The 57671-nt window shown below is 71.2% G+C and carries 52 protein-coding genes, 1 tRNA gene and 1 other RNA gene (1 of these 54 running past the window's edge); 38 read left to right on the top strand and 16 right to left on the bottom strand.

The window, feature by feature from the left end; translation table 11 throughout:
• From manA to Val02_RS39570, 10 genes are all read left to right on the top strand, one after another.
• Positions 1–882: the 3' portion of a mannose-6-phosphate isomerase, class I gene (gene manA / locus Val02_RS39615; protein ID WP_203904506.1), read on the top strand. It extends 273 nt beyond the left edge of the window; the window shows 882 of its 1155 coding nt (coding positions 274–1155); the start codon falls outside the window, past its left edge; it ends in the stop codon at positions 880–882.
• A 269-nt stretch (positions 883–1151) separates the two neighbouring features.
• Entirely contained in the window at positions 1152–2630 is a 1479-nt protein-coding gene (gene ahcY, locus Val02_RS39610) for an adenosylhomocysteinase (RefSeq protein WP_203904469.1), read from the top strand.
• Positions 2631–2735: 105 nt separating this feature from the next.
• On the top strand, positions 2736–3554 hold the full coding sequence (gene efeU, locus Val02_RS39605) for an iron uptake transporter permease EfeU (RefSeq protein ID WP_203904468.1): 819 nt from the start codon (positions 2736–2738) through the stop codon (positions 3552–3554).
• A 15-nt stretch (positions 3555–3569) separates the two neighbouring features.
• Positions 3570–4706 carry an iron uptake system protein EfeO gene (efeO, locus tag Val02_RS39600; RefSeq protein ID WP_203904467.1) on the top strand — a complete coding sequence of 379 codons (1137 nt, stop codon included), beginning with the start codon at positions 3570–3572 and terminating at the stop codon, positions 4704–4706.
• Positions 4707–4724: 18 nt separating this feature from the next.
• Positions 4725–5990 carry an iron uptake transporter deferrochelatase/peroxidase subunit gene (gene efeB, locus Val02_RS39595; RefSeq protein ID WP_373318019.1) on the top strand — a complete coding sequence of 422 codons (1266 nt, stop codon included), beginning with the start codon at positions 4725–4727 and terminating at the stop codon, positions 5988–5990.
• A 304-nt stretch (positions 5991–6294) separates the two neighbouring features.
• Positions 6295–8019 carry an ABC transporter family substrate-binding protein gene (locus tag Val02_RS39590; protein WP_203904466.1) on the top strand — a complete coding sequence of 575 codons (1725 nt, stop codon included), beginning with the start codon at positions 6295–6297 and terminating at the stop codon, positions 8017–8019.
• Positions 8020–8117: 98 nt separating this feature from the next.
• Positions 8118–9104 carry an ABC transporter permease gene (locus tag Val02_RS39585; RefSeq protein WP_203904465.1) on the top strand — a complete coding sequence of 329 codons (987 nt, stop codon included), beginning with the start codon at positions 8118–8120 and terminating at the stop codon, positions 9102–9104.
• A gap of 110 nt (positions 9105–9214) precedes the next feature.
• On the top strand, positions 9215–10141 hold the full coding sequence (locus Val02_RS39580; protein ID WP_203904464.1) for an ABC transporter permease: 927 nt from the start codon (positions 9215–9217) through the stop codon (positions 10139–10141).
• A complete protein-coding gene (locus tag Val02_RS39575) occupies positions 10138–11259 on the top strand; it encodes an ABC transporter ATP-binding protein (protein WP_203904463.1) in 1122 nt (373 codons plus the stop codon). The genes Val02_RS39580 and Val02_RS39575 overlap by 4 nt, the downstream gene beginning before the upstream one ends.
• On the top strand, positions 11256–12320 hold the full coding sequence (locus Val02_RS39570; protein ID WP_203904462.1) for an ABC transporter ATP-binding protein: 1065 nt from the start codon (positions 11256–11258) through the stop codon (positions 12318–12320). The genes Val02_RS39575 and Val02_RS39570 overlap by 4 nt, the downstream gene beginning before the upstream one ends.
• Here the strand turns inward: Val02_RS39570 and Val02_RS39565 are convergent.
• A complete protein-coding gene (locus Val02_RS39565; protein ID WP_239153682.1) occupies positions 12317–13252 on the bottom strand; it encodes an RDD family protein in 936 nt (311 codons plus the stop codon). The genes Val02_RS39570 and Val02_RS39565 overlap by 4 nt on opposite strands.
• A 61-nt stretch (positions 13253–13313) precedes the next feature.
• On the opposite strand from Val02_RS39565, the gene Val02_RS39560 reads away from it, so the two are divergent.
• On the top strand, positions 13314–14312 hold the full coding sequence (locus Val02_RS39560; protein ID WP_203904461.1) for a stage II sporulation protein M: 999 nt from the start codon (positions 13314–13316) through the stop codon (positions 14310–14312).
• A 24-nt stretch (positions 14313–14336) separates the two neighbouring features.
• On the opposite strand, the gene Val02_RS39555 is transcribed toward Val02_RS39560, so the two are convergent.
• From Val02_RS39555 to Val02_RS39535, 5 genes are read right to left on the bottom strand one after another with little or no spacing between them, the layout of a single operon-like run.
• Entirely contained in the window at positions 14337–15674 is a 1338-nt protein-coding gene (locus tag Val02_RS39555) for a DUF58 domain-containing protein (RefSeq protein ID WP_203904460.1), read from the bottom strand.
• A gap of 55 nt (positions 15675–15729) precedes the next feature.
• Complete coding sequence (locus Val02_RS39550; RefSeq protein WP_203904459.1) at positions 15730–16713, bottom strand: AAA family ATPase; 984 nt, start codon at positions 16711–16713, stop codon at positions 15730–15732.
• A complete protein-coding gene (locus Val02_RS39545) occupies positions 16710–18071 on the bottom strand; it encodes a DUF4350 domain-containing protein (protein ID WP_203904458.1) in 1362 nt (453 codons plus the stop codon). Before Val02_RS39545 ends, Val02_RS39550 begins: the two co-directional genes overlap by 4 nt.
• Positions 18068–18733 carry a DUF4129 domain-containing protein gene (locus Val02_RS39540; RefSeq protein ID WP_203904457.1) on the bottom strand — a complete coding sequence of 222 codons (666 nt, stop codon included), beginning with the start codon at positions 18731–18733 and terminating at the stop codon, positions 18068–18070. The genes Val02_RS39545 and Val02_RS39540 overlap by 4 nt, the downstream gene beginning before the upstream one ends.
• Positions 18733–19569: a hypothetical protein gene (locus Val02_RS39535; RefSeq protein ID WP_203904456.1), complete on the bottom strand. Its 837-nt coding sequence runs from the start codon at positions 19567–19569 to the stop codon at positions 18733–18735. Before Val02_RS39535 ends, Val02_RS39540 begins: the two co-directional genes overlap by 1 nt.
• 211 nt (positions 19570–19780) lie before the next feature.
• On the opposite strand from Val02_RS39535, the gene mtrA reads away from it, so the two are divergent.
• The 5 genes from mtrA (at position 19781) to hpf (ending at position 25669) form a co-directional block, all read left to right on the top strand.
• Entirely contained in the window at positions 19781–20470 is a 690-nt protein-coding gene (gene mtrA, locus Val02_RS39530; RefSeq protein WP_203904455.1) for an MtrAB system response regulator MtrA, read from the top strand.
• A gap of 99 nt (positions 20471–20569) precedes the next feature.
• Positions 20570–22177: an MtrAB system histidine kinase MtrB gene (gene mtrB, locus Val02_RS39525; RefSeq protein ID WP_239153687.1), complete on the top strand. Its 1608-nt coding sequence runs from the start codon at positions 20570–20572 to the stop codon at positions 22175–22177.
• Entirely contained in the window at positions 22174–24093 is a 1920-nt protein-coding gene (locus tag Val02_RS39520; RefSeq protein ID WP_203904454.1) for a GerMN domain-containing protein, read from the top strand. The genes mtrB and Val02_RS39520 overlap by 4 nt, the downstream gene beginning before the upstream one ends.
• Positions 24094–24096: 3 nt before the next feature.
• A complete protein-coding gene (locus tag Val02_RS39515; protein ID WP_203904453.1) occupies positions 24097–24780 on the top strand; it encodes a ComF family protein in 684 nt (227 codons plus the stop codon).
• Positions 24781–25039: 259 nt separating this feature from the next.
• Positions 25040–25669, top strand: coding sequence for a ribosome hibernation-promoting factor, HPF/YfiA family (gene hpf / locus Val02_RS39510; protein ID WP_203904452.1), 630 nt, complete (start codon positions 25040–25042; stop codon positions 25667–25669).
• Here the strand turns inward: hpf and Val02_RS39505 are convergent.
• Complete coding sequence (locus Val02_RS39505) at positions 25653–26765, bottom strand: GNAT family N-acetyltransferase (RefSeq protein WP_203904502.1); 1113 nt, start codon at positions 26763–26765, stop codon at positions 25653–25655. The genes hpf and Val02_RS39505 overlap by 17 nt on opposite strands.
• Before the next feature lie 218 nt (positions 26766–26983).
• Between Val02_RS39505 and secA the strand changes: the two genes are divergently transcribed.
• A complete protein-coding gene (gene secA, locus Val02_RS39500) occupies positions 26984–29911 on the top strand; it encodes a preprotein translocase subunit SecA (RefSeq protein ID WP_203904451.1) in 2928 nt (975 codons plus the stop codon).
• A gap of 54 nt (positions 29912–29965) precedes the next feature.
• Here secA and Val02_RS39495 read toward each other — a convergent pair whose 3' ends face one another.
• The 3 genes from Val02_RS39495 to Val02_RS39485 all read right to left on the bottom strand — a co-directional run bounded on the left by Val02_RS39495 (position 29966) and on the right by Val02_RS39485 (position 32352).
• Positions 29966–31405, bottom strand: coding sequence for an Rv3235 family protein (locus Val02_RS39495; RefSeq protein ID WP_203904450.1), 1440 nt, complete (start codon positions 31403–31405; stop codon positions 29966–29968).
• A 189-nt stretch (positions 31406–31594) separates the two neighbouring features.
• Positions 31595–31810, bottom strand: a complete 216-nt coding sequence (locus tag Val02_RS39490; RefSeq protein ID WP_203904501.1) for a helix-turn-helix domain-containing protein — start codon at positions 31808–31810, stop codon at positions 31595–31597.
• Between the two features lie 56 nt (positions 31811–31866).
• The gene (locus Val02_RS39485; RefSeq protein ID WP_203904449.1) at positions 31867–32352 is read right to left on the bottom strand and encodes an Lrp/AsnC family transcriptional regulator; all 486 of its coding nucleotides are present in this window, start codon (positions 32350–32352) and stop codon (positions 31867–31869) included.
• A 93-nt stretch (positions 32353–32445) separates the two neighbouring features.
• On the opposite strand from Val02_RS39485, the gene Val02_RS39480 reads away from it, so the two are divergent.
• Positions 32446–32877, top strand: coding sequence for a rhodanese-like domain-containing protein (locus Val02_RS39480; protein ID WP_203904448.1), 432 nt, complete (start codon positions 32446–32448; stop codon positions 32875–32877).
• 58 nt (positions 32878–32935) lie between these two features.
• Positions 32936–33439 carry a DUF6912 family protein gene (locus Val02_RS39475; protein ID WP_203904447.1) on the top strand — a complete coding sequence of 168 codons (504 nt, stop codon included), beginning with the start codon at positions 32936–32938 and terminating at the stop codon, positions 33437–33439.
• 124 nt (positions 33440–33563) lie between these two features.
• Here Val02_RS39475 and Val02_RS39470 read toward each other — a convergent pair whose 3' ends face one another.
• Entirely contained in the window at positions 33564–34979 is a 1416-nt protein-coding gene (locus Val02_RS39470; RefSeq protein ID WP_203904446.1) for a hypothetical protein, read from the bottom strand.
• A gap of 117 nt (positions 34980–35096) precedes the next feature.
• Between Val02_RS39470 and pruA the strand changes: the two genes are divergently transcribed.
• On the top strand, positions 35097–36725 hold the full coding sequence (gene pruA, locus Val02_RS39465; protein ID WP_203904445.1) for an L-glutamate gamma-semialdehyde dehydrogenase: 1629 nt from the start codon (positions 35097–35099) through the stop codon (positions 36723–36725).
• Here the strand turns inward: pruA and Val02_RS39460 are convergent.
• Positions 36722–38677, bottom strand: a complete 1956-nt coding sequence (locus Val02_RS39460; protein ID WP_203904444.1) for a helicase-associated domain-containing protein — start codon at positions 38675–38677, stop codon at positions 36722–36724. The two genes, pruA and Val02_RS39460, sit on opposite strands and share 4 nt — an antisense overlap.
• Positions 38678–39066: 389 nt before the next feature.
• Between Val02_RS39460 and Val02_RS39455 the strand changes: the two genes are divergently transcribed.
• From Val02_RS39455 to Val02_RS39400, 12 genes are all read left to right on the top strand, one after another.
• The gene (locus tag Val02_RS39455; RefSeq protein WP_239153681.1) at positions 39067–39891 is read left to right on the top strand and encodes a tryptophan 2,3-dioxygenase; all 825 of its coding nucleotides are present in this window, start codon (positions 39067–39069) and stop codon (positions 39889–39891) included.
• A gap of 122 nt (positions 39892–40013) precedes the next feature.
• A complete protein-coding gene (locus Val02_RS39450; protein ID WP_203904443.1) occupies positions 40014–42389 on the top strand; it encodes a serine/threonine-protein kinase in 2376 nt (791 codons plus the stop codon).
• 138 nt (positions 42390–42527) lie between these two features.
• Positions 42528–43043, top strand: coding sequence for a PadR family transcriptional regulator (locus Val02_RS39445; protein ID WP_203904442.1), 516 nt, complete (start codon positions 42528–42530; stop codon positions 43041–43043).
• A 29-nt stretch (positions 43044–43072) separates the two neighbouring features.
• A complete protein-coding gene (gene prfB / locus Val02_RS39440) occupies positions 43073–44191 on the top strand; it encodes a peptide chain release factor 2 (protein ID WP_203904441.1) in 1119 nt (372 codons plus the stop codon).
• A 166-nt stretch (positions 44192–44357) separates the two neighbouring features.
• A complete protein-coding gene (ftsE, locus tag Val02_RS39435) occupies positions 44358–45038 on the top strand; it encodes a cell division ATP-binding protein FtsE (protein WP_203904440.1) in 681 nt (226 codons plus the stop codon).
• A 27-nt stretch (positions 45039–45065) separates the two neighbouring features.
• Entirely contained in the window at positions 45066–45941 is an 876-nt protein-coding gene (gene ftsX / locus Val02_RS39430; protein ID WP_203904499.1) for a permease-like cell division protein FtsX, read from the top strand.
• A gap of 109 nt (positions 45942–46050) precedes the next feature.
• The gene (locus tag Val02_RS48445) at positions 46051–47292 is read left to right on the top strand and encodes a M23 family metallopeptidase (protein WP_203904439.1); all 1242 of its coding nucleotides are present in this window, start codon (positions 46051–46053) and stop codon (positions 47290–47292) included.
• A gap of 38 nt (positions 47293–47330) precedes the next feature.
• Positions 47331–47807: an SsrA-binding protein SmpB gene (gene smpB, locus Val02_RS39420; RefSeq protein ID WP_203904438.1), complete on the top strand. Its 477-nt coding sequence runs from the start codon at positions 47331–47333 to the stop codon at positions 47805–47807.
• 39 nt (positions 47808–47846) lie between these two features.
• Positions 47847–48470 (top strand): cellulose binding domain-containing protein, encoded by a 624-nt coding sequence (locus Val02_RS39415; protein WP_203904437.1) that lies wholly within the window; start codon positions 47847–47849, stop codon positions 48468–48470.
• 87 nt (positions 48471–48557) lie between these two features.
• Positions 48558–49853, top strand: a complete 1296-nt coding sequence (locus tag Val02_RS39410) for an SRPBCC domain-containing protein (protein WP_203904436.1) — start codon at positions 48558–48560, stop codon at positions 49851–49853.
• Positions 49854–49902: 49 nt separating this feature from the next.
• Positions 49903–50276: a transfer-messenger RNA gene (gene ssrA / locus Val02_RS39405) on the top strand.
• A gap of 202 nt (positions 50277–50478) precedes the next feature.
• Complete coding sequence (locus Val02_RS39400) at positions 50479–51297, top strand: TrmH family RNA methyltransferase (protein WP_203904435.1); 819 nt, start codon at positions 50479–50481, stop codon at positions 51295–51297.
• A gap of 3 nt (positions 51298–51300) precedes the next feature.
• Here the strand turns inward: Val02_RS39400 and Val02_RS39395 are convergent, their stop codons facing one another.
• Genes Val02_RS39395 through Val02_RS39385 form a run of 3 tightly spaced genes read right to left on the bottom strand, consistent with a single transcriptional unit; the run spans position 51301 to position 53002 of the window.
• Positions 51301–51792 (bottom strand): Rieske (2Fe-2S) protein, encoded by a 492-nt coding sequence (locus tag Val02_RS39395; protein WP_203904434.1) that lies wholly within the window; start codon positions 51790–51792, stop codon positions 51301–51303.
• Complete coding sequence (locus tag Val02_RS39390; protein WP_203904433.1) at positions 51789–52325, bottom strand: DUF6529 family protein; 537 nt, start codon at positions 52323–52325, stop codon at positions 51789–51791. Before Val02_RS39390 ends, Val02_RS39395 begins: the two co-directional genes overlap by 4 nt.
• On the bottom strand, positions 52322–53002 hold the full coding sequence (locus Val02_RS39385) for a hypothetical protein (RefSeq protein ID WP_203904432.1): 681 nt from the start codon (positions 53000–53002) through the stop codon (positions 52322–52324). The genes Val02_RS39390 and Val02_RS39385 overlap by 4 nt, the downstream gene beginning before the upstream one ends.
• A gap of 380 nt (positions 53003–53382) precedes the next feature.
• Between Val02_RS39385 and Val02_RS39380 the strand changes: the two genes are divergently transcribed.
• From Val02_RS39380 to Val02_RS39370, 3 genes are read left to right on the top strand one after another with little or no spacing between them, the layout of a single operon-like run.
• Positions 53383–53739, top strand: coding sequence for a hypothetical protein (locus Val02_RS39380; protein WP_203904431.1), 357 nt, complete (start codon positions 53383–53385; stop codon positions 53737–53739).
• Between the two features lie 55 nt (positions 53740–53794).
• A complete protein-coding gene (locus tag Val02_RS39375; protein ID WP_203904430.1) occupies positions 53795–54487 on the top strand; it encodes a response regulator transcription factor in 693 nt (230 codons plus the stop codon).
• A complete protein-coding gene (locus Val02_RS39370) occupies positions 54480–55493 on the top strand; it encodes a sensor histidine kinase (protein WP_203904429.1) in 1014 nt (337 codons plus the stop codon). Before Val02_RS39375 ends, Val02_RS39370 begins: the two co-directional genes overlap by 8 nt.
• Here Val02_RS39370 and Val02_RS39365 read toward each other — a convergent pair.
• Positions 55483–56289 (bottom strand): S-methyl-5'-thioadenosine phosphorylase, encoded by an 807-nt coding sequence (locus Val02_RS39365; protein WP_203904498.1) that lies wholly within the window; start codon positions 56287–56289, stop codon positions 55483–55485. The two genes, Val02_RS39370 and Val02_RS39365, sit on opposite strands and share 11 nt — an antisense overlap.
• 52 nt (positions 56290–56341) lie before the next feature.
• Between Val02_RS39365 and Val02_RS39360 the strand changes: the two genes are divergently transcribed.
• The 3 genes from Val02_RS39360 to Val02_RS39350 all read left to right on the top strand — a co-directional run bounded on the left by Val02_RS39360 (position 56342) and on the right by Val02_RS39350 (position 57528).
• Positions 56342–56686: a VOC family protein gene (locus Val02_RS39360; protein ID WP_239153680.1), complete on the top strand. Its 345-nt coding sequence runs from the start codon at positions 56342–56344 to the stop codon at positions 56684–56686.
• A gap of 6 nt (positions 56687–56692) precedes the next feature.
• Positions 56693–57379, top strand: a complete 687-nt coding sequence (locus Val02_RS39355; protein ID WP_275415659.1) for a YqgE/AlgH family protein — start codon at positions 56693–56695, stop codon at positions 57377–57379.
• 76 nt (positions 57380–57455) lie between these two features.
• Positions 57456–57528: transfer RNA gene (locus Val02_RS39350), tRNA-Ala, on the top strand.
• Positions 57529–57671 lie beyond the last annotated feature (143 nt).

The following is a 57671-nucleotide window of genomic DNA, read 5'->3' as shown; positions in this document are numbered from 1 at the left end:
CTGTCGCTGCAGGCCCACCCGGACCTGGACCAGGCGCGGGCCGGGTTTGCCGCCGAGGAGGCGGCGGGCGTCCCGCTCGGCGCGCCCAACCGCACCTACGTCGACGCCAACCACAAGCCGGAGCTGCTGGTGGCGGTGGAGCCGTTCGACGCGCTCTGCGGCTTCCGCGCGCCGGAGGAGTCGGCGGAGCTGCTGGCCGCGCTGCGGGTCGCGGCGCTGGGGGAGGTCGTCGACGCGCTGCGCGCGCCGGACGCGGCGACCGCGCTGCACGGCGCGGTCTCGCAGCTGGTGGAGCTTCCCGAGTCGGTGGTCGCCGCGGTCGTGTCCGCCGCGGCCGACCGCCCGGATTACGAGCTTGTGGGGGAACTGGCGAAGCGCTACCCCGGTGACCCCGGTGTGGTGCTGGCGCTGCTGCTCAACCGCGTGACGCTCGCACCGGGCGAGGCGGTCTGGATGCCGGCCGGCAATCTGCACGCCTACCTGCACGGGTTGGGCGTGGAGATCATGGCCGCGTCGGACAACGTGCTGCGCGGCGGGTTGACCCCCAAGCACGTCAACGTGCCGGAACTGCTGCGGGTGCTGCGCTACGAGGTGCTCTCGGACGCGGTGCTGCGCCCGGTGCCGGTGGCGCCCGGAGTGGTGACGTGGCCGGTGCCGATCGACGACTTCGCGCTGTACCGGGCGACGGTCGACGGCACCCCGGTCGAACTGCCCGGCGACGGCCCGCGGATCGTCCTGTGCCTGCGCGGCGAGGCGACGGTGGACTGCGGCGGGACGGCGGTGCGGCTGCGCGGCTGTGACGCGGCGTTCGTGCGGGCGTCGTCGAAGCCGGTGCTGGTGACGGGTTCGGCCGAGGTTTTTCAGGCGAGCGTCGGCCGCTAGTTTGTCCGTTTCTCCGGAAAAGCTTGACTTATCCCTGCCGGAGGGTAATCTCTTAACCACGCAGTGTCACGCGACGCAAGTCCGAGCCACGCGCGGGGGAACCAAACCGGGGGGAAGCACGGGGCGGTGGCGGGCATCACGCTCGTCACCGCCCCGTGCGCATAGGTGGACGTTTTCGGTCTCGCAACCGGTGTCGCGTAGGGTGGATGCGCCTTCTCAGCCTGCGGCGCCACACTCGCGCGCCGGGCAGACGCCGATCAGGAGATTTGATGACCAGTACCCTTCCGCGTGCCGAACGCCCGCAGACCGTGGCCGAGGGCGACTTCAAGGTCGCCGACCTGTCGCTTGCGGCCTTCGGTCGCAAGGAGATCCAGCTCGCCGAGCACGAGATGCCGGGCCTGATGGCCGTCCGCAAGGAGTACGCCGGCACGCAGCCGCTGCGGGGCGCCCGGATCACCGGCTCCCTGCACATGACGATCCAGACCGCCGTGCTGATCGAGACGCTGACCGCGCTCGGCGCCGAGGTTCGCTGGGCCTCCTGCAACATCTTCTCCACCCAGGACCACGCTGCGGCCGCGATCGCCGTCGGCCCCGAGGGCACCCCCGAGGCGCCGGCCGGCGTGCCGGTCTACGCCTGGAAGGGCGAGACCCTCGAGGAGTACTGGTGGTGCACCGAGCAGGTGCTGCTGTGGCCGGACGGCCAGGGCCCCAACATGATCCTCGACGACGGCGGTGACGCCACGCTGCTGGTGCACAAGGGGGCCGAGTTCGAGGCCGCCGGTGCCGTGCCGTCGCCGGAGACCGCCGACAACGAGGAGTACGCGATCATCCTCGGCGTGCTCCAGCGCTCGCTGGCCGAGGACTCGCAGCGCTGGACCCGGGTGGCCGCCTCGATCAAGGGCGTCACCGAGGAGACCACGACCGGCGTGCACCGCCTGTACGAGATGCTCCAGCAGGGCACGCTGCTCTTCCCGGCGATCAACGTCAACGACTCGGTGACGAAGTCGAAGTTCGACAACAAGTACGGCTGCCGGCACTCGCTCATCGACGGCATCAACCGGGCGACCGACGTGCTCATCGGCGGCAAGGTCGCCGTGGTCTTCGGCTACGGCGACGTCGGCAAGGGCTGCGCGGAGTCGCTGCGCGGCCAGGGCGCCCGGGTCATCGTGACCGAGGTCGACCCGATCTGCGCGCTGCAGGCGGCGATGGACGGCTACCAGGTCGCCACCATCGACGACGTGGTCGAGACGGCCGACATCTTCATCACGGCCACCGGCTGCTTCAACGTCATCACCGCGGAGCACATGTCGCGGATGAAGCACCAGGCGATCGTGGGCAACATCGGCCACTTCGACAACGAGATCGACATGGCCGGCCTGGCCAAGCTCGACGGCGTGACCCGCACCGTCATCAAGCCGCAGGTCGACGAGTGGCGCTTCGCCGACGGCCACACGATCATCGTGCTGTCCGAGGGCCGGCTGCTCAACCTGGGCAACGCCACCGGTCACCCGAGCTTCGTCATGTCGAACTCGTTCACCAACCAGGTGATCGCCCAGATCGAACTGTTCACCAAGACCGACCAGTACCCGCTGGGCGTCTACACGCTGCCCAAGCACCTCGACGAGAAGGTCGCCCGGCTGCACCTGGACGCGCTGGGCGTCAAGCTGACCGAGCTGACCAAGGAGCAGGCGAGCTACCTCGGCGTGCCGGTCGAGGGGCCGTTCAAGCCGGACCACTACCGGTACTGATCTACCTGCACAAAGAGGGGCCGGGATCACCCTCCCGGCCCCTTTCCGTTTCCTGTGAGCCGCAGCTAAGGTCAGCCTGACCTAACCTCGCATCCAGGGAGCGCCATGACCGCGAGCTACCTCATCGGGCTGCGGGAGGGGCTGGAGGCAACGCTCGTCGTCAGCATCCTCGTGGCGTTCCTGGTCAAGAGCGAGCAGCGCGCCTACCTGAAGCTCGTGTGGGCGGGCGTCGCGGTCGCCGTGCTGCTCTCCGTGGGCGTCGGGGCGCTGCTGGAGTTCACCGCCGCCAACCTCACGTTCGAGCAGCGGGAGGCGTTCGAGGCCATCACCTCGCTGGTGGCCGTGTGCTTCGTGACGTTCATGATCTTCTGGATGCGGCGGATGGCCCGCAGGATGGCCGGCGAGCTGCGCGAACAGCTGGCCCAGGCGATCCGGGTCGGGCCGGTCGCGGTCGTCGTGATGGCGTTCCTGGCGGTGGCCCGTGAAGGGCTGGAGACGGCGGTGCTCTTCTTCGCCGCCGCGCAGGGGTCCACGGCGTCGCCGTTCGTGGGCATCGCGCTCGGGGTTCTCACGTCCGTGGTGCTCGGCTGGCTGCTGTACGCCAGCGCCGTGCGGATCAACCTCACCCGCTTCTTCACCTGGACCGGTGCGCTTCTCGTGCTGGTCGCCGCCGGCATCCTCAAGTACGGCGTGCACGACTTCCAGGAGTCCGGCATCCTCCCCGGCCTGAACGATCTCGCCTACAACGTCGAGGCGACGTTCCCCGGGGACTCGTGGTACATGGCGCTGCTCGCCGGGATGTTCAACATCACGTCGACGGCGTCGGTGCTGGAGAGCATCGCGTGGGTCGCCTACGGCGTTCCCGTGCTGGTCCTCTTCCTCCGGCCCCGGCGCACCGCGCCCGCGCCGGTCCCCGCTGCTTGAGATCCAAGGAGAACCATGCGCACCCGAACCTCCCTCTCGGCGCTGTTCGCCGCCGCCCTCGCGGTGACGGCGCTGACCGCCTGCGGGGAAGAAGACTCCGGCGGTGACGCGCCGAAGGACGGCAAGATCACTGTCACCGCGTCCGACACCGAGTGCAAGGTGGGCCGCACCGAGGCCGACGCCGGCACGCTGACGTTCACCATCACCAACAAGGGCAGCAAGGTCACCGAGTTCTACGTGTACGCCTCCGGCGACCGGGTGATGAGCGAGGTCGAGAACATCGTCCCGGGCATCACCCGCGACATGATCGTCGAACTGCCGGCCGGCACCTACGAGACCGCGTGCAAGCCGGGCATGGTCGGCAAGGGCATCCGCGGCGCGTTCAAGGTGAGCGGCTCGGCCGCCCCGCTGACCGCCGACGCGAAGCTCGCCGAGGCGACCGCCAGCTACCAGCGCTACGTGAAGTCGCAGACGGCGGCGCTGATCGAGAAGACGACCGAGTTCGTCAACGCCGTCAAGGCCGGCCAGGCGGAGCAGGCCAAGGCGCTCTTCCCGGTCTCGCGTACCTACTGGGAACGCATCGAGCCGGTGGCCGAGATCTTCGGCGACCTCGACCCGGCGATCGACGGCCGCGAGGACGGGCTGGAGCCCGGCCAGGAGTTCACCGGGTACCACAAGCTGGAGCAGGACCTCTGGGAGAAGAAGGACATCTCGAAGTCCGGTCCGATCGCGGACAAGCTCCTGGAGGACGTCAAGAAGATCGTGGAACTGGCGAACTCCACGACGCTCTCCCCGGTACAGCTCGCCAACGGCGCCAAGGAACTGCTCGACGAGGTGGCCACCGGCAAGATCACCGGCGAGGAGGACCGCTACTCGCACACCGACCTGTGGGACTTCCGCGCCAACCTCGAGGGCTCCAAGGCGGCGATCGCGGCCCTGCGCCCGGTGCTTGAGGAACGCGACCCCGCGCTGGTCAAGACGCTGGACGAGAAGTTCGCGGCGGCCGAGGCCGCGCTGGACAAGCACCGCGCCGGGGACGGCTGGAAGCTGCACAACGAGCTGAGCGAGGCCGACCTCAAGGAGCTCAGCGACACCATCAACGCGCTCGGCGAGCCGATCAGCAAGGTGGCCGAGGTCATCGCGCGCAAGTAGACAGGTAGGGACACAGCCATGCGGATGAACCGGCGCACGGCCATCGGGCTGGCGGCCACCGGTGCCGTCGGCGCGGCAACGACGGCGGCGCTCGTCGCTCAGGGGCCGGAGTCGCATCCGGTCGCGGCCGGCCAGCACGGGTCGGCCGCGGCGGTGCCCTTCTACGGCGACCGCCAGGCCGGCATCACCACACCGATGCAGGACCACCTGCACTTCGTGGCGTTCGACGTGGTCACCACGAAGCGCGAGCAGCTGGTGGACCTGCTGCAGACCTGGACGGCCGCCGCCGCGCGGATGACCGCCGGTCTCGACGCCGGAACGCTCGGCGCGGTGGGCGGTGCCCCGGAGGCGCCGCCGGACGACACCGGGGAGGCGCTGGGCCTACCGCCGTCCGGCCTGACGCTCACGGTCGGGTTCGGTCCGTCGCTGTTCCGCGACGCGGCCGGCAAGGACCGGTTCGGGATCGCCGATCGGCGGCCGGAGGCGCTGCAGGAGCTGCCGCGCTTCCCGGGCGACGCCATCGAGGCCGGCATCTCCGGTGGTGACCTGTGCGTTCAGGCGTGCGCGAACGACCCCCAGGTGGCCGTGCACGCGGTCCGGAACCTGGCCCGTCTGGGCATGGGTGTGGTGTCGGTGCGCTGGTCGCAGCTCGGCTTCGGGCGCACCTCCGCCACCTCGCGCGCACAGGCGACCCCGCGGAACCTGTTCGGGTTCAAGGACGGCACCCGCAATCTGAAGGCCGAGGAGACCGCCGCGCTGGACGAGCACCTGTGGGTGCCGGGAGCCGACGGGCCGGCCTGGATGGTGGGCGGCACGTACGCGGTGGTTCGCAAGATCCGGATGCTGGTCGAGACGTGGGACCGCACGTCGTTGACCGAGCAGGAGGCGATCGTCGGCCGGACCAAGGGCGAGGGCGGCCCCCTGGGACGGACGAACGAGTTCGACGAGGCGGATTTCGCCCTTCAGGGAGCGGACGGCGAGCCCGCCATCGGTGAGGTTGCGCACATCCGGCTGGCCCACCCGAGCAACAACCAGGGGGCTCGGCTACTGCGGCGGGGTTACAACTTCGTGGACGGTTCGGACGGGTTGGGCCGCCTCAACGCCGGCCTCTTCTTCATCTCGTACCAGCGGCACCCGGGACGCCAGTTCGTTCCCGTGCAACAGAAACTGGCGCGACATGACGTTATGAATGAATACATCCGCCACGTCTCCACTGGGGTTTACGCCTGTCCTCCGGGGGTACGGGCGGCCGACGAACACTGGGGCGCAACACTTTTCGGTTGACGAGCGAAGCCCGTTTCCGGCCGGTAAATTGTCCGGATAGATAGGGACAAGTCAGACAGAAAGTGGTAACAATCGATCCCATTCTTCAGCCTTTCGGTCAGCGCTTATCCTACGAACGGACTACCCGCATAACTGCGCTGGCGCGTCCGCATAACGGGACAGTCACGAATCTCCGTCGGCCCTTGGCGCCGCGCGTCGCGCGTCGTTTCCTTTAGGCACTACACAGCAATCGGTCGGCCGCGGTCCATGTCTCGTGGGTCGGAGCCTTTCTGCGACCGGGATGCGGTAGCTGACTGGAGGGAACATGCGCACTCGATCCAAGAGGCTGGGCGGCCTCGTGGCGATTGCTGCGGCGTCGGTGTTGGTCATCAGTGCCTGTGGCACGAGCGGTGGCGGCGACAAGCAGCAGTCCTCCCCAGGCTTCGCGGCCTGCGAGGAGAAGCCGAACGAATGCAACAACGGCCCCACGAAGCCCGGGGGCTCGATCGTTGTTGCGCTCGAAAAGCCCATTCCGAACTTCAACGTGCTGGACTCCGAGGGCAACGTCTTCGAGGCCGGCCAGATCATGAACGCGACCACGCTGACGCCGTTCACGAACCAGCCGGACAACTCGGTGAAGTGGAACAAGAACTGGCTCGCCGAGGAGCCCAAGCTCCTGTCGACGACCCCGCAGACGGTGCAGTACAAGATCCGCAACGAGGCAGTCTGGGACGACGGCACGCCGGTCTCCGCCAAGGACTTCCAGTGGAACTGGAAGTCGCTGAACGGCAAGGACTGCCCGAAGTGCACCCCGGCCTCGACCAGCGGCTACGAGCTGATCACCGCGGTGGAGGGCTCGGACAACGACAAGACCGTCACGGTCAAGTTCGACAAGCCCTACCCGGACTGGAAGGGCCTGTTCCAGCTGTTCCCGGCGCACAAGGGTGCTCAGCAGGGTGACATCAACACCCCCGAGGGCCTCGAGAAGGCGTGGGAGTACTTCAAGGCCAAGCCGGACTGGACCGGTGGCCCCTACAAGGTCAGCGAGTACCAGCAGGACGTCTCGGTGACCCTGGTGCCCAACCCGAAGTGGTACGGGACCAAGACCTCGCTGGACAAGATCACGTTCCGCATCATCACCGACCAGGCGCAGCAGCTGCCGGCGATGCAGAACAAGGAGATCCAGGTCATGGTCTCCCAGCCCAACAAGGACATGGTCGACAAGGTCAAGGGCATGGCCGGCGTGAACTTCAACCTGTCGAAGGGCCCCACCTGGGAGCACATCGACATCAACACGAAGAACACGTACCTGGCCGACGTCGCCCTGCGGCAGGCGATCTTCACGGCGACCAACCGCCAGGAGATCATCGACAAGACCGTCGGCTCGTACTTCCCGAGCGCCGCGCCGCTGAACAACCACATCTTCATGCCGGGTGCCCCGGGCTACAAGGACGTCATCACGTCCACCGGCCAGGGCAAGGCGGATGTCGAGGCGGCCAAGAAGATCCTGACCACGGCCGGTTACAAGATCGAGGGCGACAAGCTCATCGGCAAGGACGGCCAGCCGGTCCCGGCGTTCCGGTTCCGCTACACCGCGGGTAACCAGGGTCGTCAGCAGTCGGCCGAGCTCTTCCAGGCGCAGATGAAGAAGATCGGTGTCGAGATCAAGATCGAGCCGACCACCAGCCTCGGTGGCACCACCTCGAGCGGTGACTACGACATCATCATCTTCGCGTGGGTCGGTACCCCGTACGTCGGCGACAGCGTCTCCATCTGGAGCACCGGTGGCGGCCAGAACTACGGCAAGTACTCCAACACGCAGGTCGACGCGCTCATGAAGGAAGCCTCGCAGACCCTGGACGAGACGAAGATGCGCGAGCTCTTCAACCAGGCCGACGAGATCATGGCGAAGGAAGCCTACGTGCTGCCGCTGTACCAGAAGCCCGTCTTCCTGGCGGTGTACGGCGACTACATCAACATCCGCAACAACCCGACCAACGTGGGTCCGACTTACAACATCGAGGAGTGGGGCCTGAAGGCCGACTCGTGAGGTAAGTAAGCCCAAGCTCGCAACGCTGTCGGGGACCCCGGACGCTTACCCGGCGTCCGGGGTCCCTCGACAACGGCGGGTCACTCCCCGGAGGACTCATGCTCGCCTACACCATCCGACGCATCCTGGTGGCGATACCGGTGCTGCTGGTCGCGTCGATGATCGTCTTTACCCTCACGCTCTTCACCGGTGACCCGGTGGAGGAGAAGTACGCGGGACGCAACCCACCGGTCCCGCAGCAGACCATCAACCTCGAGCGCGAACGCCTCGGTCTCGACAAGCCGGTCGTGGTCCAGTACGTGACGTGGCTGAAGAACCTCGTCACGAAGGGCGACTTCGGGCCCTCGATCGAGTCGACCCGCGACATCGGCGGCGAACTGGGCAAGCGCATCTTCGTGACGCTGCGCCTGATCTTCTTCGCGATCGTGCTCGCACTGGTGCTGGCGATCATCTCAGGCGTGCTGAGTGCGACAAGACAATATTCGAAACTCGACTACACGTTCACGTTCCTGGGCTTCATCTTCCTGGCGATGCCCGCCTTCTGGGTGGCGGTGCTGCTCAAACAGGGAGCGTTGCAGTACAACGAGGCCACCGGCACGCGGACCTTCTTCACCATCGGCGAGCGCTCGGTCGAGACCGAACCCGGCCTGTTCAACGCGTTCGCCGACATCTTCGGCCACATGATCCTGCCGACCATCTCGCTGGCGTTGATCACGTACGCGGCGTGGAGCAGGTTCCAGCGTTCGTCGATGCTCGAGGTGCTCAACAGCGACTACGTGCGGCTGGCGCGGGCCAAGGGGCTGAGCCCGCGCAAGGTGCTGGTGCGGCACGCGCTGCGCACCGCGCTCATCCCGATGACGACCGTGAGCGCGCTCGGCATCGCGCAGCTCATCGGCGGGGCCGTCATCACCGAGACGGTGTTCCAATGGAACGGCATGGGCAGCTACCTGATCACGTCGATCGCCACCCGGGACCGTTACGCCGTCATGGGCTGGCTGCTCGTCGCAGGTATCTTCATCGTCGTCGGCAACCTCGTCGCGGACCTGCTGTACGGCATTCTCGACCCGAGGATCAGGTATGAGTGAGCGACAGAGCGGCGCGGCGTCGCCTGGACTGAGGAGTGCAGGGAGCGCAGCGGCCGGAGCGACGAGGGAAGGCGGCGCCGGTAGCGCTGCTCCGAGCGAACGGGCCAGCAATGAGTGACATCCAGAGCCCTCCGGTGCCCAAGGCGCCGGTTCCCGCCGGGTCGACGGAACGCGAGTTCACCGTCAAGGAACGCACCCAGTGGCAGATCGTGGTGCGGCGCTTCCTGCGGCACCGCCTGGCGGTCGTCAGCCTGATCGTGTTGATCCTGCTGATCCTGTTGGCCTACATCGGCCCGCTGGTGTGGATCCACAAGCTCGAGGATCTGGACTCGCCGACCGACATCATGATCTCGGCTTCCAACCCGATGGGCACCGACAGCCTCGGGCACGACATGTTCGCCCGGGTGCTGCGCGGCATGCAGCAGTCGATCAAGGTCGCGGTCATCGTGGCGGTGCTCTCCACCGGCATCGGTGCCCCGTACGGTGCGATCGCCGGCTACTTCGGCGGGCGGGTCGACACGATCCTGATGCGCATCTGCGACGTGCTGCTGACCCTGCCGCTGCTCCTGGTCGCCGGCGCGCTGGTCACCGGCCGCGGCGGTAGCGTCCTGACGGTGGCCCTGGTGCTGGGCCTGCTCGGCTGGGTGGTCAACGCCCGCGTGGTGCGCGGTGTCGTGCTCTCGCTGCGCGAGCAGGAGTTCATCGAGGCGGCGAAGGCGCTCGGGGCGGGCACGTTCCGGATCGTCTTCAACCACCTGCTGCCCAACGCGACGGGCGCCATCATCGTCCAGGCGACGCTGGACATCGCGGCGGCGATCCTGGCCGAGTCCGCGCTGTCGTTCGTCGGGCTGGGCGTGCAGCCGCCGGACACGTCGCTGGGCGTGCTGGTCAACGACGCCCGTAGCGCCGTGGAGACGCGGCCGTGGCTCTTCTACTGGCCCGGCATCATGATCATTCTGATCGCCCTGACCATCAGCTTCATCGGCGACGGTCTGCGCGATGCGTTCGACCCCCGACAGATGAGGCAACGCCGATGACCGAATCGACCGATATCACGCTGGACCGCAGCGGGGCCGCCCCGAAGTCCGACGTGGTGCTCGAGGTGGACAACCTCACCGTCGAGTTCCCCACGGACGACGGGGCCGTGCAGGCGGTCCGGGGCGTCAGCTACCAGCTGCGCCGCGGAGACGCGCTCGGCATCGTGGGCGAGTCGGGTTCCGGCAAGTCGGTGACGTCGCTGGCGGTGCTCGGCCTCCTGCCGAAGACGGCCCGGGTCAAGGGCTCGGTCAAGCTGCTGGGCGAGGAGCTCATCGGCAAGCCCGAGAAGGAGTACGCCAAGCTGCGGGGCAACAAGCTGGCGATGATCTTCCAGGACCCGCTGACCTCGCTGAACCCGGTGTACACGGTCGGCTACCAGATCGCCGAGGCGATCCTGGCGCATCACGACGTGTCGAAGAAGGCGGCCCGCGACCGGGCGATCGACCTGCTGAAGACGGTCGGGATCCCGTTCCCGGAGCAGCGGGTCGACAACTATCCGCACGAGATGTCGGGCGGCATGCGCCAGCGCGTCGTGATCGCGATCGCGATGGCCAACGACCCCGACGTGATCATCGCGGACGAGCCGACCACCGCCCTGGACGTCACCGTGCAGGCACAGGTGCTGGAGGCGCTGGAGGCCGCTCGCAACGAGACCGGCGCCGCCATGGTGCTGATCACGCACGACCTGGGCGTCATCGCCGGCCACGCCGACCGGATCTGCGTCATGTACGCCGGGAAGCTGGTCGAGAAGGGGTCGATCGACGACGTCTTCTACCGGCCGCGGATGCCGTACTCGCTCGGCCTGCTGGGCAGCCTGCCCCGCCTCGACGAGTCCGGCAAGGATCGGCTGACGCCGATCGTCGGTTCGCCGCCGTCGCTGCTGAACCTGCCGCCGGGGTGCCCGTTCACCCCGCGGTGCCCGCTCGCGCAGGACGTGTGCGAGCAGGAGGAGCCCGGCCTCTACCCGACCGGCGATCCCGAGCACGTGGCGGCGTGCCACTTCCACGAGCGTCTCGTCGGGGTGAGTTCGTCCGACCTGTTCCGGCCGATCTCCGTCGACACCGAGGACCTGACCGCCGCCGACCTCGCGCCGGTGGACCTGGAGGGACAGAAATGACGGCTCCTACCAGTCTCGGGAAGCCCGAGCCGGAGGCGACCAAGGCAGAGCCGGTCCTGTCGGTGCGCAATCTCGTCAAGCACTTCCCGGTCCGCTCCCGGGGCCTGGTCCGCCGCAAGATCGGTGACGTGCACGCCGTCTGCGACGTGTCGTTCGACCTCAACGAGCGGGAGACGCTGGGCCTGGTGGGCGAGTCCGGCTGCGGCAAGACCACCACCGGGCGGGTGCTGCTCAACCTGGTCAAGGCCACCTCCGGGCAGGTCATGTACCAGGGCAAGGACCTGACCAAGATGTCCGCCTCGGACATGCGGCCGCTGCGGCGGGACCTGCAGATCGTGTTCCAGGACCCGTTCGCGTCGCTGGACCCGCGCATGACGATCAACGAGATCGTCGCGGAGCCGCTGCGCATCCACGGGCAGTACGGCTCGTCCGAGAAGGGTCGGGGCCAGGTCCGCGAACTGCTGCGCACCGTGGGTCTCAACCCGGAGCACGGCAACCGGTACGCGCACGAGTTCTCCGGTGGTCAGCGGCAGCGCATCGGCATCGCGCGGGCACTCGCACTACGGCCGAAGGTGCTGGTGCTCGACGAGCCGGTGTCGGCCCTGGACGTGTCGATCCAGGCCGGCGTGATCAACCTCCTGGAGGACCTCCAGGCGGAGCTGGGCCTGTCGTACCTGTTCATCTCGCACGACCTCTCGGTCATCCGGCACATCGCCGACCGGGTGGCGGTCATGTACCTCGGCCGCATCGTCGAGACGGCGCCGGTGGAGCAGCTGTTCCGCACGGCGGCGCACCCGTACACGCAGGCGCTGATCTCGGCGATCCCGCTGCCGGACCCGCAGAAGGAGCGCACCCGCAAGCGCATCCTGCTCACCGGCGACGTACCGAGCCCGGTCAACCCGCCGAGCGGGTGCCGGTTCCGGTCGCGGTGCCCGAAGTTCGCCAACGAGCTGAGCGAGGGTGAGCGGCAGAAGTGCGTCAACGAGGTGCCGGCGCTGGTCGACCGCGGTGAGGGGCACCGCAGCGCGTGCCACTACGCCGAGGCGATGAAACTGATCTAGGAGACCGGTGTGGCCGGGCGGAGCGGTGAGGGATCCCCTTGCGGCCCGCCCGGCTTGCTTTCCAGCGGGGGAACGGGCGAACGCACCGCCGCCCACACCGAGGCGCTCACCTGACGGCCGGCGGCGAGACGATGGGCCGCCCGCCGGTGACGTTCCGCCAGAACAGCCGCGAGGTAGGCCCAACCGGGAGTGCCCGGCGGCGGCGGGGGAGTCGTGCACGCGGCCACCTCGGAGGCGAGGCGCACGCCGAGCCGACTACGGACCGGCTCCCGGATCCGGCGGTTGCGGGCCAGGTAGTGACGAACGGCGAGCGCGAGGTCGTCGCTCAGCCCGGTCAGGTCCAGCAGCGGCGCCCAGTGCTGCAACGGCGGCGGCATCCGCGGGATCCAGCCCCACGCCGCCGGGGTCCGCTCGTGCACGACGATCGTGCCCGCCGCGAGGTCGCCGAGTCGCCGGCCCTGCCGCTGGGCGATCATCGTGGCGAGGCTGACGCCCCAGGTCAACGGCACCAGCACCATGCCCGGCCACTCCAGCGCCACCCCGACCAGGCAGCGGGTGAGCGCGTGGCGGAAGCGCACCGGCCCGCCGTCGACGCGGACCACCCGCACGCCCATCACCGCCTTGCCCACCGAGCGCCCGTTGAACGCCGTCTCGGCCGTCACCGGATACCCGACCAGCACCGTCACCAGGCAGGCGACCGCGATCGCGCCGAACAGCGCCTCGTCGATCTGCGCACCGGTGATCGCGATGCCGATCCCGATGCCGGTGAGCAGCAGCGCGGTCGCGGAGACCTGCAGAAAGATGTCGATCATCAGGGCCAGCGCGCGGGAGCCGATGCGTGCGACGCGCACCTCCAGCTCGACCGCCTCGCCGCTGACCAGCCGGTCGACGGTGGACTCCGGCTCCTCCAGCGCCCACTTCGTGGTCTCCACGGCCTGAAGCCTAGTTGCGCTGTCACCCTGCGCGTGGCCCCGATGGTGTTGACTGTTCCCCGTGGATCTCGACGCGTACGTCGCGGAGCACGCCGGCGAGTGGCGCCGGCTCGACGAGCTGTCGTCCCGGCGGCGACGCCTGAGCGCGGCCGAGTCCGACGAACTGGTGACGCTGTACCAGCGGACCGCGACGCACCTGTCGGCGGTGCGCAGCCGTTCGCCCGACCCGGCGCTCGTCGCCCGGCTCTCCCGGCTGGTGCTGCAGGCGCGCGGCGCGCTGACGGGCGGGCCGCAGTTCTCGTGGCAGATGGTGGCGCGGTTCTTCACGACGACGTTCCCGTTGGCGGCGTACCGGGCGGCGCCGTGGTGGGTCGGGGTGTCGCTGACCTTCTCGGCGTTCTCCGCGCTGGTGATCTGGTACGTGGCGAGCGATCCCGAGGTCGCCGCGCGGTTCTTCCCGCCGGAGGCCGTCGACGAGCTGGTCAACTCCGGCTTCGCCGCGTACTACACCGAATATCCGGCGCAGAACTTCTTCCTGCGGGTCTGGACCAACAACGCCTGGCTCGCCGCGCAGTGCCTCGCCAGCGGGGTGCTGATCCTGCCGGTGTTCTACCTGCTCGCCGTCAACGCCCTGAACGTCGGCGTCGTCGGCGGGGTGATGATCGGTAACGGGGGCGCGGAGACGTTCTTCGGGCTGATCATCCCGCACGGGCTGCTGGAGCTGACGGCCGTGTTCGTGGCGGCCGGGTTCGGGCTGCGGATCGGGTGGGCGTGGATCGCGCCGGGGCCGCTGCGCACCCGTGGGCAGGCGCTGGCCGAGACCTGCCGCGAGGGGATGCTGGTGGCGCTGGGGCTGGTGCCGGTTCTGCTGATCAGCGGGTTGATCGAGGCGTTCGTGACGCCGTCGGGGCTGCCGACCGCCATGCGGATCATGATCGGGGTGTCGGCGTGGCTGGGGTTCATGGGCTACGTGTTCGTGCTCGGGGCCCGCGCCAGCCAGGCGGGGGAGAGCGCGGATCTCGACGCCGACCTGCGTGAGGCGTCGGTGCCGGTCGCCTGATCCTGGTTTCCGGCGGCGGCTGATCTAGAGGCGGCCGATCGCCTTCAGGGCCAGATACTGGTCGGCCACCTTCGAGGCGAACAGTTCCACCGGCGCGTCGACCACCTCGACGCCGTAGCGGACCAGGGCCGTGCGCACGCGGTCGCGTTCGGCCAGCGCGCGGTGTGCCGCTGCGGCGGTGTAGACGTCGGCGGCCGTGTGCGGCTTGGCGGACGCGAGCGCCTGCAACGCCGGGTCGTGCACCGCGGCCACCACCACCTTGTGCCGGGTGGCCAGGCGCGGGAGCACCGGCAGGAGGCCCTCGGCGAGCGCACCCGGTTCGAGCGCGGTGAAGAGCACCACCAGGGCGCGCTTGCGCTCGCGCCGCAGCACCTCACCGGCGACCAGCCCGAAGTCGGTCTCCACCAGCGCCGGCTGCAGCGGCGCCATCGCCGACACCAGCTGCCACAGCAGCGTGCGCTTGCCCGGGTTGGCCACCGACGCGCGCACCGCCGTGTCGACCGCGAGCAGGTCCACCCGGTCGCCGGCCCGTGCGGCCAGCATCGCCAGCAGCAGGGCCGCGTCGATCGCCGCGTCCAGCCGTGGTTCGTCGCCGATGCGGGCCGCCGAGGTCCTTCCCGTGTCGAGAACGCACAGGACCCGGCGGTCGCGTTCCGGGCGCCACGTGCGGACCACCACGTCGGAACGGCGTGCGCTGGCCCGCCAGTCGATCGAGCGCACGTCGTCGCCGATCACGTACTCGCGCAGGTTGTCGAACTCCGTGCCCTGCCCCCGCCCCCGGGTGACGACGGAGCCGTCCAGCACGCGCAGCCGGGACAGCTTCTCCGGCAGCAGCCGCCGCGACTCGAAGCGCGGGTACACCCGCAGCGTGAACGCCGGGGTGCGCTGCCGGTAGAACCCGGCCCGGGCCTGCCGGTACGCGAACCCCAGGGGCCCGTACGAACGCACCGTGACGCGCACGGCCGGCCGGTCGCCGCGCCGCGTGGGCGTGAGTCGGGTCGTGAGCGTCAGCCGGTCACCCGGTTCGACCCCGGCCTCGTGGTCGAACGGCGTCGCCCCGGCCGACGGCACCCAGGCGTCGCGCACCCGGGCCCGCAGGAACCGCGGCGAGTCGTTGTGCACGATGAGGTCCACGCTGGTGCTCTCGCCCAACCAGATGGCCTTCTCGCCGGTGCGGGAAAGCCGGATCGCGTTGAGCGGCGCGGCGACGGCCAGGTCGGCCAGGCACAGCAGCGCCACCAGCGCCACGATCACCCCGGCGGCGATCCACGGCCCGCTGCCGGTCGGGTCGCCGAAGAGCCCGGCCAGGCCGACGACGACCGCCCCGACGGCGACCAGAACGGCCGCCCTGCCGGTGATCATGTTTCCCGCTCAGTGCACGGCTCCGCGTTGCCCGCGCTCGAAAGGACGGCCATGGTCATCGGGGCGTCGGGACGGTGGCGAGCACCGCGTCGAGCACGGCGTCGGTGGTGACACCCTCCAGCTCCGCCTCGGGCCGCAGCCGCACGCGGTGCCGCAGCGTGGGCCGGGCCAGCGCCTTCACGTCGTCCGGCGTCACGTAGTCGCGGCCGGTCAACCAGGCCCACGCCTTCGCGGCGGCCAGCAGCGCCGTGGCGCCACGCGGCGAGGCACCCAGCTCCAGCGACGGGGAGACGCGGGTCGCGCGGCACAGGTCGACCACGTAGGTGAGCACCGGGTCGGCGACCGCCACGCGCTGGGCCGCGGCCCGCCCGGCGGCGAGATCGGCGGCACCCGCCACCGGGGTGACGCCGGCCGCCTTCAGGTCGCGCGGGTCGAAGCCGCCGTGGTGCGCCCGCAGCACGCCCAGTTCCTCGTCGCGGGAGGGCAGCGGCACGTTGATCTTCAGCAGGAACCGGTCGAGCTGCGCCTCCGGCAGCGGATACGTGCCCTCGTACTCGACCGGGTTCTGCGTGGCGATCGTGACGAACGGCTCCGGCAGCCGCCGTGGCTCGCCCTCGACCGAGACCTGCCGTTCCTCCATCACCTCCAGCAGCGACGCCTGCGTCTTCGGCGGCGTGCGGTTGATCTCGTCGGCGAGCAGCAGGTTGGTGAAGACCGGCCCCTCCCGGAACTCGAACGCCGCCGTGCGCGCGTCGAAGATCAGCGAGCCGGTGACGTCACCCGGCATCAGGTCCGGCGTGAACTGCAGCCGCTTCATGTCCAGGTCGAGCGACGCCGCGAGAGTGCGCACGAGCAGCGTCTTGGCCACGCCCGGAACGCCCTCCAGCAGCACGTGCCCCCGGCACAGCAGCGCGATCACCAGCCCGGTCACCACCGCGTCCTGGCCGATGACGGCCTTGCCGACCTCGGTGCGCAGCCGGCCCAGCGCGGCGCGGGCCGCGGCATCCGGCGCCGCGGGGGGAGCGGATACCTCGGTCATGGGTTCTCCTTATCGGCCGGTACGGCAATCACAGCGTCGATCAGCGAGTCGAGTGCGGCGGCGAACGCCACCAGGGCGTCGTCGTCATCCAGCCACCGCTCGCCGTAGAGCAGCTCGGCGACGGTCTCCTTCGGGGCGCCGGCCTGCGCCGCCACGGCCGCGACGAGCGTGGCCCGGTCGACCTCCGGCGGCTGGTCCAGCAGGTGCGCGAGCCGGGTCCGGGCGGCCTGGCTCAGCACCGCCGCGGCGGCCGTCCGGTCGCGCGAACGTTCGTAGAGCCGGCCGCGGCCGGTGACCGTCTCCGTCGACGGGACCAGCACCGGCAGCGGTTCGTGCACCGGTGCCCCGATCCGGCGGCCCGCCGCGAGCGCCGCGAGCACGAACGCCAGCAGCGCCAGCGCCAGCACGCTCCACGCCGACGCCGGGAACAGGTCGGCGGTCGACTGGCCGCTGTTGCCGCCACCGCCGCCGCGCCGCACACCCGGCTGGGGGTTACCGCCTTCCGTGCCCTCGTCGTCCGGAACGGGGAAGTCCGGGTCGGGCGAGCCCACCCTGCCGAGGTCGGCCGGGGCCGGGCTGGGGTCGAGGTCGGTGCCCTCGAGGAACCGCGGGCCGGGCTGGGCCTTGTGCACGTCGAGCCAGATGACGCGGCGCGCACCGGAGAGCAGGCCGACCGCGAGGGCCGCGTTGCCGTACTCGTCGATCCGGTCGTTGCGGAACGGCTCGGCGGCCCCGATCGCCGTGACCGTCGTCGCGACGTGCCGCGTGCGCACCAGCCCACCGGCGTAGCAGCTGACCAGCGCCAGATCGATGTCGGTCAGGTACCTGATCCGGTCGGCCGCCGCGCGCCCGGCGGTGCGGGCCGCCGGGTCGTCGCAGCCCGGCTGCCCCACCCGGGTCGCCCAGTGCTCCTCCTCGACGCCCACCGGCAGGTAGCCCCGGTCGAGCGTGCGGGCGTCGGGGCGCACCAGCACCACGTTCGTCGTGGAGGGCATCAGCTTGAGCATGCGCAGGTGGTACGAGTGCACGAACTCCGGCGCCGGCACGAACAGCGTGGCGTCGCCGCGGTGCGCGGAGGTCAGGGCGGCGCCCGCGTCGGTGACCCGTTCGACGGTGATGCCGCGTTCGCGCAGCCGGCCGGCCAGTTTGCTGGCGCCGACGTCGTCGTTGCGCAGCGGCGAGAGGAACGTCGCGTCCTCGGGGTCGGGCGAGTCGAGGCTGTACGCGAGGCCGCTGATGCCGAGGAGGGCCAGCACCACCAGGTACGGCACGACGAGGCGCAGCCAGCGGTAGCTGCGCGGCTTCTTCGCCTCGGCGGGCGGCGGAGCCTCGGTCGCGGGTCGCAACGTCGCCGTCATCGAGCCGCCGCTCCTACGGGGGTGCGCAGCGCCGCCGACAGCGTTCCCGCGAGCTCCTTCATCCTGGCGTCGTGCTCGGCGCCGGCCGGACGTTCCCCGTACCAGATGTCGGAAAAGATCATGCCCGCCTCGGTGAGGGGCGCGGCGACCTGGGGCCGGCGGGCGACGGCCACGGCGGCCAGCTCGGTGACCGTGAGGCCCGGGCTGTGCTCGAGCACGCGCAGCTCGATCAGCTCGCGGACCATGCCGCGCAGCCGCTCGCGGACGGCCTCGGCGAAGCGGCCCTCGGCGGCGAGCCGGTCGGCGAGGCTGACGAAGTCGGCGACCGGCACCTCCGGCACCTCCTCGCTCCCCGGCTCCAGCGTCTCGACGGTCTCCTCCTTCGCCGGGACGGTCTTCTTCCGACGGCGCCACGGCCACGTGAACGTGAACCGCGGCCACCGCCACTTCGGCCACCGCAGCGCCGGCCAGGTGAACCGGGGCCAGCGCCACGACCGCCACCGCCAGCGCGGCATCCCGGGCAGCCGGCGCGGCACCCAGCGCGGGAAGAAGTACCAGAGCAGGGCGATGACGCTGGCCGCACCGAAGAGCAGGAGCAGCAGCAGGGGCAGCGTCACCGTCTGCGAGACGCGGTCGACGAGGCCGTTCCACCAGCGGTACATCAGGTCACGACCAGCTCGGCGGCGGGCGGCCGCCCGGTGGCGCGGGCCCGGCCGATCGCGATGTCGAGCCCCTCGGTGCGCATCCGCGTCTCCAGGTGCAGCACCGCGTCGAGGCTTGCCAGGATCGGGTAGACGACGGCGTTGACCACCGTCCAGGCGAACCCGGCGACCAGCCACACCGTGGCGTTGTCCAGCGCGGAGCCGGTGAGCAGCTCCAGCGGCCCGATTGTGCCGAAGCCCAGCGCGAGCCGGACGGTCGCCCAGCCGAAGTACGCCAGCAGCCGCACGCCGGCGCCGCGCAGTCCCACCCGCACCGACATCGCCACCGATCGCCCCACCGCCCGGAACGGGTTGACCCGGTCGATCACCAGAGCCGGCGCGGCGAACCCGATCAGCGCGTACACCACGAACCAGGGCGCGAAGCAGGCCAGTGCCGCCACGCCGGCGGTCAGCCCGAAGAACACCGCGACCGCGAGCACCCAGCCGAGGCGGCTGCCCCGCGGGGCGAACAGCGCCCGGGGCGGGAGCCGCTCGCCGAGCAGGGCGGAGCCGGCCGCCCGCGCGGTGAGCCCGCCGAGCAGCGTGATGATCAGCGCCTCGGTCGCGAACCCGACACCGATCATCACCCAGTACCAGTCGAGCGCGTCGTCGTACGGAACCATGTACGGCGGCTTGGCCGTGTCTATCCGCAGCGGGTACAGCAGCGCCTGCTCGGCCGCCGCCAGCAGCACCGCGACCAGGAGCAGCGGCCGGGCGTTGGTCCGGAACAGCGCGACCGCCGCGTCGAGCAGCTCACCGACGGTGAGTGGACGCAGTGGCACCGTGCCGGCCTGCACGCGGCCTCCTCGAATCGGGTGCGGCACGCCGGACGGGCACGCCTCCTGCTGAATCCTTCCATGTGGGCACCAACCGCCGTGGCCCTTGCCGTTGATCATGCGTTCCGGCGGCCCGTTCGGGCGTCCCCGGGTATGCCCGTTCGGCCCGGATATCCACTGGTGGCAAGGGTGGGCACGCCGCCGTTCGGCGCAGGTGCCAATATTGGGTCGCATGAGGGCCCGTGTACTGGTGGTGGACGACGACCCCGCGCTCGCCGAGATGCTCGGCATCGTGCTGCGCAGTGAGGGGTTCCTCCCCTCGTTCGTAGCTGACGGTGAGCGTGCGCTTGCCGCGTTCCGCGATGCGCGACCCGACATCGTCCTGCTCGACCTGATGCTTCCCGGCATGAGCGGCATCGACGTGTGCCGGGCGGTGCGCGCGGAGTCGGGCGTGCCGATCGTGATGCTGACCGCGAAGAGCGACACCGTCGACGTCGTGCTGGGCCTGGAGTCCGGCGCCGACGACTACGTGGTGAAGCCGTTCAAGCCGAAGGAGCTGGTGGCGCGCATGCGGGCCCGGCTGCGCCGCGGCGAGGACGTGGCGCCGGAGCTGCTGGCCATCGGGCCACCCGGCAACCAGATCACCATCGACGTGCCGGCGCACACCGTCGCCCGCAACGGCGAGGAGGTCAAGCTCACGCCGCTGGAGTTCGACCTGCTGGTGGCGCTGGCCCGCAAGCCGCGGCAGGTGTTCACCCGCGAGGTGCTGCTGGAGCAGGTCTGGGGCTACCGGCACGCGGCGGACACCCGGCTGGTCAACGTCCACGTGCAGCGGCTGCGTGCCAAGATCGAGCCGGATCCCGAGCGGCCGGAGATCATCCTGACCGTCCGCGGGGTCGGCTACAAGGCCGGGACCGGCTGAGTGCTGCGGATCGACCCGGTGCTCGCACCGCTGCGCCGCACGGGAGTGTGGGCGGCGGTGCGGCGTTCGCGGTGGTGGCAGGCGTTGCTGCGAGGGCCGGTGCGCTCCCTGTACCGGGTGTGGCTGCTGCTGCGCCGGGCCTGGCGGCGCAATCTCCAGCTGCGCGTCGTGTCGATCACGCTCGCGTTGTCGGGGCTGCTGGTGGGGTCGTTCGGCGTGCTGGTGTCGGTGTCGATCACGGACGGGCTGCTCGGCGACAAGCAGAAGGACGCCCACCGGGACGTGACCGCCGCGGCCGAGTACGCGATCCAGCAGCTGCAGGTGGGCGATCCCAACGACCCGGCCCTGCGCAAGTACGTGGGCGAGGTGCTGACCCGGCTGGCCAGTGAGCAGAGCGGCAGCAGCCGCGCCGAGGTCGCGATCGTGCCGCACGGCCAGCTCCAGGTCACCGAGGACGCCGCGCCGGACCGGTCGGGCACGCTCGACGTGATCAAGTCAGCCGAGCTGGAACGCCTCCGCGCCGGCGTGCAGGCCGGCGACATCATGTTCCAGTACGTGACCGCCGATCCCGACGGCGACGGCATGCGGCCGTTCCTGGTGTACGCCACGCGCATCTCCATACCGGCCGGCACGCTGGGGCTCTACTACCTGTTCCCGCTGGACGCCGAGGTCGTCACGGCCGACCGGGTCACGTACACGGTGACGGTCACCGGGTTCACGCTGGTGCTGCTGCTCGCGGTGCTCGCGGCGCTGGTCACCCGCATGGTGGTGCGGCCGGTCCGGCTTGCGGCGCGCACCGCGCAGCGGCTCTCCGCCGGCCTGCTCGACCAGCGGATGGAGGTGCGCGGCGAGGACGACCTGGCGCGGTTGGCGGCGTCGTTCAACCAGATGGCCGCCAACCTCCAACGGCAGATCATCCGGCTGGAGGAGATGTCCCGGCTGCAGCGCCGCTTCACCTCCGACGTGTCGCACGAGCTGCGCACCCCGTTGACCACCGTCCGGATGGCGGCCGACCTGATCTTCAGTTCGCGGGACGAGTTCGAGCCGGCGACCGCGCGCAGCGCCGAGATCCTGCAGGGCGAGCTGGACCGCTTCGAGAGCCTGCTGACCGACCTGCTGGAGATCTCCCGGTTCGACGCCGGGTTCGCCGTGCTGGACGCCGAGCCGACCGACCTGGTCGCCGTCGTCGGACGGGTCACCGACCGCCTGGAGTCGTTGGCCGAACGCTGCGGCAGCCCGCTGGAGGTCGACGTTCCCGACATCCCGGTGATCGTCGAGGTCGACCCCCGCCGGGTCGAGCGCATCCTGCGCAACCTCGTCGGGAACGCCGTCGAGCACGGCGAGGGCGCACCCGTGCGGGTGACCGTGCGGGCCGACGAGTCGGCCGTGGCGGTGACCGTGCGCGACCACGGGATCGGCCTGAAGCCGGGCGAGGAGAAGCTCGTGTTCAACCGCTTCTGGCGGGCCGACCCGTCCCGTGCCCGGCAGACCGGCGGCACCGGCCTGGGGCTGTCGATCAGCGTGGAGGACGCCCGGCTGCACGGCGGCTGGCTGGAGGCCTGGGGCGCACCGGGGGAGGGCGCGCAGTTCCGGCTGACGCTGCCGATGCGGTCCGGCGACCGGTTGGTGTCGGCGCCGCTTCCGCTCGTTCCCGAGGATGTGGCGATCCCGATCGACGGTGCGGCACGGACGGAGGTGGCCCCGTGAGCAGCTTGCGAGGACCGCTGTCGCGAACCGGTGGCACCGCGAGGAGGCGCCTGGTCGGTCTCGTGCTGGCCGCCGCCGTCGGCCTCGCGGGCTGCGGCGTCCCCGGCAAGAGCGAACCGCGCACCGCCGGCACCGCGCCCGGCGTCAACGACCCGCGCCCCGGCAGCAACAACCCCGAACTGCCCTCCGCGATCGGCATCCCCGACGCGGGTGAGCTGGTGGACCGCTTCTTCAAGGCGGCCGCGGCCGGCGACGTCGACCCGACGCTGCGCGACCAGCGCTTCGACACCGCGGTCCGGTACGCGAAGGACTTCCTCACGCCGGCGGCCGCGCAGGAGTGGAAGCCGACCGTCGGGCAGGTGGTCGTCATCGACGTGACGCAGAAGCGGGTCGTCAGCGCCGACGAGGTCGACGTCGACGTGCGGGCGGTCGGCCTGCTCAACGAGTGGGGCGCGATCGAGGCCCTGGCGGAGGGCTCCCCGAGCCCCGTCCCGCAGACCCTCAAGTTCCAGGTGGAACGGCCCGCCGCCGGCGGCGAACTGCGGCTGCGCAACGCCCCGCCGGGAGCGCTGGTCCTGTCGACGACCGCGCTGAACGAGTTCTACGAGGCGCGCTCGGTGTACTTCTGGGACAGCAACGGCCGCTACCTGGTGCCCGACCGCCGCTACCTCAACGGCCAGGTCAACTCGCAGAAGCGCGCCCGCGCCGTGGTCGAACGCCTCATCGACGGCCCCTCGAAGATGATCGACGACGTGGTGGCCCGGCTGCCGGACAGCCTCACCATCACCAGCAACCCCGTCGTGGAGAACTCCCGCATCACGGTCAACCTGAGCGCACCCACCCCGCTGGAACAGGAGAAGCTCGAGCGCCTCGCCCGGCAGCTGCGCTGGTCGTTGTCGCCGACCCAGGAGGCGGTCGAGATCCAGATCGACTCGCGCACGCGACACGTCGAGGACGGCTCCGGCTATCTGGCCTACAACCCGACGTACCGCTTCCAGGAGGCCGACAACCAGGCGAAGTTCGGCATCTTCGGCATGGTCAACGGCAAGGTGACCCGCACGGCGTCCGGCGACCGGCCGATGCCCGTCCTGAACGACGAGCACAACAGCAACGTCGTGGCCGCCGCCGTCAACGTGGAACGCCGCACCGCCGCGCTGGTGCGTCAGGTGGCGTCCAACCGGCAGGAGCTGTGGTTCGTGCGCGAGGGGCCGGAGGGCGTCGGCGCCGCCGGCACCCCGAACGCCTTCCGCGCGGAGTTCCCGGCCGACGTGACGTCGATGGGGCGGCCGGTGTACCTGCCCGGCTCCAACGGCCGCTTCCTCGTTCCCGCGCAGGGGCGGCTCTTCGACGTCACCTCCGACGTCAACAACAGCGCGGCCCGGACGGTCGACCTGCTCGGCCGCACGATCAAGGCGATCTCCGTGGCTCCCGACGGCCGGCGCGTGGCGATGATCGTCGTCGACCCGAACGGCCCGGAGCGCGTCGTCGTCGCCACGGTCAACCCGGAGTCCAGCCCGGTGAGCCTCACCGACCGGCGCACGCTCGACGTCGGCGACGTGACCGACCTGCGCGGCGTCGCCTGGGTGCTGGAGCACCAGCTCGTGGTCGCGGCCGCCGGTTCGCTGACCGAGGTGACGATCGACAACTCGGAGCGCAACAAGGTGACGAAGCCGGACTTCGGCCTGTTCCCGGTGACGGCGGTGGCGGTGGTGCCCCGGCCGACCGGCGGGGCCGGCACGATGGTGGTCGAGGGCGGCACCGGCGGCAATGTGCAGTCGTACCGGGTGTACACCGAGTCGCTGGCGCCGATCACGGTGACGCTCTCCCCGTCGGCGAACCCGACCCCGGGCGCGAGTCCGGCACCGACGACGATGCCCGTGCGCGGGGCGTTCTACGTCGATCTCGCGGCGGACTGACCGGTGGGTGCGCTCCTGGCGGCGCTGGCCGACCTGGTGCTGCCGGTGTCGTGCGCGGGCTGCGAACGGCCGGCCGAGGCGTGGTGCGACCCGTGCGCGGCCGCCGTGGCGGCGTGGGCCCCGGCCCGGGCCGTGCCGCGGCCGTGTCCGCCGGGGCTGCCGCCGGTGGTGGCGTCGGGTCCGTACGCGGGGCCGCTGCGTGGGGCGCTGTTGGCGTTCAAGGAAAGGGGCCGGCACGGGCTGGCCGGGATGCTCGGGTCGCGCCTGGCCACGGCGGTCGGCCCCGGTCCGGTCCTGCTGGTCCCGGTGCCCGCGACGTCGGCGGCCGCGCGGCAGCGCTACGGCGACCACATGGCGCTCCTGGCCCGGCACGCGGCCCGGGCACTGCGGGCGCGCGGTGTCGAGGCCGCGGTGGGGCAGCCGTTGCGGGCGTTGCCGCGCGCCGACTCGACCCACCTGTCCGTCGAGGAGCGGCACCGGACCGCGGGCGCGGCGTTCGCGGTGCGCCCCGGGCGCCTCCCGGCCGTCCGCGACGCGCTGTCCGCCGGGGCGGCCGTGGTGCTCGTCGACGACATCGTCACGACCGGCGCCACCCTCTCCGCCGTCGCCGATCTGTTGCGGGGGAACGGCATCAGCGTCCGACACGCCGCAGTCGTCGCCGCTGCCACACTCCGTCGCGATCCGTAGCGTTTTGAGCTCGGACAGTCCGACTGGGGGAATCCTCCGGGTGCCTCTTTCCTGGGATTACCCACCAGTTCGCGGAACGAGGGGTGACTACGGGATGTACTCGGGTTAGCGTCGAAGTTCGAAAGGCTCCCACCGCGAAGGGAGGCGGAACACCGAATTTCCCGGTCGACCGCCGTGCGGATCACGAGTGGCGGCAGGGCGATCGGGGTAGCAAACCGGGTCCAACCTGTACATCGAACCGCTTGGGGGAGGTCCTTTAGTGGACATCGTCGTCAAGGGCCGCAACGTCGAAGTGCCCGACCACTACCGCACTCTCGTCGCCGAGAAGCTGCAGAAGGTCGAACGGTACGATCAGAAGCTCATCCGGGTGGACGTGGAGCTTTTCCACGAGAAGAACCCGCGCCAGGCCGACAAATGCCAACGCGTCGAGATCACCTGCGTGTCCCGTGGACCGGTGATCCGCGCCGAGGCGTGCGCCGCCGACTTCTACAGCGCCCTGGACGCCGCCATCAACAAGCTCGACGCGAGACTGCGCAGGGCCGCCGACCGCCGGCGGATCCATCGCGGCCGGCACGCGCCGATGTCCGTGGCGGCGGCGACGGCAGGACTCGCGCAGGTGCAGGCACCCATGACGACGCAGGCGTGGCCGGACAACCCGGAAGCCGAGAGCGACTCGTGGGACGCGCAGGACAACGACCAGCCGTGGCGCATCGTCCGGGAGAAGGAGCACCCGGGCGAGCCGATGACGGTCGAGGACGCCCTGTTCCACATGGAACTGCTGGGCCACGACTTCTACCTGTTCAACGACAAGGAATCGGGTCGGCCGAGCGTGGTGTACCGCCGCAAGGCGTACGACTACGGCGTTCTGAGCATCAACCAGACGCTTTGAGGTCCGCGGGCAGCAGCCCGTAGGAGACGACGTCGGCGCGGCCACCGTTCAGCGTGGGAAGGTGGCCGCGCTGGTATCCCTCGCGTACGAAGCCGACCTTTTCGAGCACGCGCTGCGAGGCGACGTTGTCCGGCGCCGTGCCGGCCGTGAGCCGCGCGAGGCCGGCGTCGCGCAGCGCCCACCGGGACAGCAGCCGCACCGCGCGCCCCGCGTAGCCGCGCCGTCGCCAGGGGCCGCGCATCGAGTAGCCCACCATGGCGGTGCGGGTGAGCGGGGCGACGTCGAAGAGCACCGCGTCGCCGACGAGTTCGCCGGTGGTGAGTTCCCGGACGGCGAAGTGCGCCGAGGTGCCGGCGAGCCACGTCGACCCGGCCCGTGCGCAGAACCGGGCGGTGTCGACCATCGAGCGCGGCGGTTCGCCGACGGCGGTGGCGGCGACGTCCGGCTCGGTGTACAGCGCGTGGATGTGCGGGGCGTCCGCGCGTCCCAACGGGCGCAGCGCGACGACGCCGTCCGAGAGGGTGCCGCCGGGCAGGTCGGGCAGCAGGCGCGGGGTGGGCCCCGGCGGGTCGCCCGGCGTGCGGGCCCACACCACCAGGTCGTGGCGCGCCCCGTCCCGCCCGATCGCCGAGGAACGCTGCACGCCCTCGCGGCGGTAGCCGGCCCCGAGCGCCACCCGCTGGCTGGCGAGGTTCTCGTACTCGGTGCGCAGCTGCAGCCGCCCGTAGCCGGCCAGGAACGCGTACCCGGTGAGCGCGATGGTGGCGGCGGTCGCCACGCCGCGGCCCCGGCCCCAGGGCGCCACCCAGTAGCCGATCTCGCCGCTGCCCTCACGCTGGTGGGTGATTCCGATGCCGCCCAGGAGCCGGTCGCTGCCGGGGTCGGCGATGGCGAAGTTGCCGCCGCCGGACATGAACGACGTGACCGACCCCTCGGCGATCCACCAGGCCGCTTCCTCGTACGTGTACGGGCTCGGCAGCAGCGGAAGGAAACGCTGAGTAAGTGGATCGTCACAGCCGACCCGGACGTCTTCGACGTCCTCCTCGCGGTAACGCCGCACGCGGACCCCGGCGCCCTCGATCGACTCGGCGGCCAGTGCCAGCTGGGTCGGCGTCCCCGCGGCTCCGCCGGGTGCGGCCCGTGGGCCCGTGGGCGGCGGTGTCGGCTCCATGGCGTCGAATCCTGCCCGACCGGGCCGGCGCGGCAACATTCAGGGTCAGTGCGTGTTTTGTCGGTTTGGTCAGGCGCTGTGGGCAGAGCGCCCATGGGTGCGCCTACGATGGGTCCCGCAGGACGTTGAGGGAGCGCTGACCCGTGTCGATTTTCGAGAGAATCCTTCGTGCCGGCGAAGGACGACTGCTCAAGCGGCTCAAGGCCGTAGCTGACGCAGTGAACGCCATTGAGGACAACTACACCGAGCTCACCGACGAGGAGTTGGCCGGGCTCACCGCGCAGTACAAAGAGCGCCTCGAAGAGGGCGAGACCCTCGACGACCTGCTCCCGGAGGCGTTCGCCACCGCGCGTGAGGCCGCCCGCCGAGTGATCGGGCAGCGGCACTACGACGTGCAGCTGATGGGCGGGGCCGCCCTTCACTGGGGCAACATCTCCGAGATGAAGACCGGTGAGGGCAAGACGCTCACCATCGTGCTGGCCGCCTATCTCAACGCCCTCTCGGGCAAGGGCGTCCACGTCGTCACGACCAACGACTACCTGGCCCAGCGTGACGCCGAGTGGATGGGACGCATCCACCGGTTCCTCGGCCTGACCGTCGGCACCATCCTGCCGAACGAGCCGCCCGCGGCACACCGCGCCGCGTACGAGTGCGACATCACGTACGGCACCAACAACGAGTTCGGCTTCGACTACCTGCGCGACAACATGGCCTGGTCGAAGGAAGAACTGGTCCAGCGCGGCCACAACTTCGCGATCGTCGACGAGGTCGACTCGATCCTGATCGACGAGGCGCGTACGCCGCTCATCATCTCCGGCCCGGCCGAGCAGTCGGCGCGCTGGTACGGCGAGTTCGCCCGCGTGGTGCGCCGCCTCCAGCCCGGCAAGGACGGCGAGAACGACTACGAGGTCGACGAGTCCAAGCGCACCGTCTCGATCACCGAGCGCGGCGTGTCCCGGGTCGAGGACCAGCTCGGCATCGACAACCTCTACGAGTCGGTCAACACCCCGCTCGTCGGCTACCTCAACAACGCGCTCAAGGCCAAGGAGCTGTACAAGCTCGACCGCGACTACATCGTGCGCGACGGCGAGGTGCTGATCGTCGACGAGTTCACCGGTCGCGTGCTGCACGGGCGGCGCTACAACGAGGGCATGCACCAGGCCATCGAGGCCAAGGAGGGCGTGGAGATCAAGCAGGAGAACCAGACTCTTGCCACGATCACCCTGCAGAACTTCTTCCGCCTGTACGAGAAGCTCGGCGGCATGACCGGTACGGCGCAGACCGAGGCGGCCGAGTTCAACAAGGTCTACAAGGTCGGCGTGGTCAGCATTCCGACCAACAAGCCGATGATCCGCATCGACCAGGCCGATGTCATCTACAAGACGGAGAAGGCCAAGTTCCAGGCCGTCGTCGACGACATCGTCGAGCGCCACTCCGAGGGGCAGCCGGTCCTCATCGGCACGGTCAGCGTGGAAAAGAGCGAACTGCTGAGCCAGATGCTGCGCCGCCGTGGCGTGCCGCACTCGGTGCTCAATGCCAAGTTCCACGACAAGGAAGCCGAGATCATCGCGCAGGCCGGCCGCAAGGGCGCGGTCACCGTGGCCACCAACATGGCCGGCCGCGGTACCGACATCCTGCTCGGCGGCAACGCGGAGTACATGGCCGCCGCCGAGCTGCGCCAGCGCGGCATCGAGCCGGACAGCGAGGACTACGAGGACGTCTGGGAAGAGTCGCTCGCCCGGTGGAAGAAGCTCTGCAAGGACGAGGCCGAGGAGGTCACCGACGCCGGTGGGCTCTACGTGCTCGGCACCGAACGCCACGAGTCCCGCCGGATCGACAACCAGCTGCGCGGTCGTTCCGGCCGGCAGGGTGACCCGGGCGAGTCGCGGTTCTACCTGTCGCTGCAGGACGAACTGATGCGCCGGTTCCGCGCCGGTGCCGTCGAGGCCGTCATGGAGCGCCTGAACATCCCCGAGGACCTGCCCATCGAGTCCAAGATGGTCAGCCGGCAGATCAAGAGCGCACAGACCCAGATCGAGGCGCAGAACGCGGAGATCCGCAAGAACGTCCTCAAGTACGACGAGGTCATGAACCAGCAGCGCGTCGTCATCTACGCCGAGCGCAAGAAGGTGCTCAACGGCGAGGACCTGCACGAGGACATCCGCGAGATGCTCACCGACGTGGTGCAGGCGTACGTCCGGGGCGCCACGGCCGAGGGCGTCGGTGCCGAGGACTGGGACCTCGACCAGCTCTGGACCAGCCTCAAGCAGCTGTACCCGGTCGGCGTCACGGTGGAGGACCTGGTCGAGGAGGCCGGTGGCGAGGAGGGCCTCGACTCGGAGTTCATCGAGACCCGCCTCAAGGAGGACGCGCACGAGGCGTACGACCAGCGCGAGGAGGACCTCGGCGCCGAGGCCATCCGCGAGCTCGAACGTCAGGTGCTGCTGGCCGTCATCGACCGCAAGTGGCGCGAGCACCTCTACGAGATGGACTACCTCCAGGAGGGTGTCGGCCTGCGCGCGTACGCCCAGCGCGACCCGCTGGTCGAGTACCAGCGCGAGGGCTTCGACATGTTCCAGCAGATGCTCGACGGCATCAAGGAGGAGGCGGTCGGCTTCCTGTTCAACCTGGAGGTCCAGGTCGAGGAGCAGGAGCAGCAGGCCGACGTGAAGCTGTCGGACGCACCCGTCGCGATTCAGGCCAAGGGGCTCGGGGAGGCCCGCCAGCGGCGCGCCCTGCAGTACTCGGCACCCGCGATCGACGGTGCGGCCGGCGCCGGCGGCGTCGTCGAACGCGAGGAGCAGGTCGCCCCGGCGCTCGGCCTCGGCAGCGGCGGGTCCGCCAACGGGGCCAAGGCGAGCCCTCGGCCCAACGGCCGGCGCCCCTCGCCGACCCCGACCCGTGCGGCCGGGCAGGCGCAGCGCTCCGGTCCGGCCTCCCCGACGGCGGCCGGGGCACGCAAGCCCGCGCCGGGTCAGGCCGCCGGCACCGCCGGCCCGTCGCGGAACGCCCCCTGCTACTGCGGCTCCGGCAAGAAGTACAAGCGGTGCCACGGGGCGCCGTCCGCGTAGTCCCGTTCGCGTTCGAAGGCCCGTCGGCGGTGCAGCCGGCGGGCCTTCGCGTGTTCACAGCACCTGCACCAGGGTGCACAGCCACGACTCGCCGTGGCGTTCGAGCCGAACGGCCATCGCCCACACCCGCGGGCCGTACTCCAGGACGGCGGCCACCTCGGCCACCCCGTCGACGGGCTCGCAGACGTGCAGGCTGCGCAGCCGAACCCGGTGCGGGCGGGTGCCCGGCGGCGTCGGCCGGGCCAGGTGCGCCCGCGTCGTCCGGCGGATCACCTGATCGGTGACGCGGGCGAGGTCGGCCGTCGAGGTGACCGCGCGCAGGTGACTGATCGGCCGGTGCCCGCCGAGAACCTCCACGCAGACGCCGACGAAGCGCTGGGCGGCGGCACGGGCCGCCGGGGACGCCCGGAGAGCCGCGGCGCGGCGGCGCGCCTGCAGGGCCGCATCCTGCCGCGCGCTCTCGTCGTCGGGTGCCGGCCGCGGGACCCCACGCACCGGGCCGTCGGCAGCGGAGCGCCCACCCCGCCCGGCCCCGGCACCCCGCCCCGACCCGGCACCCCGTCCGGCCTCGATCCCCGAGCCCGGTCCTGGCTGGGCGTCCCGCCCGCCCCCGGCACTCCGCCCGGTCTCGGCACCCCGTCCGGCCTGAATCCCCGTGCCCCGTCCTGGCTGGGCGTCCTGCCCGGCCCCGGCCCCGGGTTCGGCGTCCCGCCCGGGTCCCGAGTCGCCGTGTCCCGCACCCCCGGCGGTGCCCGCTCCCGCACGCCGTCCCGTCCCGACCTGCCCGTCGCGGCGGTCCGGGTCGCCCGCGCGGCGCCCGGTCTTCCGCTCGCGGCGCTCCGGGTCGTCGGGTCGGCGGTCGCCCTCTCTGTCGCCGGCGTCGTCACCCCGCTCGGCGCCTTCCGGACGGCCCTCGGCGTCGTGGCGGCGGTCCGGGTCGCCCGGCCGGCCGTGAGCGACATCGCGCCCACCGGGGCCTTCCGGACGGCCGTCGGGGTCGTGCTGGCCATCGGACTCGCCCGCTCCGGCGGCCGGCCGGCGCAGGAGGTGCGGGCTGAGCGCCACGATGATCCCGGCCCGCGGACACGGCCCCGCCTCGGCCCGCCCACTCGCCGTCCGGATCGCCTCGGCGCACCCGACCGGCATGCTCCCCGACCCGGGCCGTGACCCGGGCCCCGCCCAGGACGCCGACGCCAGCCGCGCGACGTCCGCCCGGTCCGGCCCCGCGTCTGCGAGCCCGGTGCCGGCGAGCGCCACGTCGGTGAGACCGGTGTCGGCAGAGTCGGCGTCGGCGGATCCGGCGTCGGAGAAGGTGCCGTCGGCGGGCTCGCCGTCGTAGCGGTGCTCCGCGTCGTACCGGTGCCCTCCGTCGGCGGGGTCGTCGTAGGGCGGCTCGAAGGCGGGCGGGGCGTAGAGGCGCACCGTCGCCGATGGCGGGGACCCGTCGTCCGGGGACGACATCCGCTCCGGTCGGGTTGCCAGCAGTTGAGCCATCGCCCGCTCCGATCTTGCGTTTGCCTACGTTTGCCTCCGACAAAGTGTGAAGGGAATCGATAATGATCCTCAAGAACCTTGCGTTTGCTTTCGTTTGCTTAGAGCAGGAGAAGCGGCATGCCTCACATAAGCCGTGAAGCATCCGAGAGCGGGACGCGTGTCATCCGGGCGGGAGAGCCGCTCCGGGCCTCAGTCCTCGAACTCCTCGCGGCCGGCCACGAGCGGGTTGTCCTTGACCCACTCGGCCGTCTCCGCGTACTTGCGCTCGATGTACTCCTCGAGCTTGGCGCGTTCGATGCGCCACTGGCCGCGGCCGCCGATCTTGATCGCCGGCAGGTCGCCGCTGCGCACCATGTGGTACACCTGCGACTGCGAGGTGCTGAGCAGGTCGGCGACGTCGGACATGGTCAGGAACCGTGGCTCCACGTACCGCCTCCTCTCGTTCGCATCGACCGGTTGCCTCAGTTTGCCACCGAACGCCTGTGACGGGGATCCGCGGCGGCGCGTTCGACCGGGCGGCGGGGGAGCGGGCTGGAGTAGACCACGTTGGTGGTGACCGCACCGAGGCCGGCGATCCGCCCGCTGACCTCCTCCAGGTGTCGCATCGAACGGGCCGCCACCTTGAGCACGAAGCAGTCCTCGCCGGTCACGTGATGCGCCTCGAGGATCTCGGGCGTTCGGGCGATGAGCGTGTGCACCGGGTCGTAGCGGCCCGACGGGTAGCGCAGCCGCACCAGCGCGAGGATGCCCAGGCCGACGGCCTCCAGCGAGATCTCCGCGCGGTAGCCGGTCACGATGCCGCGTTCCTCCAGGCGGCGGAGGCGCTCGGTGACGGCGCTGGCGGACATGTTCACGGTGCGGGCCAGGTCGGCGAAGCTCACCCGGGCGTCGTCCTGCAGGGCGGCGATGATCCGCCAGTCGACGTCGTCCAGGGAATCAGCGGCCATCCCGGCAGAATACCGTTGATGTCCCGGCAATCCGAAGAATGTGCCGACGATTGCGTCTGCTGTCGGCCAAAACAAAGGCCTACGGTCGTTCCCATGGAATTTGCTGAACCGGCGGTCGCGGCGCACCACTACGCGGCCTCGCTCGCCCTCTACACCGATGCCTCCGACGTCTCGGCGGCAATGGCCGGTGGCGGCTTCGTGCTCCTCGACTCGCGCAGCCGCGCGGCGTGGGACGAGGCGCACATCCCCGGCGCGTTCCACCTGCCCACGGCGGAGATCGCGGCACGCGCACCCCGCGAACTCGACCCCGGCGTCCCCGTCGTGACGCACTGCTGGGGGCCCGGCTGCAACGGCGCCACCCGCGCGGCCCTCGCCCTCGCCACGCTCGGCTACCGGGTCAAGGAGATGCTCGGCGGCATCGAGTACTGGCGGCGCGAGGGCTACCCGGTCCGCACCCCGGCCGGGATCACCGCCGACCCCGTCGACCCGCTGACGGCGCCCACGGCGGTGTCCTGCGGATGCTGAGCGCCGGCGGCCTCCTATCCTGTTCGGATCAGTGACGACGTGACCGACGGGAGCCACGGTGGCCGACGAGCCCGTCCGGGTGTACCTGCCCGCGACCCTTCCCGCCCTGGCGGGCCTGCGCGACAAGGGCGAACTGTCGCCCCCGGGTGAGGCGCACGCCGTCACCCCGGACCTGCGCGAGTGGTACGCCGAGGGCGACGAGGAGGAGCTGGAGTACGTCGCGTTCACCCGGGCGGCGCAGGGGGCGCTGCGGCTGCTGCGGGCCGACGCCGAAGCGCCGCGGCGTCGCGTGGTGGTGTCGGTGGACCTGCCGCCTTCGGCGGTGCGGCCGGGGCCGCGCGAGCTGGGGTCGAGCCTCGTGGTGGTGGCCGACGCCGTCGCGCTGGGCGTGGTCGCCGCGATCCATGTCGACGCCGAGGAGGCCGAGTCCGACGTGGGAGCCGCGGCGGCGGTGGTCGCGGAGGCGGAGGCCGGGGACCCGGACGCCCAGTTCACCGTCGACGGGGCAGAGGACCACGACCTCCTCTGGTACGACCCCACCGAGCTGGACCAACTGATTTAAGGGCGGTATGTCGCGCGTCCGTCGGGCGCGCGACCGCCCGCTCCCGCGCGCACCGCTCCGGGCCGATCCGCTGCGCGTGACCGGCCGCTCCGCTGCCGGGTCCGCGTGCGGTCCCTGGCGGGGCTCAGCGCTTCGGGGGCAGGGTGCGGCCGACCGCGAGGATCGCGGCGATCGTGCCGGCGAAGAGCACCACGAGCGCCGTGCTCAGTCGGGCGGAGCCGACGTACTCGAGCGCGATCTCGTCCGCCGTTCCCTGGGCGCCGGCCAGGCGCAGCAGCGAACCGCCGCCGATCCGGCTGGCCACGTCCGACGCGAGCAGCAGCAGCCCCGGCGTGGCCCCCGCGGCCAGGTACGCCGGCCACTTCTCGCCGCCGCCGCCCCGCCGCCGCAGGTAGGCGTACGCCGTCAGCCCGGCGAGCGCGCCGCCCGCCAGCGCCACCGCGAACGTGATGCGCCCCGCCGCCGCGAACTGCGCCGCCGGCGAGGGCCCCGCCGCGAAGACCTCCTGGAGCTTGCCGGCGAACAGCCCTTCCAGCAGCGTCACCGCGAACCAGCCCAGCGTTCCGGCCAGCCCCGCCGCGAGCACCGCCGGCGCCGGCAGGCCGGACAGGGCGCCACCCACCGCGGCCGCGATCGCGATGGCCGCCGCGAGGGCGACGAGCGCCTCCGCACGCCCGTAGCCGAGCAGCACCAACCCGGCGGCGACGCCACCGATGACCAGCCCGACACCGGCGCCGATCAGCGAACGCGCCCGCCAGCCGCGCGGCCGGCCCGAGGTCGTGACGGCGAGCGCCACCGCCGCGCCGGCGAGCAGGCAGGTGGAGATCACCAGCGGGAACGACAGCGCCACGTTGGCCAGCCCGAGTTCGGGCGTCAGCGAACTGGCGACCGTGTGGTGGGTGAACCAGAGGGTGGCCGCCAGCCAGAGCACGGAGATCCCGGCGAGAACGGTGGGCCCGCGCCGGTCCCGGCCCGGTGTCTCGTCGACCGGCTCCGCGGCGGAACGTTCGCGCGCGGCGGCCGCCTTGCCGGGGCCGGTCTTGCCCGCGTCGGTCTTGCGGCCGGCGGCTGCAGTCTTGGCGGCGCCCGTCCTGCCCGCGGCCTTCGTGGCGCGCGCGTTCTTGGCCGGCGTGCCTTCGGCGGGCGTGCCCGCGGCCTTGGTGGCGCGCGCGGTCCTGGCCGGCGTGCCTTCGGCGGCGGGCGTGCTGCCCGCGGCCGGTGTGCGCTTGCGGGCGGCGGCCTTCCCGGCGGGTGCCTTCTTCGCGGGTGGCGTGGCCTTCCGGCCGGCACTCCCGCCGGACGCCGGCGCCTCGTCGGCCACCCCGGGCGCCGGCCCGTCGGCGGTGCTTCCGGGCGCGTCGGTCGTTCCCCCGGATGCTGTCGTCCCGGCGGAAGACGGCTCGGCGGTCTCGGCGGCGCGCGCCCTCGGCGGAGTCACCGATCCCCGCTCCGCCGCCGTCTCGGTCTGCGGGTCGGCCGCCACGGGTCCGGGGACAACGGTGCGCCCCGCCGGTCCGCGACGGCTCTTCGCCTTGCTCATCTCGGGTGCTCTCCTCACGGTGCGCCGCCGTCACAGGGTACGCGGGCTTGCTCCGGGCGCTTCCGGACCATGCGAGGATTGAGCAATCCTCGCCAATGCAGTCGACGGGAGCACACAATGGATGCCGTCTTCAGCGTGCCGGAGCCGCGTAACGAGCCGATCCGCGCGTACGCCCCCGGTACTCCGGAACGGGAAAGCCTCAAAGCCGCCGTCGACACCCTGGCGGGTGAACGCCTCGACCTGACCATGACGATCGGCGGCAGGCAACGACCGGGCGGCGGGGAGCCGTTCGACGTGGTGCAGCCGCACAATCACGCGCACGTGCTCGGTGTGGCCCACCACGCCACCGCCGCCGACGCGCGGGACGCCGTGGCCGCCGCCAAGGCAGCCGCACCCGCGTGGCGGGACCTGCCGTTCAGCGAGCGGGCCGCGGTGTTCCTGCGGGCCGCCGACCTGCTCAGCGGGCCGTGGCGGGACCGGCTCAACGCGGCGACGATCCTGGGGCAGAGCAAGAGCGTGGCGCAGGCCGAGATCGACGCGGCGTGCGAGTTCATCGACTTCCTGCGGTTCAACGTGCACTTCGGGCAGCAGGTGCTGGCGGAGCAGCCGTTCTCCTCGCCGGGCATGTGGAACAGGTTCGACCACCGGCCGCTGGAGGGGTTCGTCTACGCGATCACGCCGTTCAACTTCACGGCCATCGCCGGCAACCTGCCGATGGCGCCGGCGCTGATGGGCAACACGGTCGTGTGGAAGCCGTCGCCGACGCAGCAGTTCGCGGCGCACTTCACGATGCGGCTGTTCGAGGCGGCCGGGCTGCCCCCGGGTGTGATCAACATGGTGACCGGTGACGGGCTGGCCGTCTCGGAGGTGGCGCTCGCCGATCCGGACCTGGCGGGCATCCACTTCACCGGTTCGACGGGGACGTTCAAGCTGCTGACCCGCACCGTCGGCCAGAACATCGACACCTACCGCACCTACCCGCGCCTCGTGGGCGAGACGGGCGGCAAGGACTTCGTGATCGCACACCCGTCGGCGGAGCCGTCGGGGCTGGTGACGGCGCTGGTGCGCGGGGCGTTCGAGTACCAGGGCCAGAAGTGCTCCGCGGCGTCGCGGGCGTACGTGCCGGCGTCGCTGTGGCGCGACGGCGTGCGCGACGAACTGCTCGCCGCGGCCGAGTCGCTCAGCTACGGCGATGTCACGGACTTCTCGCACTTCGGCGGGGCGGTGATCGACCGGCGGGCGTTCGACAAGCACGCGGCGGCCCTCGACCGGATCAAGGGTTCGGCCTCGTGCAGTGTCGCGGCCGGCGGCACGGCGGACGACTCGACCGGGTTCTTCGTGCGGCCGACGGTCGTGGAGTGCGACGACCCCGGGCACGAAGTTTTCACGACCGAGTACTTCGGCCCGATCCTCGGCGTGCACGTCTTCGAGGACGCGCGCTTCGACGAGGTGGTGGCGCAGGCGGAGTCGGCGGCGCCGTACGCGCTCACCGGTGCGGTCTTCGCGACCGACCGGCAGGCGATCGAGCGGGCGAGTCACGCGCTGCGCTTCGCGGCGGGGAACTTCTACGTCAACGACAAGCCGACCGGTGCGGTGGTCGGGCAGCAGCCGTTCGGTGGCGCGCGGGCCAGCGGCACCAACGACAAGGCCGGCTCGGTGCTCAACCTGCTGCGCTGGGTCAGCCCGCGCACGATCAAGGAGACGTTCGTCCCGCCGACCGATCACCGCTACCCGCACATGGGCTAAGGGGTGGACACCGCGCGGATGCGGTTCAGGGAGAAGACGCGTTCGTCGTCCCTCAGCTGGCACCACGCGCGGAGCAGGTACCCGTCCTCGATCTCCATGGGCTCCACCACGCGTTCGGACCTCCGGCCGTCGGCGTTGATGTAGACGATGTGGACCGGCTCGCCCTTCGTCAGCGCGTCGGTCAGGAGGTCGGCGTCGTACGGCGCCAGTTGCGGGGCGGCGCGGGCGATCGTCACCCGTTCGGGGTGCGCCTGCGGCGTGGGCTCCTCCGCCTGCGGCGTCGTCGCGAGGATGCGTTCCGCCGCGGCCATGGCCTCGTCGGAGCGCATCGGCACGGGCCGGCGACGGATCCGCCGGTACGTGAACGCCGGTTCGGCGCGGCGCTGCGGTGGCAGTTCGATCAGCGGCCGGCCGTCGGCGTCCTCGGCGGCGGGGGCGTATCCGGCGGCGCGCAGGGCGGCCAGGGTGTCGGCCGGCGGCCGGGTGCTCGCGAGGACGGTGGGCGCCAGCACGGTCAGGCCGAGGCCGGCCAGGCGGCGGTCGGCGGCCACCTCCGCGAGCAGCTGCGGGTCGGCGCCGCGCAGGACGCACCCGACGGCGCGCACCCGCATCCGGCCGTGCCGCCGGGCGACGTCGTTGACCAGGTACTCCAGGGCCTGCGGGACGGAGCCGACGGCGCGCAGCCGATCGAGCAGTTCGGGCGCGGCCGTTCCGGAGTCGAGGCTGCGGCGCACCGAATCCGGCGTGAACCGCCACACCGACGCCGTGCCGCGCGCCTCCCGGACGGCGCACCCGTCGAGCAGCTCACGCAGTTCGACCGCGGGAGAACCACCGACCACGGCCGTGAGGTCCGCCTGGAACGTCGCGCCGCGCTGCGGTGCGACCACGAGATCACCGGCCACCGCCGCCACGTCGCCGCCGTCGCGCAGCGCGCGCCCGAGCGGGGTCAACACCCCGTGAGCCACGACGCCGAGCAGCGCGGCCTCCGTCCACAGTCCCGCCGCGAGCCGCTCCAGATCCTCTGGGGGAACGGCGAGAGGGGCGTGCCAGTGCAGCAACCGCGGCACCAGTTCGCCGTCGCGGGGCAGGGCGCCGGCGAGGTCGGCGAGCACGTCGAGCAGGGTCGTGCGCAGCGGCAGCGGCTCCTGGTAGCCGGCGCGCAGCGGCGTGCCCCCGGCGCCGGGCGCCCCGGCCAGCTCCAGCCACGCGTGCAGCAACGTCGCCAGCCGCTCGGCGGGCTCCTCGGCGGCCCACGCGTCGTACTCCGGGGTCGGCACCAGCTCGGAGTCGTCCTCGGCGAGCAGGCCCGCGCCGCCGGCCAGTTCGAGGAAAAGACCCGCCGCGGCCGGCGAACCGGCGACCCGCGCCAGCCGCCCCACCTCGCGCGCACCGACCCCGCCGGCCTTCAGAAGTGCGACCGGCGTCGCCTCGACCACGGCGGCCACCCCGTCGAGTGCGGCCGCGGCCGCGGCGGCGGCCTCCCGCGCCACGGTCTCCGGGGCCGGCACGCCCAGCGGCGGCAGCGGCGGATGCGGCTCGAACGGCGCCCGCCACTCCTCCCCGCGCAGCGCGAACGCCACTTCGCGGGGCATTTCGGCGCGGGCCCAGCCGTCGCTGACGAGAATGCCGTGTTCTATCGCCCAGCGTAGTTCCGGGGGAAGGTAGCCTTGCTCACCCTCCGTAACCGGATGGACGGTCGCGAGGCGCTCCAGAGTGGGCCGCAGCTCCTCCGGGACATCGACCATGATGCCTGCGATGACCTCCGGCGTGCCGAGGTGCGCGGAGAGGGCGGCGAGCAGTTCGGGCTTCGGTCGACCGGCGAGCGGGCATCCGATGTTGGTGGCGATGCGCCGCAACTCGTCCACCGGGCGGGCGGAGAGCAGTGTCGCGGCCGGCCGCCCGAACCCCAGCGGGAACGCGAACCAGTGACGCAGCGGTCCCGCGAGGACCACGGATTGTCCGTCCGGCCACGCGAGCGCGCGTTGGTACAGGACCTCCAATGCCGCACAGAATTCGCCGCTGTCTGGGATTTGTCCCAGAATTTGGGACAGATCCAGACGTGGCACACTGTGAGCATTACCTACTAGGAGGACTTGCGCCGCTTCGAGGAGTTGTACAGCGGGTGCGCAAAGTGTCGTGACGACATGGGCCACATGGTGTTGCTGAGATAGCCGTCCGGCCAGGTCACCAACGGTTTTCGGGCTGGGGGGAGCGGTACTCTCGGGGCGCCGCACCAGGATGTCGGACAACGCGTCCGCTTCGAGGCTGGCGAGCCACCGGGACATGGAGAGGGCGGACACGGTACACGAATCTACGCCCACAGGGCGTACCGTGACCGCTCGTGAGCCGCGATCACATCATCGACGTCGCCGAACCCGCCGTCACGGGTTCTGCCGTGCGTCCACGCGGTGGTGGTGGGCTGACGTACGGCTCCTACCTCCGGCTGGCCGACCTCCTGGCGCTCCAGGTCCCCGAGTCGGACCCGGTGGCCCACGACGAGTTGCTCTTCATCACCATCCACCAGGTCTACGAGCTCTGGTTCAAGGTGATGCTCTCGGAGCTCGTCGACGCGCGTGATCGCATGCTCGCCGGTGAGACGTACGTGCCACGGGTCCGGCTCCAGCGCTGCCACGTCATCGAACGCACGCTGGTCCAGCAGGTCGACGTGATCGACACGATGGCACCGCAGGACTTCGCCGAGTTCCGCGGCGACCTGGGGGCCGCGTCCGGCTTCCAGTCCAGCCAGTTCCGCGAGATCGAGTTCATCTCCGGGCTCAAGGATCCCGACTACACCCGGCGCTTTCGCGGCATCCCGCAGGAGGAGGCCCGGTTACGCCGCCGCTTAGCCGAGCCGACCCTCTGGGACGGCTTCGTATCGTTGCTCGACAAGGCCGGCTTCGAGGTGTGCACCGCCGAGGAGCGCTTCTCCGCCTACAAGCTGATCAGCGCCGACCGCGAGCGGTACAGCGCGCTGTGGGACCTCGCCGAGGCGCTCCTCGAGCACGACCAGGCGTGGGCGCTCTGGCGCGGCCGTCACGTCCTGATGGTCGAACGTCAGATCGGCACCAAGCCGGGCACCGGCGGCAGCAGCGGCACCTCTTACCTGCGTTCCCGCGCCGACCTGCAGTTCTACCCGGAGTTGTGGCAGCTCCGGACCCGCATCTGAAGCACGTCCGGGCGCACCTGCGCAAGGCTGTCCCCAATTCGTGCCACCTGCCGCCCATACTCCGACGACATGGCGCCCGCGCTTTGTAGCGTTTGCGATCGATGGTTGGGGGAGGCGTTGACATGAACACCCTGCTGGACGGCCGCTACCGGCTGACGGCCGAGATCGCCAGAGGAGCGATCGGGGTCGTGTGGCACGCGATCGACACCAGCACGGGTGAAGCGGTCGCCGTCAAGCTGCTCAGGCCCGAGGCCGCGGCAGTCTCCGAACTGGTCACCGGCTTCCTCGCGGAGGCCGAGATCCTGGCCGGTCTGGATCACCCCGCCATCGTCCGGGTCCGCAACCTGATAACCAGCCCCGAGGCCACGGCGCTGGTGCTGGACCTGGTCGGTGGAACAGACCTTCGCCGGCGGCTGCGGTCTGGGGGGCCGTTGTCGCCGGCGCAGGCCGCGAGCATCGGCGCCGAGGTGGCCGGCTCGCTCGAATACATTCACGGCAAGGGCATCACCCACGGCGACGTCAAGCCCGGCAACCTGCTGCTGCCCGCCGACGGCGGGATCGTGCGGCTGGCCGACTTCGGTGTGGCGCGCCGGCGGGACGAGGCGCCCGGGGCCATCCTGGCGACGCCGGAGTACGTGGCCCCCGAGGTGGTGGCCGGCGCCGTTCCGGAGCCCCCCGCCGACGTGTACGCCCTGGGCCTCGTCCTCTACGAGTTGATCGCCGGCCGCAGCCCGTACCGCGGCGGAACGCCCAGCGAGGTTCTCGCGCGGCACGCCGCGTGCGTGATCGTGCCGCCGCCGGGTGTGCCGGACCGGCTCTGGACGATCATCGACTCCTGCGTGCAACTCGACCCGCGGCTGCGGCCCGGTCCGGCCATGCTCGCCGCGCGGCTGCGCGACGCGGTGCCGGCACTCGCCGGGTTCCCGGCGGGCGACGCCGTGCCGATCGACGCCGTGACGTTCTGGCCGCGTTCGGCCGAGGTGACGGCTCCCGTGCCGGTGCCCGTTCGCAAGGTCGAATGGGTGCCGCTGTCCACGTCGGACACACCGACGGTCGCGCGCATGGTCGCCGTGCCGGTGGCCGACACGACCCGGATCACGCCGGGCACGCAGGCCGCGCCGGTGTCGCCGGCTCCGGCCTCCGCTCCGCCCGTGGTGGTGGGTGCCACCCCGGCCGGTGCCGTTCCGGCGGCGTCCGCGGCGCTCGGGGGTGTTTCCGGGGGTGCCGCGGCGGCCCGGGGCGCCTTGGGGGCGGCTTCCGCCGGGGACAGCGATGTCGCCGTGCCGGGGCAGCGTGTGCCCTCGGGCGTGGCGGGTTCCGGCGCCGCTGTCGGTGCCGGCGGTGTCGCTGCGGCTGCCGGCGTCGGCGCGGGCGCAGTCGGTGCGGCTTCCGGCGGGTCCGGCGCGGGCAACGGTGTCTCCGGCGTTGCCGGCGGCGCGGCTTTGGGTGCTGCCGGTGCCCGCGCTGTAGGTGCGGCTTCCGGGGGCGGCGGTGCTGCCGGTGACGGTGGGGCCGGTGCGGCTTCCCACGGCGCGGGACACGCCGGCGGCGGTGTGGCTTCCGGTGGGGTGGATCCAGTGTCGCCGGCCGGGCCGGTGTGGCCGGGACAGGCTTCGGGTGCGCCGGTGTCGGGTGCGCCGGTTTCCGGTGCGGCGGGTTCGGTGCCTTCGCAGGGTTCCGCGGCGGGTGCGGGTGTCGGCGGTGCGCCGGTCTTCGGGCCGCCGCACGCTCCGGTCTCCGGTGGCGCGCCGATGTCCGCGGTGCCTTACGCGCCACCGGTTTCCGGCGGTGCGCCGGTCTCCGGGGGTGCTCCCGTTTCCGGTGGGGGTGCCGGGTTCGGTGCGTCGCAGGCGGTTTCGGGCGGTGGCGTCTCCGCGGGGGCTTACGCGGCGCCGGTTTCCGGAGTGCCGGGCGGTGGTCCCGGGTCGCCGTGGGCGCGTCCGACAGACGGTGCCGAGCCGGTCGTGGCGGCGATGGCGTCGGGTGCGCCGGACGGTGCGACGTCGTTCGTGGGGAGCGACGGCCACTACGGCCCCGGCCCGGACGGCGGCGCGCCGCCGACCGGTACGCGGCCGGAAAACAAGCGGCGGCAGCGGATTCTCGTCGGCACCGGTGCGCTGGCGGCCGTGCTGGTGCTCGTTCTCGGGGGCATCTTCGCGGCCAACGCGATCGGTGGTGGCGACAAGCCGAACAAACCCACGGGTGTCGTCGTGGGCGACCCGAGCCCGTCGGCGCCGGCTCCGTCGAGCCCCGCTCCCACGCCGTCGAACGCCGTCCCGCCGAGCGCCGTTCCCAGTAGCAGCGCGGGAAACAACGGTTCCGGCGGAAACAACAACGGCGGAAACAACAACGGTGGCAACGGAAACAGCGGCAACGGCGGAAACAACGGCGGCGGCTCGAACGGTGGCGGTTCCTCCGGCGGTGGAAACGGTGGACAGCCCGGAATCGGCGATCCGCTGCCCACCTTCCCGGGCGTGCCGGTCGGTCCGCGACCCTGAGCGTTGGACCGGAGCCCTTTGCGGGCCGGGCTCCGGTCCACTCTCGACTGTCCTCCTGCGACAGTGCACAGTGGATCGAACACAGTGGAGTTGGTCGAAAACCTGGACTACTGACCGTTCAGGTGGCACTTTTGACGCATGGCCGAATCCGGACTCAATCCCACCGCGGCGGCGTTGCTCGGGCTCCTGCACGAGGGACCGATGACCGGCGGTCAGCTCATGTCCTCCGCACAGCGCCGGCTGGGCCCCTACTGGTCGATGACCCGTAGCCAGGTCTACCGCGAATTGCCCGCCCTCGCCGAGGCCGGTTTCGTCAAGCTCGGCAAGCCCGGTGCGCGTTCGAGTCAGCCGTACTCCATCACGCCGGCCGGTAAGCGGGCGTTCGTGCGGTGGCTCGGGGAGCCGTCGTCGCGTGAGGTGTTGCGCAGCCCGCTGGCGTTGCGGGTGGCGTTCGGGGCGCACCAGTCGGCGGCCCAGCTTCAGGCGGCCTACACCGAGGCTTCGGAGTACCACACGGCCGCTCTGGCCGAGGCGCGGGAGCAGGCGAAGGAGTCGAAGAAGAACGGCGACGACTTCGGTTCCGCGTCGCTGGAGCTGGCGGCGGCGTACCACCGCGCCGCGTTGGCCTGGCTGAAGAACGCGCCCGGAAAATAGCCGGGCGATAGGGCGTAGTCTTGGCAGCTGTGACCGCTGCCGAACACGCTGATGCGCTTTCGTCCCTCGATGCCACTTTGCGCAACATCGAGGTGGTGCTCGATCTGGACCGTCTCCGTGCGGACAAGGCCGCGCTCGAGGAGCAGGCGTCGGCGCCGGACCTGTGGGACGACCCGGCCATCGCGCAGCAGGTGACGTCGCGGCTGTCCTACGTGCAGGGCGAGATCAACCGCGTGGAGAAGCTGCGCTCCCGGCTCGACGACGCCAAGGTGCTGCTGGAGCTGGCCGAGGCCGAGGACGACAGCGGTTCGCTCGACGAGGTCGGCTCCGAGGTGACGGTGCTGCGCAAGGCGATCGACGAGCTCGAGGTGCGCACGCTGCTCAGCGGCGAGTACGACTCGCGTGAGGCGTTCGTGACGGTGCGCTCCGGCGCCGGTGGTGTGGACGCCGCCGACTTCGCCGAGATGCTGCTGCGGATGTACCTGCGCTGGGCGGAGCGCCACGGCTACCCGACGGAGGTCTTCGAGACGTCCTACGCCGAGGAGGCGGGGCTGAAGTCGGCGACGTTCGCGGTGCACGCGCCGTACGCCTACGGGACGCTGTCGGTGGAGGCGGGGACGCACCGGCTCGTGCGGATCAGCCCGTTCGACAACCAGGGGCGCCGCCAGACGAGCTTCGCCGCGATCGAGGTCGTTCCCGTGGTGGAGCAGACCGACGAGATCGAGATCCCCGACGACGAGATGCGGGTGGACGTGTACCGCTCGTCCGGCCCGGGTGGTCAGGGGGTCAACACGACCGACTCGGCCGTGCGGATCACGCACCTGCCGACCGGCATCGTCGTCTCCTGCCAGAACGAGCGTTCCCAGTTGCAGAACAAGGCGACGGCCATGGGCGTGCTCAAGTCGAAGCTGCTGGCGCTCAAGCGGGCCGAGGAGGCCGCGAAGATGGACGCGCTGCGCGGCGACGTGGCCGGTTCGTGGGGCGATCAGATGCGCAACTACGTACTGCACCCGTATCAGATGGTGAAGGATCTGCGGACCGAGCACGAAACGGGCAATCCGGCCGCGGTGCTCGACGGCGAGATCGACCCGTTCATCGAGGCGGGGATCCGCTGGCGGAAGCAGCGTCAGCTGACGACGACCAACTAGATCACCCGTTCGGGCACGGGTCGTGAGGTAGACATCACGTCTTGGTGTATTGGTCTTGCGTAGCCCCGTAAATCGTGCATGATTCTGCCCGGCATTCCGGGCAGAACGCACTTACCGCACAACGCACCACTTGGCGCAGCGGCTACACCGCGTAGACTCTGCCCCCGTGATTCAGCTTGAGCGCGTGACGAAGACGTATCCCAAGGCGTCCCGGCCGTCGCTGGACGACGTGTCGGTGTCCATCGAGAAGGGCGAGTTCGTCTTCTTCATCGGTCCATCCGGGTCCGGCAAGTCCACGATGATCAAGCTGTTGCTGCACGAGGTGACCCCCACGAAGGGGAAGGTGCTGGTCAACAGCAAGGACGTGACCGCCATGCGGTCGTGGCGCATCCCGGCGTTCCGCCGTTCGATCGGATGCGTCTTCCAGGACTTCCGGCTGTTGCCCAACCGCACCGCGTTCGAGAACGTGGCCTTCGCCCTCGAGGTGATCGGCAAGTCGAAGGCGGTCGCGCGCCGGGTCGTTCCCGAGGTCCTGGAGCTCGTGGGCCTCGGCGGCAAGGAGCACCGGTACCCGCAGGAACTGTCCGGTGGTGAGCAGCAGCGCGTGGCGGTGGCGCGGGCGTTCGTCAACCGGCCGCTGATTCTGCTCGCCGACGAGCCGACCGGTAACCTCGACCCGGACACGTCGATCGAAATCATGCGCCTGCTCGACCGGATCAACCGCACCGGCACCACGGTTGTCATGGTCACCCACGACTCCAACATCGTTAACCAGATGCGTCGTCGGGTCATCGAAATCGAAGGCGGTCGGATCGTCCGCGACCAGCCGCGCGGCGTCTACGGCTGATCCCGGAAGGAACTGTTTTCCCCGATGATGCGCGTCAAGTACGTCCTGACCGAGGTTCTCACCGGTCTGTGGCGAAACGTGACCATGACCGTCGCCATGATCATTACCATGGCCGTCTCCCTGACCATGCTCGGTGCCGGTGTCCTGCTGTACTGGCAGGTCAACGAGATGGAGACGTTCTTCAACACGAAGGTCGAGGTGTCGATCTTCCTCCGGACGGACGTCACCGAGGAGCAGCGCAACGGGCTGCAGTCCGACCTCAAGGCTGACCCGCTGGTGCGCGAGGTCAACTACGAGAGCAGCGAGCAGGCCTACGAGAACTTCCGCAAGCTCTACGCCGACGCGCCGGACCTGGTGGAGTCGGTCAAGGCGGACACGCTGCCGCAGTCGTTCCGGGTGAAGTTGAAGGACCCGCAGCAGTTCCAGGCCGTGTCGGACAAGTACCGGGCCCGTCCGGGCATCGACGAGATCGTCGACCAGCGGCAGCTGCTGGGCAAGGTGTTCGGCATCCTCAACTCGATGCAGAACCTGGCGCTGGTCGTCGCCATCGTGCAGGGCGTCGCGGCACTGCTCCTGGTCGCCAACACGATCCAGGTGGCGGCCTACAGCAAGCGGCGCGAAGTGGCGGTGATGAAGCTCGTGGGCGCCTCGAACTGGTTCATCCAGGCGCCGTTCGTGCTGGAGGCGGTGTTCGCCGGCCTGATCGGCTCGCTGCTGGCGTTCATCACGCTGGTGCTGGCGAAGTGGCTGCTCATCGACGGTTCGTTGAAGTCGTTGGCGAGCCTGTTGACGCCGGTGCCGTGGAGTCGGATCTTCCTGATGCTGCCGATCCTGGCGGGCATCGGGTCGCTCATCAGCGCGGTGACCGGCTGGATCACGCTCCGGTTCTACGTACGGGTGTAGAAAACCCCAGAAAACGCCCGGCGCATGCGGTTTTGAATCAGACCGCTGCGTCGGGCGTTTTTGTGTAATACACGCCTATATCGGGACAACTCATGGTTACCGTGGGTCAATGGGCGTGTACCGAAGGTTCATCTCCCTGGTTGCTGTGCTGCTGAGCCTGGCTCTGGCCGTTCCCGCGAATGCCGATCCGAACGACGACAAGGCGCGACTCGACAAGCAGCTCGACGCGGCCTCGGCGCATCTGGAGGCGGCGACCGAACGCGCGCAGCAGGCGGCCGCCGACTACGCCGCCGCTGTCGCGGGCCTGCCGGCGGCGCAGTCCGCCGTCGCCGAGGCCGAGGGCCGGGTGGCCGCCGCCGAGGTGAACGTCCGCGAGGCCGGCCGGCAGGTCGACGCGGCCCGCACCGTCCGGCACGACGCCGACCGCAGGTACGTCGAGGCCGGGGCCGGCGTGGCCCGCGCCCGGGAGGAGGTCGGCAAGCTGGCCGCCACCACCTACAAGGGCGGCGACATGCTCCTGCTCGACTCGATCGTCACGTCCGGGTCGCCCGAGGTCTTCGCCCAACGCATGGGCTACCTCGACCACGTCGCCGCGCACCGCAGGAGCGTGCTCGACGGGCTCGTGGCCGCCCGCGCGGTGCTGCGCCAGGAGCAGGCCGCCACCGCCGCCGCGCACCGGCGGGCCGAGGAGGCGGAGTCCGCCGCCCGCGACGCGTTGACCAGGAGCCAGGCCGCCGCCGACGAGGCGAACCGGGCCCGCGACCGGGTGCAGCAGCTCGTGGACCAGCGCCAGGCGGCCCTCGACGTGGCCAACGCCGAGCGCGGAGCCGTCCTGGCCAAGGTCGAGGAGCTGAAGGCGGAGAGCGCGCGGGTCGAGCAGGAGCTGCGCGACGCGGAGAACCGGCCGAGCGGCGACCCGCGGGTGCCCGTCCCCTCGGGGGGCGGCTTCTTCGGGATGCCGGTCGCCGGGCGCAAGTCCAGCAGCTTCGGGATGCGGTTCCATCCCCTGTTCCACAGCTGGATCCTGCACAGCGGCCTGGACATCGGCGCGGGCAGCGGCCAGTCGATCCTCGCCGCCGCCGACGGCCAGGTGGTCAAGGCCGGCTGGAGCGGCGGCTACGGCAACTACACCTGCATCGCCCACGGCCAGTACCAGGGCAAGGGGATCGCGACCTGCTACGGCCACCAGTCCGCGATCCTCGTCCAGGCCGGGCAGCAGGTGCGGCGCGGCCAGCTGATCGGACGGGTGGGTAGCACGGGGAACTCCACCGGCCCGCACCTGCACTTCGAGGTGCGCATCGGCGGCAGCCCGGTCGACCCGGAGAAATGGCTGCCGGGATGCCTGTGCTGAACGGATAGGATTGATCCTTCGCAAGCACAGGAGGATCAATGCCCCGCGAGAAGGGTCGGAAGGTCGTCGCGTCCAACCGCAAGGCCTACCACGACTACGCGATCCTCGATACGTACGAGGCCGGCATGCAGCTCACCGGCACCGAGGTGAAGTCGCTGCGGGCCGGCCGGGCCAACCTCGTGGACGCGTTCGCCGAGGTGCAGTACGGCGAGGTGTTCCTGCGCAACCTGCACATCCCGGAGTACACGCAGGGCACGTGGACCAACCACGAGCCGCGGCGCACCCGCAAGCTGCTGCTCAAGAAGATGGAGATCGCCCGTCTCGCCGGCAAGATCAAGGAGGGTGGGGTCACGCTCATCCCGCTGGCGCTGTACTTCTCCGACGGCTGGGCCAAGGTCGAGATCGGGCTCGCCCGCGGTAAGAAGACCTACGACAAGCGGCAGGACCTCGCCAAGCGCGATGCCGACCGGGAGATCGCGAAAGTTGCCGGCCGGCGCAACAAAGGTCGCGACTAGCCCTCGCGAGACTGGGACGATTCAACTAACGTCCCTGCGGTGGTGGTTCGGCCAGCGGTGGTTATCCGGCATACGGCGGCACGGCCGATCAGCGGGTGGACCGCCATCGTGCTCGGCGTGGCCGTCACGCTGATCGCCAGCCTCGTCGCGCTGACGCTCACCGACAACGACTCCCGCGACACCCGAAACGCCGGGCTGCCGCTGCGGCCGCCGGCCGTCGAGGAGTCCAGCCCCTCGACGGAGCCGGCCGAGTCGAGCGCGCCCGCCTCGCCCAGCGCGTCGGCGACGCCGAGCCCCTCCCGTTCGCGGACGCCGTCGCCGAGTCGTTCGCCGAGCCCCGCCGCGCCGAAGCTCACCGCGAAGTACGCGACCACGCAGCAGTTCAACAGCGGGCACTTCGGCACGGTCACCGTCAAGAACGCCGGTTCGGCGGCGGTCGACTGGAGGGCCGCCGTGGAGTTCGTGGCCGGGTCCCGGGTCACCCGCGCGTGGGTGGTCAGCGGCGACCAGAACGTCGACGCCGACCGCACCGACGACGGCGTGCGCCTCTCCGGCCGGATCGCCGCCGGATCGACGATCGTCGTCGCCCTCTCGGTCAGCCGCCCGGAACGCACGAGCGCCACGCCGCGTTCCTGTGTCATCAACGGTGTCCCCTGCCAGTAGGAATACCGGTCAGTAGTCGAGGAAACGCACACCGGAGCCGGACATTGTGGGCGGTCGTGTGCTGCGTGACGGAAATATAGTCGGACCGTGACGGAAATCCGGCTCGACGTCGATGTGGCGCATCCGCCCGAACGGGTCTGGCGCGCGCTCACCGACGCCGCCGTGCTCGCCGGATGGTTCGCGCCCGCCAAACTGCGCCCGGTCGTCGGGCACACGTTCCGGGTCGAGGCCAAGGGGCAGCCCGGGTTCGAGGAGCCCATCGACGCCGAGGTGCTGGAGGTCGACGCACCCCGGCGGCTCGCCATGCGGTGGCGTGCCCCCGAACTCGACGCCCGCGTCAGCGTCTCCATCGCCCGCGTCGGCGGCGGCAGCCGCGTCACGCTGCGCCAGAGCGGGTTCTTCGGCATGCAGGGGCTGCTGCGGCGGCGCGTGCTGCACCGCACCTACACGGAGATGCTCGGCCGGCGGTTGCCGGAGGCGCTCGACCGGTTGGCCGTCGAGGACGGCAAGCGCGGCCCGGTAGGAGCGGCCCTCGCGCGGCGGCTGGCCCAGCGCACCAAGGGTGCCGACCACTCCGGCAGCCGCCGCAACGCCCGGCCGTACCAGCGGCGGGGCGGATTCGCGCGGCGGTTGCGCGCCGTCGGGCGGGTCACCGTGACCCGGCCGTTGCATCTGGAACGGACCGTGCCGTTCGCCAGGCGTTCCCCCGCACACGGAAGGCGCGGGCACCGCCGGGACGGACGGCTGCACGCGCTCGGCGGCGCCCTCACCCGGATGGCGCAGCGCATCCGGCCCGACGCCCGGGGGCGGCACGTCGCGGTCGGCGCCGGCCTGCTCCTGGTGATCGCGCTCGTCTCGCTGATCGTCGTGGCCGCCACCCTCTCCTACCCGCCGGGCAGCCCGCTGATCGGCCCGGGCAACGGGCAGGGCCACGACGGCTACGCCGAACTGCCCGGCGGCACCCGTCCCCCGGCCAGCGCCGGCGCGTCCCGTGGCGGGTCCGCGTCCGGCCAGCCGGCCGAGCCCTCCGGCGTCCTGCCGACCGCCTCCGGCGGCGCGCACCTGGGCCCCAACCTGACCGCCGTCTACCGCACCGAGACCGTGCGCCTCGGCGGCTACCGCGGGGCCGTCACGATCAGCAACCCCGGCGGGCAACCCGTCGAGGGCTGGACCGTCGTGCTGACCCTGCCCGTCCTGAACCTCACCATCCGCAAGACGGCCGGGGCGCAGATGAAGCAGGACGGCGACCGGTTCGTCTTCACGCCGTCGCCCGACACCCGCCTCGTCGGCCCCGGACGCACCGCGCTGTTCACCTACGAGGCCGACGGGGTGGGCAAGCCGACCGCGTGCACCGTCAACGGCCAGGCCTGCGGCGGGATCTAACGGGATGCCGCCGGCGAGCTAGACTGGTACGGTCTTGGTTCAACATCCAGGGGGTGACTGGTTTCGACTTTGTTCGTAGCGACAGGGGAAGCGAGCCGAGGAAGCCGACATTGTCTCGTTAATCAGTGGTCGGAAACCAATAAGCGCCAACTACAAGCGCTCTGATCTCGCTCTCGCTGTCTAAGCGAGTTTGAGATCTGTCGGTCCGGGAGTGCCTTCGGCCCGGTCACCGGCATCAGCTAGAAGGCTGGCCAATCCGGACCCGTTGCGGGGCCGGGGCGGCGAGATTTAAATGCAACTGGGCCCGCCACACCGACTCGCTCACGTGATCGGAGGGGCCGAGTAGAGGCACAGTGAGCTGCGCTCGGAGAAGCCCTGACAAAGCGGCGAAGGACCCGGGTTCGATTCCCGGCACCTCCATCGAGTCGCCTGGGAGCCTCATGTCCGCGGAGTGCGCGGACCTGGGGCTCCTCGGTATTTGTGCGCGGACTTCGTCCGCGCGAGGCGGGGGCTTCGCCACCCGCACCCCCGTTGGGCCGGGCTTCGCCGGCGGCGGGGCGCTGCCCCTGCACCCCATCGGTAGGCGCTGTTCGTCCGGGTTTTCGCTGGCGGCAGGATGGTCTTCGTGGAACCGCAACTTGACCTGCAGCAGATCGGTCTCTCGCACCCTCGGGTGAAGCAGGTGCTGGACATTCAGCGCAATACGGCGCCCAACCGGCACAAGCTGTTCGTGGCTGAGGGGCTGTGGGCGCACAACCTGCTGCTGGAGACGGGTGCTCCGGTGGAGTGCTTCTTCTGGTGTCCGGAGGCGATCTACTCCGACGAGGCGCGGAAGCGGAGTTCGGAGATCGCGGCGCGGGCCTATCGGGCCTACCGGGTGTCGCCGAAGACGATGGAGCGGATCTGCGAGCGGGAGCGGCCGGACGGGATGGTCTCCATCGCGCAGTTGCCGGCGTGGGATCGCGACGAGCTGAGCTTCGGGGACAGCGCGCTGGTGCTGGTCGCCGACGCGGTGGAGATTCCGGGGAACCTCGGCACCCTGCTGCGCAGCATGGACGCCGCCGGCGCGGACTGTCTCGTCATGACGAACCGGCGCACCCGGCTGACCCATCCGAAGGTCTTCAAGGGGAGTCAGGGAATGTGCCTGACCATGCCGTCGGTGGAGTTCGACGAGGTCGAGGACGCGGCCATCTGGCTCAAGCGGAACGGGTTCTCGGTGTACCTCGCGGACACCGACGACGCGCGCAACTACCGCGAGGTGGACTACCGGGGCCGGGTGGCGTTCGTCGTGGGGAGCGAACGGTACGGGATCTCCAAGGCGTGGTACGCGCACGGGTTCGGGCGGGTGTTCGTGCCGATGCTCGGACGGGCCGACTCGCTCAACGTCAGCGTGTCGGCGTCGGTCCTGCTGTACGAGGCGCGCGCACAGCAGGACCGCTGGTAGGCCTCAGGCGAGCGTGATGGCGTCGCCGGTGACGTTCAGGCGCTTGGGGGGTAGGGGCTTGGTGGCCGGGCCGGCCTTGACCGCGCCGTCCGCCAGGGCGAACTTGCTGCCGTGGCAGCCGCACACGATCGTGCCGCCCTGGATCGACGTCACCGTGCAGCCCTGATGGGTGCAGGTCGCCGAGAACGCCTTGAACGTCCCGGCCGTCGGCTGGGTCACCACGACGCCCTGTTCCTTGAAGATCTTGCCGCCGTTGACCGGGATGTCGGCGGTGCGGGCCAGCGGTGCCGGGCCGCCCGCGGGCGGGGCACCCGAGGCGGGTGGTGTGCCGGCCGGGGACCCGCCGGACGGCGGCGGGGGAGAGGCGGCGTCCACGCCGTCCGGTGGGGGCTCGTCGGTGGATGTTCCCCCGTAGACGGAACAGCCACCGAGGGCGGCGGCGGCGCCCACCGCGAGCAGCGCGCGGCGACCGGCGCAGGGATCGAACGTCGTCACAGCGCGACTCCCGTCGTGGAGAAGAACCAGAACGCGGAACTGAACCAGAGGACCACGAGCGCGGTGAAGACGAGCCCGCCGGCGAGCGGCAACGCCCAACCGGGTACGCCCTTGCGCGGCAGGATCAGCATCTTCACGGTGAACGCCCCGAAGAAGAAGCACCCCATGATCGAGTGGACGGTGGTGCGCAGGTCGTAGGTCTGAAAACCGGCCGCGTACAGGCAGTGCACGGCGACCGGCGTCGCCAGCAGGAAAGCGATGCGCCCGGACCAGCGGTGCAGCCCGCCGGTCCAGGACGGGGCCCGCACCCCCGGCACCTTGCCGTACATCACCAGCGCCGACGCCAGCTGCACCAGCGCCAGCACCACCGCGCCGGTGGCGAGCCACGACTTCGCCGCGAACCCGCTGGAGAACCCGGCCAGCGACACCCCGACACCGGTCGGGCCGTGCAGCTTGCCGTACACGCCGAGGGTGAGCGCGACCGCGGCACCGACGGCGGCGGGGACCGCGAGACGCGCCGCCTTGGCCGTCATAGCGGCGCCCCCGTCACGGGAACGGCCTTGATGGCGCGGCCGTCGAGCGTGGCGGTGCCGCTCGCCGGGTCGAGCACCGGCGCCGGGGCGACCTCGTCACCGCGCCGCTGGATGCCGACCTGGCCGTCCGGCGTGACGATCCAGCCGACCACAGTCGCCGCCTGGGTGGCGGCGGCCTGCTCGACCGCGCGGAAGAGCCCGTTGGGCGCCTGGACCGGCTGCGCGGTGAACGTCAGGTCCCGCCCGGCGATCCGCACCGTCCCGGCGAGGGCGCCCTGGCCCAGCTTGGCCGAAAGCGTTGCCCCGTCGGCGTTTCCGGCGAGCGTGAACGCGGTGCCGTCGGTCGTGCCGCCCTGGTACCAGGCCTCGACGCGCTTGCCGTCGCAGACGTAGCCGACGGCGCTGCGGCCGTTGACTGCGACGGCGATCGAGGCGCCGAGCCCGGCGATGCTCCCGGCGTACGTGGTGGGCGGGCGGTCGGGGACGGTCGGGGCGCTCGGGCTGGGCTGCGCGCTCGGCGACGGCGGTACCGCCGGTGACTCCGCGGCGGCCGCGGCCGCGGTATTGCGCGCCGCGCGTTCCGCATCGCGATTGGCCGCCGTAATACTCAGACCTAATACGGTCGCGGCGACGAGTGCGCCCGCCGCGATCGTCACATATGGACCCTTCAATTTCATCGTGTGCTCCGTCGGGAGGAGAGATTGCGTGGATCGTCTGCCCGCCTCCACGGCCACGGAAGGCATCGCGGTTCAATCGGACCGGTCGGATAGGCGACAACGCCCTGCTCGGACGGTTGGCCGCCAAAGTCTGACCGGGTGGCCACTATGGAGTCGGATGCCGTGTGGTTTGCGGCGTTCCGGGCCGGAGCCCATCTCAGAACCGCTACGCTTCTGCTGTGTCACAAGGGATGTATTTCCCCTGTGGCGCAATCCCTCCCCAAGGGTTCCTCCACACAAGCTTCGTCTGTGGAGGTCAGCAAAAAATGAAGTCCGTACGTCGAATCGTCTCAACCGCCGTTCTCGGAGTCGCGCTGGCCGGTGCCTTCGCGAGCCCCGCGATGGCGTCCCCGCATCACCAGAACCACGACGACACCACGAAGTTCTCCGCGTTCCTGCGCGGCGACGGCTGGGGTGTCTTCAACGCCACCCTCGATGAGGACGGCCGGTTCTGCTACACGCTGTTCGTCCGCGACACCGACGCCGACGAGGCCCGCATCGAGCTCGGCCGGCGCGACATCTGGCTCAACGACCTTCGTCGTGGCCGCTCGGTCGGCTGCAAGTGGCTGTCGGACAACACCGCCTGGCAGCTCCTGCACAGCCGGCGCAACGCCGAGGTCGTTGTCGAGGAAGACGGCCCCGGTGGGGACGAGCTCGAGGGCAACCTCCGTCGCCAGCGCGGCGACGACTGGCAGTAATTACGGTTCGCTGACGTGATCGGGTCGTCGTCGACGACCGCCGTACGCTCGGCCTGTGGGGCAGAGTGTGCTGGTCGTCGACGACGACCCGACCGTGAGCGACGTCGTCCGGCGATATCTCGAACGCGCGGGGCTCGACGTCCACCTCGCCGGCGACGGCGTGTCGGCGCTGCGGGCGTTCGAGACCGGGCGGCCGGACCTTGTCGTGCTCGACCTGATGCTGCCCGGCATCGACGGGCTCGAGGTGTGCCGGCGGATGCGGGCCGCCCGTAGCGACGTTCCGGTCGTGATGCTCACCGCGCTCGGCGAAGAGGCCGACCGGGTGCTCGGACTGGAGATCGGTGCCGACGACTACGTCACCAAGCCGTTCTCTCCCCGGGAACTGGTGCTGCGTGTGCAGTCCGTGCTGCGCCGCACCACCACGGTTTCGCCGGACAGCGGCCTGCTCACCGACGGGGCGCTCACCGTCGACGTGGGACGGCGGGAAGCGAAGTTGCGCGGTGCCGTGCTCGCCCTGACGGTGCGCGAGTTCGACCTGTTGACGTTCCTGATGCGCCGTCCCGGCAAGGCTTTCCGCCGCGCGGAGCTGCTGGATGCCGTGTGGGGCTGGACGTTCGGCGACCAGTCCACTGTGACCGTCCACATGAGACGGTTGCGGGAGAAGGTCGAGGCGGATCCCGCGCAGCCGCGCCGCATCGTCACCGTGTGGGGCGTCGGCTACCGCTACGAGACCGGCACCGATGGCTGACGTCGCCTACACGTTCGTCATCGCGCTGAGCGGGTCGCTCGCCGTGGCGCTGCCCGGGCTGTTGCTGCTGCGGCTCATGCGGGCGGCGGCGATCGCTGCGCACATCGCCGTTCTGCTCGCCGTGGCGATCCTCGCGGTGCTCGCCGGGATCGTCGCCGCGTCGATGCGGATGTTCATCTCCGAGCACGACCTGCAGGTGCTGTTCGTCGTCGTGTCGGCCGCCGCGGTGGTGTCGTTCGCCGTCGCGCTCCCGGCCACCCGGCGGCTCGCCGCCGCCGCCATGTGGGCCGCCGAGGCGAGGGAACGCGAACGCCGGCTCGAAGCGAGCCGGCGCGAACTCGTGGCGTGGGTGTCGCACGACCTCCGCACGCCGCTGGCCGGCATGCGCGCCATGGCCGAGGCACTGGAGGACGGCGTCGTCGCCGACGAGGCCACCGTGGGCGAATACCACCGGCGGCTGCGCGTCGAGGCCGATCGCATGGCCGGGCTCGTCGACGACCTGTTCGAACTGTCCCGGATCAACGCCGGCGCGCTGCGCCTCACCACGCACGCCGTCGCGCTCGGGGACGTCGTCTCCGACGCGGTCGCCTCGGCCGCACCGATCGCCGCCGCCCGGGGAGTGCGCGTCGTGGCCGCTCCGGGCGGCTGGCCGGTGGTGCTCGGTTCCGAGCCGGAGCTGTCCCGCGTCGTGGCGAACCTGGTGCGCAACGCCGTTCGGCACACCCCGGGCGACGGCACCGTCGTCATCTCCGGCGGGCTCACCGGATCGGGCGCCACCGGCTGGATGGCCGTCAGCGACGGGTGCGGCGGCATACCCGAGGCAGACCTGCCGCGCGTGTTCGACGTGGCGTTCCGCGGAACGACAGCACGGACCCCGGCGGACAGCGGGGGAGGCCTCGGCCTCGCGATCGTCCGAGGCCTCGTCGAGGCGCACCGCGGCACGGTCTCCGTCGCCAACACCGACGACGGCTGCCGCTTCGAGGTGCACCTGCCCGCTACGACGTAGGCAGCTCCGGCACGTCGATCCCGGCCAGCGCGTCCCCGCAGCCGCACGAACGCTCGCCCGGCAACGCCTTCACCGCGTCCAGGAGCACCCCGCGCAGCCGGTCGGTGTTCTCCCCGAAGACGCGGAACACCTCCTCCATGGTGACGCCGTGATCGCCCTCCACGCCGGCGTCCAGATCCGTCACCAGCGCCACGGCCGAGTAACACAGGGCCAGCTCCCGCGCCAGAACGGCCTCCGGATGGCCGGTCATGTTGATGATCGTGCCGCCCATCGCCGTGTACGCCCGCGACTCCGCCCGGGTCGAGAACCGCGGCCCCTCGACGACCACCATGGTGCCGCCGTCGGTGGCCGCGATCCCGTTGCCGTCGGCCGCCGCCAGGATGGTGCGCCGGCCGGTGGGGCAGTACGGGTCGGCGAAGTTCACGTGCACCGCGCCGCTGTCGTAGAACGTCTGCACCCGCCCACTTGTGCGGTCGATCAGCTGATCCGGCACCACGAACGACCCCGGCCCCAGCTCAGGCAGCAGCCCGCCGACCGCGCACGGCGCCAGGATCTGCCGCACGCCGAGCGCGCGTAACGCCCACAGGTTCGCCCGATAGGGGATCCGGTGCGGCGGGAACCGGTGATCCTTCCCGTGCCGCGGGAGGAACGCCACCCGCCGATCGCCGACGGTCGCCACCGTCACGGCATCCGACGGCGGCCCGTACGGCGTATCGACCCGAATTTCAGTGGCGTCGGGCAACAAGGAGTACAGACCCGAGCCGCCGATCACGGCAATGTCAGCAGTCGCTGCGATGTCCACCCGCAGAGGCTAACCGTGGAGCGGGGGCCAGGCTAATGTGCGTGGCATGGCGTTGACACCCAAGATGGTCACGATCGACTGCGCGGACCCGCAGGCGCTGGCCAGATTCTGGACCGAGGCCGCCGGCTACAAGGTCGACGGCGACTGGTCCTTCTTCGTCATGCTCAGCCCGGCCGAAGGGGAGGGCATCGCGATCGGCCTGCAGAAGGTTCCCGAGCCGCGGGTGGCGAAGAACCGGGTGCACATCGACTGGACCAGTGACGACCGCCCGGCGGAGATCGAACGGCTGAAGAAACTAGGCGCCACGGTAGTCGGCGAGGAAACCATGCCGGGCCTGTCCTGGACCGTTCTGGCGGATCCCGAGGGCAACGAGTTCTGCGTGGCCGGGTAGGGCGCCGTGCAGCCAGGTCAGGGAGGCCCCGCGGACGCCGCGGGCGGCGCCGGAGGCGCGGGCTCGGGCGGTTCGGGGCCCGGCGGGCTCAGCAGCGGTGGCGGTCCCGGCTGGCCGGGGGCGTCGAAGGGGCGTTCGACCGAGTCGCTGACCGGCCGGCTGCTGGTCGCCACCCCGTCGCTGCGCGACCCCAACTTCGAACGCACCGTCGTGCTGCTCGTCGCGCACGAGGAGGGCGGCGCGCTGGGCGTCGTGCTCAACCGCGCCACCGAGGTGCCGGTCGCCGAGGTGCTCGGCCCGTGGGGCACCCTCGCCGACGACCCCGCCGTTGTCTTCGAGGGCGGCCCGGTGCAGCCCGAGGCGGCCATCTGCCTGGCGCGCGCCCGGCCCAATACGGCCGAGCTGGACGGGTTCAACCGCGTCTCGGGAGTGCTCGGGACGGTGGACCTCTCCACGGACCCGGAGGCGCTGCGGGCCGGAGTGCTCGGGGTCCGGGTCTTCGCGGGCTACGCCGGCTGGTCGCCCGGGCAGCTCGAGAACGAGATCGAGACCGGCTCGTGGTTCGTGTTCGACGCGCTGCCGGGGGACCCGTTCGCGGGGCGGCCGGACGACCTGTGGCCGATGGTGCTGCGCCGGCAGGGCGGGCTGCTGGCCGCGGTGGCGCACTTCCCGGCGGATCCGTCCCTCAACTGAGATACCCGGTGTGGGGCGGGGCGGTGGGGTGTGTACTATTGCGCGAGTGCCCGACGCTGAGGCGGGGGTACGAAATGGGGCCGTGGCGCAGCTGGTAGCGCACCACACTGGCAGTGTGGGGGTCAGGGGTTCGAGTCCCCTCGGCTCCACCCGAGATTGCAGAGGGCGTATGCCTGCGGAAAGCGCAGGCATACGCCCTCTCGTCATTTCTCTCCGGGGGCCGAGCCCCCGGACGCCCCCACGATCCCGTGCGTTGCGGTCGTGGGCTTGTGCGCTGCGGCTCATCTTGGTT

It is taken from the genome of Virgisporangium aliadipatigenens, assembly GCF_016863615.1.
GTDB classification, from domain to species: Bacteria; Actinomycetota; Actinomycetes; order Mycobacteriales; family Micromonosporaceae; genus Virgisporangium; species Virgisporangium aliadipatigenens.
Note: the sequence above shows the minus strand (reverse complement) of the source record. Positions and strands in the feature narration are given on the sequence as shown.

What these genes read in the sequence shown, in the direction of transcription:
- Val02_RS39585 (WP_203904465.1), top strand. Translation starts at nt 8,118, where the DNA reads ATGCTCGCCTACACCATCCGACGCATCCTGGTGGCGATACCGGTGCTG.
- ftsX (WP_203904499.1), top strand. Translation starts at nt 45,066, where the DNA reads ATGCGCGTCAAGTACGTCCTGACCGAGGTTCTCACCGGTCTGTGGCGA.
- Val02_RS39580 (WP_203904464.1), top strand. Translation starts at nt 9,215, where the DNA reads ATGAGTGACATCCAGAGCCCTCCGGTGCCCAAGGCGCCGGTTCCCGCC.
- Val02_RS39570 (WP_203904462.1), top strand. Translation starts at nt 11,256, where the DNA reads ATGACGGCTCCTACCAGTCTCGGGAAGCCCGAGCCGGAGGCGACCAAG.
- Val02_RS39380 (WP_203904431.1), top strand. Translation starts at nt 53,383, where the DNA reads ATGGCGTCCCCGCATCACCAGAACCACGACGACACCACGAAGTTCTCC.
- Val02_RS39495 (WP_203904450.1), bottom strand. Translation starts at nt 31,405, where the DNA reads ATGGCTCAACTGCTGGCAACCCGACCGGAGCGGATGTCGTCCCCGGAC.
- smpB (WP_203904438.1), top strand. Translation starts at nt 47,331, where the DNA reads ATGCCCCGCGAGAAGGGTCGGAAGGTCGTCGCGTCCAACCGCAAGGCC.
- mtrA (WP_203904455.1), top strand. Translation starts at nt 19,781, where the DNA reads ATGAGGGCCCGTGTACTGGTGGTGGACGACGACCCCGCGCTCGCCGAG.
- Val02_RS39540 (WP_203904457.1), bottom strand. Translation starts at nt 18,733, where the DNA reads ATGTACCGCTGGTGGAACGGCCTCGTCGACCGCGTCTCGCAGACGGTG.
- Val02_RS39445 (WP_203904442.1), top strand. Translation starts at nt 42,528, where the DNA reads ATGGCCGAATCCGGACTCAATCCCACCGCGGCGGCGTTGCTCGGGCTC.
- Val02_RS39490 (WP_203904501.1), bottom strand. Translation starts at nt 31,810, where the DNA reads ATGTCCGACGTCGCCGACCTGCTCAGCACCTCGCAGTCGCAGGTGTAC.
- Val02_RS39590 (WP_203904466.1), top strand. Translation starts at nt 6,295, where the DNA reads ATGCGCACTCGATCCAAGAGGCTGGGCGGCCTCGTGGCGATTGCTGCG.
- Val02_RS39390 (WP_203904433.1), bottom strand. Translation starts at nt 52,325, where the DNA reads ATGACGGCCAAGGCGGCGCGTCTCGCGGTCCCCGCCGCCGTCGGTGCC.
- Val02_RS39545 (WP_203904458.1), bottom strand. Translation starts at nt 18,071, where the DNA reads ATGACGGCGACGTTGCGACCCGCGACCGAGGCTCCGCCGCCCGCCGAG.
- efeO (WP_203904467.1), top strand. Translation starts at nt 3,570, where the DNA reads ATGCGCACCCGAACCTCCCTCTCGGCGCTGTTCGCCGCCGCCCTCGCG.
- Val02_RS39360 (WP_239153680.1), top strand. Translation starts at nt 56,342, where the DNA reads ATGGCGTTGACACCCAAGATGGTCACGATCGACTGCGCGGACCCGCAG.
- pruA (WP_203904445.1), top strand. Translation starts at nt 35,097, where the DNA reads ATGGATGCCGTCTTCAGCGTGCCGGAGCCGCGTAACGAGCCGATCCGC.
- efeU (WP_203904468.1), top strand. Translation starts at nt 2,736, where the DNA reads ATGACCGCGAGCTACCTCATCGGGCTGCGGGAGGGGCTGGAGGCAACG.
- ahcY (WP_203904469.1), top strand. Translation starts at nt 1,152, where the DNA reads ATGACCAGTACCCTTCCGCGTGCCGAACGCCCGCAGACCGTGGCCGAG.
- efeB (WP_373318019.1), top strand. Translation starts at nt 4,725, where the DNA reads ATGCGGATGAACCGGCGCACGGCCATCGGGCTGGCGGCCACCGGTGCC.
- Val02_RS39575 (WP_203904463.1), top strand. Translation starts at nt 10,138, where the DNA reads ATGACCGAATCGACCGATATCACGCTGGACCGCAGCGGGGCCGCCCCG.
- Val02_RS39370 (WP_203904429.1), top strand. Translation starts at nt 54,480, where the DNA reads ATGGCTGACGTCGCCTACACGTTCGTCATCGCGCTGAGCGGGTCGCTC.
- Val02_RS39385 (WP_203904432.1), bottom strand. Translation starts at nt 53,002, where the DNA reads ATGAAATTGAAGGGTCCATATGTGACGATCGCGGCGGGCGCACTCGTC.
- Val02_RS39550 (WP_203904459.1), bottom strand. Translation starts at nt 16,713, where the DNA reads ATGACCGAGGTATCCGCTCCCCCCGCGGCGCCGGATGCCGCGGCCCGC.
- Val02_RS39485 (WP_203904449.1), bottom strand. Translation starts at nt 32,352, where the DNA reads ATGGCCGCTGATTCCCTGGACGACGTCGACTGGCGGATCATCGCCGCC.
- Val02_RS48445 (WP_203904439.1), top strand. Translation starts at nt 46,051, where the DNA reads ATGGGCGTGTACCGAAGGTTCATCTCCCTGGTTGCTGTGCTGCTGAGC.
- Val02_RS39480 (WP_203904448.1), top strand. Translation starts at nt 32,446, where the DNA reads ATGGAATTTGCTGAACCGGCGGTCGCGGCGCACCACTACGCGGCCTCG.
- Val02_RS39450 (WP_203904443.1), top strand. Translation starts at nt 40,014, where the DNA reads ATGAACACCCTGCTGGACGGCCGCTACCGGCTGACGGCCGAGATCGCC.
- Val02_RS39555 (WP_203904460.1), bottom strand. Translation starts at nt 15,674, where the DNA reads ATGATCACCGGCAGGGCGGCCGTTCTGGTCGCCGTCGGGGCGGTCGTC.
- Val02_RS39470 (WP_203904446.1), bottom strand. Translation starts at nt 34,979, where the DNA reads ATGAGCAAGGCGAAGAGCCGTCGCGGACCGGCGGGGCGCACCGTTGTC.